Source organism: Micromonospora sp. NPDC000089, from assembly GCF_042899365.1.
In the GTDB taxonomy this organism is placed as follows: Bacteria; Actinomycetota; Actinomycetes; order Mycobacteriales; family Micromonosporaceae; genus Micromonospora.
In genome coordinates this window covers 507903-564063 of record NZ_JBIAZT010000002.1, presented here as the reverse complement: position 1 = coordinate 564063, position 56161 = coordinate 507903, and the positions used below count along the sequence as shown (strand labels likewise).

At 74.1% G+C, this 56161-nt stretch carries 51 protein-coding genes and 2 pseudogenes (2 of these 53 only partly in view); 18 read left to right on the top strand and 35 right to left on the bottom strand.

Annotated features, from left to right (window positions below):
• On the top strand, nucleotides 1-510 hold the 3' portion of the coding sequence (locus ACFY3U_RS06045) for a transcriptional regulator (protein WP_387195606.1). 240 nt of this gene lie to the left of the window's left edge; the window shows 510 of its 750 coding nt (coding positions 241-750); its start codon lies off the left edge, out of view; its stop codon occupies nucleotides 508-510.
• Between the two features lie 45 nt (nucleotides 511-555).
• Here the strand turns inward: ACFY3U_RS06045 and ACFY3U_RS06040 are convergent, their stop codons facing one another.
• Nucleotides 556-1731, bottom strand: coding sequence for a trans-sulfuration enzyme family protein (locus ACFY3U_RS06040; protein ID WP_387195603.1), 1176 nt, complete (start codon nucleotides 1729-1731; stop codon nucleotides 556-558).
• An 83-nt stretch (nucleotides 1732-1814) separates the two neighbouring features.
• On the opposite strand from ACFY3U_RS06040, the gene ACFY3U_RS06035 reads away from it, so the two are divergent.
• The 3 genes from ACFY3U_RS06035 to ACFY3U_RS06025 all read left to right on the top strand — a co-directional run bounded on the left by ACFY3U_RS06035 (nucleotide 1815) and on the right by ACFY3U_RS06025 (nucleotide 5067).
• Nucleotides 1815-2294, top strand: a complete 480-nt coding sequence (locus tag ACFY3U_RS06035; protein WP_387195600.1) for an Lrp/AsnC family transcriptional regulator — start codon at nucleotides 1815-1817, stop codon at nucleotides 2292-2294.
• Between the two features lie 79 nt (nucleotides 2295-2373).
• Nucleotides 2374-3384 (top strand): LLM class flavin-dependent oxidoreductase, encoded by a 1011-nt coding sequence (locus ACFY3U_RS06030; RefSeq protein ID WP_387195597.1) that lies wholly within the window; start codon nucleotides 2374-2376, stop codon nucleotides 3382-3384.
• 249 nt (nucleotides 3385-3633) lie between these two features.
• Nucleotides 3634-5067 carry a pyridoxal-dependent decarboxylase gene (locus tag ACFY3U_RS06025; protein ID WP_387195594.1) on the top strand — a complete coding sequence of 478 codons (1434 nt, stop codon included), beginning with the start codon at nucleotides 3634-3636 and terminating at the stop codon, nucleotides 5065-5067.
• Here the strand turns inward: ACFY3U_RS06025 and ACFY3U_RS06020 are convergent.
• The 5 genes from ACFY3U_RS06020 to ACFY3U_RS06000 all read right to left on the bottom strand — a co-directional run bounded on the left by ACFY3U_RS06020 (nucleotide 4962) and on the right by ACFY3U_RS06000 (nucleotide 9819).
• Nucleotides 4962-5999, bottom strand: coding sequence for a sulfite exporter TauE/SafE family protein (locus ACFY3U_RS06020; RefSeq protein WP_387195591.1), 1038 nt, complete (start codon nucleotides 5997-5999; stop codon nucleotides 4962-4964). The genes ACFY3U_RS06025 and ACFY3U_RS06020 overlap by 106 nt on opposite strands.
• Before the next feature lie 144 nt (nucleotides 6000-6143).
• Nucleotides 6144-6614: an RrF2 family transcriptional regulator gene (locus ACFY3U_RS06015; RefSeq protein ID WP_387195588.1), complete on the bottom strand. Its 471-nt coding sequence runs from the start codon at nucleotides 6612-6614 to the stop codon at nucleotides 6144-6146.
• A 136-nt stretch (nucleotides 6615-6750) separates the two neighbouring features.
• On the bottom strand, nucleotides 6751-7635 hold the full coding sequence (locus ACFY3U_RS06010; protein ID WP_387195585.1) for an acyl-CoA thioesterase: 885 nt from the start codon (nucleotides 7633-7635) through the stop codon (nucleotides 6751-6753).
• 55 nt (nucleotides 7636-7690) lie between these two features.
• Nucleotides 7691-9139 carry a pyruvate kinase gene (gene pyk, locus ACFY3U_RS06005; protein WP_387195582.1) on the bottom strand — a complete coding sequence of 483 codons (1449 nt, stop codon included), beginning with the start codon at nucleotides 9137-9139 and terminating at the stop codon, nucleotides 7691-7693.
• Nucleotides 9140-9453: 314 nt separating this feature from the next.
• A complete protein-coding gene (locus ACFY3U_RS06000) occupies nucleotides 9454-9819 on the bottom strand; it encodes a YciI family protein (RefSeq protein ID WP_387195579.1) in 366 nt (121 codons plus the stop codon).
• A gap of 239 nt (nucleotides 9820-10058) precedes the next feature.
• Between ACFY3U_RS06000 and ACFY3U_RS05995 the strand changes: the two genes are divergently transcribed.
• Entirely contained in the window at nucleotides 10059-11888 is a 1830-nt protein-coding gene (locus ACFY3U_RS05995; protein WP_387195576.1) for a PP2C family protein-serine/threonine phosphatase, read from the top strand.
• Nucleotides 11889-12031: 143 nt separating this feature from the next.
• Nucleotides 12032-12898, top strand: a complete 867-nt coding sequence (locus ACFY3U_RS05990; protein WP_387195572.1) for an aldo/keto reductase — start codon at nucleotides 12032-12034, stop codon at nucleotides 12896-12898.
• Between the two features lie 252 nt (nucleotides 12899-13150).
• Here ACFY3U_RS05990 and ACFY3U_RS05985 read toward each other — a convergent pair whose 3' ends face one another.
• Nucleotides 13151-14095: a lipase family alpha/beta hydrolase gene (locus tag ACFY3U_RS05985; protein WP_387195569.1), complete on the bottom strand. Its 945-nt coding sequence runs from the start codon at nucleotides 14093-14095 to the stop codon at nucleotides 13151-13153.
• Between the two features lie 285 nt (nucleotides 14096-14380).
• On the opposite strand from ACFY3U_RS05985, the gene ACFY3U_RS05980 reads away from it, so the two are divergent.
• Nucleotides 14381-15628: a PQQ-binding-like beta-propeller repeat protein gene (locus ACFY3U_RS05980; RefSeq protein WP_387195566.1), complete on the top strand. Its 1248-nt coding sequence runs from the start codon at nucleotides 14381-14383 to the stop codon at nucleotides 15626-15628.
• Nucleotides 15629-15967: 339 nt separating this feature from the next.
• Entirely contained in the window at nucleotides 15968-16363 is a 396-nt protein-coding gene (locus ACFY3U_RS05975; protein ID WP_387195563.1) for a helix-turn-helix domain-containing protein, read from the top strand.
• 179 nt (nucleotides 16364-16542) lie between these two features.
• Here ACFY3U_RS05975 and ACFY3U_RS05970 read toward each other — a convergent pair whose 3' ends face one another.
• Both ACFY3U_RS05970 and ACFY3U_RS05965 read right to left on the bottom strand, forming a co-directional pair.
• A complete protein-coding gene (locus ACFY3U_RS05970; RefSeq protein WP_387195560.1) occupies nucleotides 16543-16920 on the bottom strand; it encodes a nuclear transport factor 2 family protein in 378 nt (125 codons plus the stop codon).
• A gap of 227 nt (nucleotides 16921-17147) precedes the next feature.
• Nucleotides 17148-17660 (bottom strand): GNAT family N-acetyltransferase, encoded by a 513-nt coding sequence (locus ACFY3U_RS05965; RefSeq protein WP_387195557.1) that lies wholly within the window; start codon nucleotides 17658-17660, stop codon nucleotides 17148-17150.
• Nucleotides 17661-17716: 56 nt separating this feature from the next.
• Between ACFY3U_RS05965 and ACFY3U_RS05960 the strand changes: the two genes are divergently transcribed.
• A complete protein-coding gene (locus tag ACFY3U_RS05960) occupies nucleotides 17717-18436 on the top strand; it encodes an HAD family hydrolase (RefSeq protein WP_387195554.1) in 720 nt (239 codons plus the stop codon).
• Nucleotides 18437-18471: 35 nt separating this feature from the next.
• Here the strand turns inward: ACFY3U_RS05960 and ACFY3U_RS05955 are convergent, their stop codons facing one another.
• The 5 genes from ACFY3U_RS05955 to ACFY3U_RS05935 form a co-directional block, all read right to left on the bottom strand.
• Nucleotides 18472-18816: a hypothetical protein gene (locus tag ACFY3U_RS05955; protein ID WP_387195551.1), complete on the bottom strand. Its 345-nt coding sequence runs from the start codon at nucleotides 18814-18816 to the stop codon at nucleotides 18472-18474.
• A gap of 79 nt (nucleotides 18817-18895) precedes the next feature.
• A complete protein-coding gene (locus ACFY3U_RS05950) occupies nucleotides 18896-19342 on the bottom strand; it encodes a hypothetical protein (protein ID WP_387195548.1) in 447 nt (148 codons plus the stop codon).
• On the bottom strand, nucleotides 19329-19517 hold the full coding sequence (locus ACFY3U_RS05945) for a hypothetical protein (protein ID WP_387195545.1): 189 nt from the start codon (nucleotides 19515-19517) through the stop codon (nucleotides 19329-19331). The genes ACFY3U_RS05950 and ACFY3U_RS05945 overlap by 14 nt, the downstream gene beginning before the upstream one ends.
• Nucleotides 19518-19675: 158 nt before the next feature.
• Nucleotides 19676-19939 carry a DUF6244 family protein gene (locus tag ACFY3U_RS05940; protein WP_387195542.1) on the bottom strand — a complete coding sequence of 88 codons (264 nt, stop codon included), beginning with the start codon at nucleotides 19937-19939 and terminating at the stop codon, nucleotides 19676-19678.
• A gap of 117 nt (nucleotides 19940-20056) precedes the next feature.
• Nucleotides 20057-20275 (bottom strand): winged helix-turn-helix domain-containing protein, encoded by a 219-nt coding sequence (locus ACFY3U_RS05935; protein WP_387195539.1) that lies wholly within the window; start codon nucleotides 20273-20275, stop codon nucleotides 20057-20059.
• Nucleotides 20276-20554: 279 nt separating this feature from the next.
• Between ACFY3U_RS05935 and ACFY3U_RS05930 the strand changes: the two genes are divergently transcribed.
• Entirely contained in the window at nucleotides 20555-20749 is a 195-nt protein-coding gene (locus ACFY3U_RS05930) for a hypothetical protein (RefSeq protein WP_387195536.1), read from the top strand.
• 181 nt (nucleotides 20750-20930) lie between these two features.
• On the opposite strand, the gene ACFY3U_RS05925 is transcribed toward ACFY3U_RS05930, so the two are convergent.
• The 3 genes from ACFY3U_RS05925 to ACFY3U_RS05915 are packed head-to-tail and all read right to left on the bottom strand — an operon-like array spanning nucleotide 20931 to nucleotide 24291.
• Nucleotides 20931-21572, bottom strand: a complete 642-nt coding sequence (locus ACFY3U_RS05925) for a hypothetical protein (RefSeq protein WP_387195533.1) — start codon at nucleotides 21570-21572, stop codon at nucleotides 20931-20933.
• Nucleotides 21573-24173 (bottom strand): FtsK/SpoIIIE domain-containing protein, encoded by a 2601-nt coding sequence (locus tag ACFY3U_RS05920; RefSeq protein ID WP_387195530.1) that lies wholly within the window; start codon nucleotides 24171-24173, stop codon nucleotides 21573-21575.
• Nucleotides 24139-24291, bottom strand: coding sequence for a hypothetical protein (locus tag ACFY3U_RS05915; RefSeq protein ID WP_387195527.1), 153 nt, complete (start codon nucleotides 24289-24291; stop codon nucleotides 24139-24141). The genes ACFY3U_RS05920 and ACFY3U_RS05915 overlap by 35 nt, the downstream gene beginning before the upstream one ends.
• Here ACFY3U_RS05915 and ACFY3U_RS05910 point away from each other — a divergent pair, their 5' ends adjacent.
• Nucleotides 24292-25716, top strand: a complete 1425-nt coding sequence (locus tag ACFY3U_RS05910; RefSeq protein WP_387195524.1) for an alkaline phosphatase PhoX — start codon at nucleotides 24292-24294, stop codon at nucleotides 25714-25716.
• 53 nt (nucleotides 25717-25769) lie between these two features.
• On the opposite strand, the gene ACFY3U_RS05905 is transcribed toward ACFY3U_RS05910, so the two are convergent.
• Together ACFY3U_RS05905 and ACFY3U_RS05900 are read right to left on the bottom strand one after the other, a co-directional pair.
• Entirely contained in the window at nucleotides 25770-28445 is a 2676-nt protein-coding gene (locus tag ACFY3U_RS05905; RefSeq protein ID WP_387195521.1) for a hypothetical protein, read from the bottom strand.
• Between the two features lie 97 nt (nucleotides 28446-28542).
• Nucleotides 28543-29340 (bottom strand): SGNH/GDSL hydrolase family protein, encoded by a 798-nt coding sequence (locus ACFY3U_RS05900; protein ID WP_387195518.1) that lies wholly within the window; start codon nucleotides 29338-29340, stop codon nucleotides 28543-28545.
• Between the two features lie 192 nt (nucleotides 29341-29532).
• Here ACFY3U_RS05900 and ACFY3U_RS05895 point away from each other — a divergent pair, with 192 nt between their 5' ends.
• Nucleotides 29533-31068, top strand: coding sequence for a M1 family metallopeptidase (locus ACFY3U_RS05895; RefSeq protein ID WP_387195515.1), 1536 nt, complete (start codon nucleotides 29533-29535; stop codon nucleotides 31066-31068).
• A gap of 57 nt (nucleotides 31069-31125) precedes the next feature.
• On the opposite strand, the gene ACFY3U_RS05890 is transcribed toward ACFY3U_RS05895, so the two are convergent.
• From ACFY3U_RS05890 to gltB, 3 genes are all read right to left on the bottom strand, one after another.
• Nucleotides 31126-31650, bottom strand: coding sequence for a hypothetical protein (locus ACFY3U_RS05890; protein ID WP_387195512.1), 525 nt, complete (start codon nucleotides 31648-31650; stop codon nucleotides 31126-31128).
• Nucleotides 31651-32136: 486 nt separating this feature from the next.
• Nucleotides 32137-33693 carry a glutamate synthase subunit beta gene (locus tag ACFY3U_RS05885; protein ID WP_387195509.1) on the bottom strand — a complete coding sequence of 519 codons (1557 nt, stop codon included), beginning with the start codon at nucleotides 33691-33693 and terminating at the stop codon, nucleotides 32137-32139.
• Entirely contained in the window at nucleotides 33686-38353 is a 4668-nt protein-coding gene (gene gltB, locus ACFY3U_RS05880) for a glutamate synthase large subunit (protein ID WP_387195506.1), read from the bottom strand. The genes ACFY3U_RS05885 and gltB overlap by 8 nt, the downstream gene beginning before the upstream one ends.
• 146 nt (nucleotides 38354-38499) lie before the next feature.
• Here gltB and ACFY3U_RS05875 point away from each other — a divergent pair, with 146 nt between their 5' ends.
• Nucleotides 38500-39345, top strand: coding sequence for a GNAT family N-acetyltransferase (locus ACFY3U_RS05875; RefSeq protein ID WP_387195504.1), 846 nt, complete (start codon nucleotides 38500-38502; stop codon nucleotides 39343-39345).
• 51 nt (nucleotides 39346-39396) lie between these two features.
• Here ACFY3U_RS05875 and ACFY3U_RS05870 read toward each other — a convergent pair whose 3' ends face one another.
• Nucleotides 39397-40590 (bottom strand): FAD-dependent oxidoreductase, encoded by a 1194-nt coding sequence (locus tag ACFY3U_RS05870; RefSeq protein WP_387195501.1) that lies wholly within the window; start codon nucleotides 40588-40590, stop codon nucleotides 39397-39399.
• Nucleotides 40591-40594: 4 nt separating this feature from the next.
• Complete coding sequence (gene lgt / locus ACFY3U_RS05865) at nucleotides 40595-41971, bottom strand: prolipoprotein diacylglyceryl transferase (RefSeq protein WP_387195498.1); 1377 nt, start codon at nucleotides 41969-41971, stop codon at nucleotides 40595-40597.
• A 102-nt stretch (nucleotides 41972-42073) separates the two neighbouring features.
• Here lgt and ACFY3U_RS05860 point away from each other — a divergent pair, with 102 nt between their 5' ends.
• Nucleotides 42074-42658: an NUDIX hydrolase gene (locus tag ACFY3U_RS05860; protein WP_387195495.1), complete on the top strand. Its 585-nt coding sequence runs from the start codon at nucleotides 42074-42076 to the stop codon at nucleotides 42656-42658.
• Between the two features lie 348 nt (nucleotides 42659-43006).
• Here ACFY3U_RS05860 and trpA read toward each other — a convergent pair whose 3' ends face one another.
• Genes trpA through trpC form a run of 3 tightly spaced genes read right to left on the bottom strand, consistent with a single transcriptional unit; the run spans nucleotide 43007 to nucleotide 45887 of the window.
• Nucleotides 43007-43810 (bottom strand): tryptophan synthase subunit alpha, encoded by an 804-nt coding sequence (gene trpA, locus ACFY3U_RS05855; RefSeq protein ID WP_387195491.1) that lies wholly within the window; start codon nucleotides 43808-43810, stop codon nucleotides 43007-43009.
• On the bottom strand, nucleotides 43810-45045 hold the full coding sequence (gene trpB / locus ACFY3U_RS05850) for a tryptophan synthase subunit beta (RefSeq protein ID WP_387195488.1): 1236 nt from the start codon (nucleotides 45043-45045) through the stop codon (nucleotides 43810-43812). Before trpB ends, trpA begins: the two co-directional genes overlap by 1 nt.
• A gap of 38 nt (nucleotides 45046-45083) precedes the next feature.
• Nucleotides 45084-45887, bottom strand: a complete 804-nt coding sequence (gene trpC / locus ACFY3U_RS05845; RefSeq protein WP_387195985.1) for an indole-3-glycerol phosphate synthase TrpC — start codon at nucleotides 45885-45887, stop codon at nucleotides 45084-45086.
• Between the two features lie 490 nt (nucleotides 45888-46377).
• Between trpC and ACFY3U_RS05840 the strand changes: the two genes are divergently transcribed.
• Nucleotides 46378-46653 carry a hypothetical protein gene (locus ACFY3U_RS05840; protein ID WP_387195485.1) on the top strand — a complete coding sequence of 92 codons (276 nt, stop codon included), beginning with the start codon at nucleotides 46378-46380 and terminating at the stop codon, nucleotides 46651-46653.
• On the opposite strand, the gene ACFY3U_RS05835 is transcribed toward ACFY3U_RS05840, so the two are convergent.
• From ACFY3U_RS05835 to ACFY3U_RS05810, 6 genes and pseudogenes are all read right to left on the bottom strand, one after another.
• Nucleotides 46646-47239: a Trp biosynthesis-associated membrane protein gene (locus tag ACFY3U_RS05835; protein ID WP_387195482.1), complete on the bottom strand. Its 594-nt coding sequence runs from the start codon at nucleotides 47237-47239 to the stop codon at nucleotides 46646-46648. The two genes, ACFY3U_RS05840 and ACFY3U_RS05835, sit on opposite strands and share 8 nt — an antisense overlap.
• A 55-nt stretch (nucleotides 47240-47294) precedes the next feature.
• Nucleotides 47295-48845: an anthranilate synthase component I gene (locus ACFY3U_RS05830; protein ID WP_387195479.1), complete on the bottom strand. Its 1551-nt coding sequence runs from the start codon at nucleotides 48843-48845 to the stop codon at nucleotides 47295-47297.
• Nucleotides 48842-49228: pseudogene (gene hisI, locus ACFY3U_RS05825) on the bottom strand (phosphoribosyl-AMP cyclohydrolase); the annotation flags it as partial. The gene ACFY3U_RS05830 and the pseudogene hisI, both read right to left, overlap by 4 nt.
• A gap of 282 nt (nucleotides 49229-49510) precedes the next feature.
• Nucleotides 49511-49834: pseudogene (locus ACFY3U_RS05820) on the bottom strand (phosphoribosyl-AMP cyclohydrolase); the annotation flags it as partial.
• Nucleotides 49835-50341: 507 nt separating this feature from the next.
• Nucleotides 50342-51346: an aldo/keto reductase gene (locus tag ACFY3U_RS05815; RefSeq protein ID WP_387195476.1), complete on the bottom strand. Its 1005-nt coding sequence runs from the start codon at nucleotides 51344-51346 to the stop codon at nucleotides 50342-50344.
• Nucleotides 51343-51729, bottom strand: coding sequence for a MerR family transcriptional regulator (locus ACFY3U_RS05810; protein ID WP_387195473.1), 387 nt, complete (start codon nucleotides 51727-51729; stop codon nucleotides 51343-51345). Before ACFY3U_RS05810 ends, ACFY3U_RS05815 begins: the two co-directional genes overlap by 4 nt.
• A 112-nt stretch (nucleotides 51730-51841) precedes the next feature.
• Here ACFY3U_RS05810 and ACFY3U_RS05805 point away from each other — a divergent pair, with 112 nt between their 5' ends.
• The 3 genes from ACFY3U_RS05805 to ACFY3U_RS05795 are packed head-to-tail and all read left to right on the top strand — an operon-like array spanning nucleotide 51842 to nucleotide 53939.
• Nucleotides 51842-52588 carry an ABC transporter ATP-binding protein gene (locus ACFY3U_RS05805; RefSeq protein ID WP_387195470.1) on the top strand — a complete coding sequence of 249 codons (747 nt, stop codon included), beginning with the start codon at nucleotides 51842-51844 and terminating at the stop codon, nucleotides 52586-52588.
• A complete protein-coding gene (locus ACFY3U_RS05800; protein ID WP_387195467.1) occupies nucleotides 52585-53340 on the top strand; it encodes an ABC transporter permease in 756 nt (251 codons plus the stop codon). The genes ACFY3U_RS05805 and ACFY3U_RS05800 overlap by 4 nt, the downstream gene beginning before the upstream one ends.
• Nucleotides 53337-53939 carry a TetR family transcriptional regulator gene (locus ACFY3U_RS05795; RefSeq protein WP_387195465.1) on the top strand — a complete coding sequence of 201 codons (603 nt, stop codon included), beginning with the start codon at nucleotides 53337-53339 and terminating at the stop codon, nucleotides 53937-53939. The genes ACFY3U_RS05800 and ACFY3U_RS05795 overlap by 4 nt, the downstream gene beginning before the upstream one ends.
• Before the next feature lie 30 nt (nucleotides 53940-53969).
• On the opposite strand, the gene ACFY3U_RS05790 is transcribed toward ACFY3U_RS05795, so the two are convergent.
• Both ACFY3U_RS05790 and ACFY3U_RS05785 read right to left on the bottom strand, forming a co-directional pair.
• Nucleotides 53970-55754 (bottom strand): ABC transporter ATP-binding protein, encoded by a 1785-nt coding sequence (locus tag ACFY3U_RS05790; RefSeq protein WP_387195462.1) that lies wholly within the window; start codon nucleotides 55752-55754, stop codon nucleotides 53970-53972.
• Nucleotides 55751-56161: the 3' end of an ABC transporter ATP-binding protein gene (locus ACFY3U_RS05785; RefSeq protein ID WP_387195459.1), read on the bottom strand. It continues 1467 nt past the right edge of the window; the window shows 411 of its 1878 coding nt (coding positions 1468-1878); the start codon falls outside the window, past its right edge; the stop codon is at nucleotides 55751-55753. Before ACFY3U_RS05785 ends, ACFY3U_RS05790 begins: the two co-directional genes overlap by 4 nt.

The following is a 56161-nucleotide window of genomic DNA, read 5'->3' as shown; positions in this document are numbered from 1 at the left end:
CACCTGGTCACCTCGGCGCGAGTACCAGTGTTGCGAATCTCGTGCAGCAACGTCTGGCCCGGCCTGATCAGCGCGTGCGACGCCGCCATGCGGTCGGTGCTTGCCACCAAGGTTCAGCACGTACAACAGCAGGGCTGTGTCAGCGTGCAGAGTTACGCCAACCACTGGCCGTGCCTGTTCCCCCAGCACGGACCGGGCAAGAAGCACGAACGTTCCATCGCCCTGGCGGCCTGGCAGCGCGAGATCGTGGAGCGCCACCCCGGAGACTTCCTCCGTGGCCTCTTCCACTCCGACGGCTGCCGGTTCGCCAACCGGGTGAAGGTACGAGGCAAGGGCTACGTCTACCCGCGCTACATGTTCACCAATGAGTCCGCCGACATCATGGGCCTGTGCCAGTGGGCGCTCGACCTGCTCGGCATCGCGTGGCGGATGAATCGACGCAACAGCCTGTCGGTGGCCCGCCGGGAGGCTGTCGCCGCCCTCGACCGCCACGTCGGCCCGAAGTCGTGATCACCGGCCGATCCCGACCGAGCCGGCCGAACGCCGGCCGGCCCGTCAGATCCGCGACAGCGCCCGCTCCAGGTCCGCCCGCAGGTCCTCCGGGTCCTCCAGACCGACCGACACCCGCAGCAGCCCTCCCCCGGGCTTCGCCTCCCCCGCCACCGGCCGGTGGGTGAGCGACGCCGGGTGCTGGATGAGCGTGTCCACCCCGCCGAGCGACACCGCGTGGGTGATCAGCTCACAGCCGCCCGCCACCGCCGAGGCGGCGGGCGCGCCGCCGCGTACCTCGAAGGCGAGCAGGCTGCCGGTGCCGGCCAGTTGCCGGCCGACCAGGCCGGCGGGGTCGTGCAGCGAGGGGTGGTGGACCCGCTCGACGGCCGGGTGGCCGGCGAGCCAGGCGGCGAGTTTCTCCGCGCCGGCCTGCTGGGCGCGGACCCGCAGGGGCAGCGTCTGCAGGCCGCGGTGCAGCAGGTACGCCCCGAGCGGGTGCAGGATCGCCCCGGTGACGGCGCGCACCTGGCGCAGCCGGGCGGCCCAGTCGGTGTCGCAGGCGATCACCCCGGCGAGCACGTCGCCGTGGCCGCCGATGCTCTTGGTGGCGCTGTGCAGCACCAAGGCGGCGCCGTGCCGGGCGGGCTGCTGCAGCACCGGGGTGGCCACGGTGTTGTCGACCAGCAGCGGCACGTCGCCGGCGGCGGTGGCGAGCGCGGCGATGTCGACCAGGTCGAGGGTCGGGTTGGCCGGGGTCTCCACGATCACCAGGGCGGTGTCGGGCCGGACGGCGGCGGCGACCTCGTCGGGGCGGGCCCAGCTGACCTCGGTGCCGAGCAGCCCGGTGGCGAGCACGTGGTCGGTGCCGCCGTAGAGCGGGCGGACGGCGACGACGTGCCGCTTCCCGTCACGGACGGCGGCGAGCAGGGCGGCGGTGAGGGCGGCCATGCCGCTGGCGAAGGCGACCGCCTCGGGGGTCTGTTCCAGGGTGGCGAGGGCGGTCTCGAAGCGGGCCACGGTGGGGTTCCAGAGCCGCTGGTAGACGGCGCTGGCGCCGGCCGGGAGGGTGCCGCCGGTGGCGAGCGTCTCGTACGCGTCGCCGCCGTGCTCGACCGAGGGCAGCGGGTTGGTGGTGGACAGGTCGATCGGCGGCACGTGCACGCCGAGGGCAGTGAGGTCGTCGCGGCCGGCGTGCACGGCCCGGGTGTCCACCGTCATCATGCCGGAAGCGTCGAACATCCAACGGATCGGAAGCAATAGTGCCGAAGAAGATTCTGCTGAGGCCACTTCCACAAACTTAATCTTCGGAGGAGGATGCCGGCATGCCCTCCGCACCGAACGATCTACGGCCCTTCGCGGCGCTGGACGACGTCGATCGCGCGATCCTGCGCGAGCTGGCGGCCGACGGCCGGCTGCCGAACAACGCGCTCGCCGAGCGGGTGGGGGTGGCGCCGTCGACCTGCCTGACCCGGACCCGGGCGCTGCGGGACGGCGGCGCGATCCGCGGCTTCCACGCGGAGGTCGATCCGGCGGCGGTGGGGCTGCCGTTGCAGGCGCTGGTGTCGGTGCGGCTGACCGCGCACGAGCGGGCGGCGGTGGACGCGTTCCGGGCCCGGTCGGTGCGGTTGCCGGGGGTGGTGTCGGTGTTCCACGTGGCGGGCGCGGAGGACTACGTGCTGCACGTGCGGGCGGCGTCGGGTGACGCGCTGCGGGACTTCGTGCTCGACCACCTGGCGGTGGACCCGGCGGTGCGGCACACCCAGACCAGCCTGATCTTCGAGCAGGCCCGGGGCGCGGGCTGAGACGGGCGCCCGGCGTGGGCTGAGGCACGCGTACCCGGCGAGGGGAACAATTCCGGCGCGCGGCCGGTTGCCTCCTGTCGTGATCGACGTACCGATGAGTGTTCTTGATCTTGCCCCGGTCGCCGCCGGTGCCTCCGCGGGCGAGGCCCTGCGGCACACCACCGAGCTGGCCCGCCGCGCCGAGGAGCTGGGCTACCGCCGGTTCTGGGTGGCCGAGCACCACAACATGCCGGCGATCGCCAGTTCGGCGCCCGCCGTGCTGATCGCGCACCTGGCCGCGAACACGAGCACGATCCGGCTGGGCTCGGGCGGGGTGATGCTGCCCAACCACGCGCCGCTGGTGGTCGCCGAGCAGTTCGGCACCCTGGAGGCGCTGCACCCGGGCCGGATCGACCTGGGGATCGGCCGCGCGCCGGGCACCGACCAGATGACCGCGCTGGCGCTGCGCCGGACCATGGAGGGCCTGTCCGCGGAGGGTTTCCCGCGCGAGCTGGCCGATCTGATGAACTACTTCAGCGGTGAGGACCCGGGGCCGATCACCGCCACCCCGGGCCGGGGTCAGTCGCCGGCCGTGTGGTTGCTCGGCTCCAGCGGCTTCAGCGCCCAGCTGGCCGGGCTGCTCGGGTTGCCGTTCTCGTTCGCGCACCACTTCAGCGCGCAGAACACCCTGCCCGCCCTGCAGCTGTACCGGCAGAGCTTCCGGCCGTCGCGGTTCCTCGACAAGCCGTACGCCATGGTGGCGGTCAACGTGGTCTGCGCCGACACCGACGAGCGGGCCGAGTATCTGGCCGGGCCGAGCTCGCTGTCGTTCCTGAAGCTGCGCTCCGGCCGGCCGGAGCCGCTGGCCAGCCCCGAGGACGCGGCCGCGTACCCGTACGACGAGCTGGAGCGGGAGTTCGTCCGGCAGCGCCGGGAGGGCCAGGCGATGGGCTCTCCGGAGACGGTCCGCCGGCAGCTCACCGCGCTGCGGGACCGCACCGGCGCGGACGAGTTGATGGTCACCACGATGGTGTACGACGTGGCGGACCGGATCCGCTCGTTCGAGCTGGTCGCCGAGAAGGTGGCCGGCGGCCTGGCACGGAATGCCTGAAACACGCTCTTCACACCGGCGTCACCCCACCGTCGCGGACACCCTCTAACTTGGTGATCGGTGGTGGTACGGCACTCCCGGTCGGGACGGGTCGGGGGTGCTGCGGTGTGGTGCACCGGGTCGCCGGCTGAGCGGATTCCGCGGCTGGCGACCCGGTGCCTGCTTTACCGGCCCGTCCGGTCAGCCGCCCCGGACGGGACGGACCCTGAGCCCTTGCGTACCGGTCGATCCACCTGATCGACTCGGCGAATGGCTGAGCACATGCACCCGGAGGAGTTCCGCCGCGCCGGGCACGCGGTGGTGGACTGGATCGCCGACTACTGGGCGACGCTAGGGCAGCGACCGGTCAGCTCGTCGGAGCCGCCGGGCGCGCTCGTCGCCGCGCTGCCGACCACCCCGCCCGAGCAGGGCGAGCCGGTGGACGCTGTGCTCGCCGACCTGGACGCGCTGATCGCGCCGCGGCTCACCCACTGGCAGCACCCTGGATTCTTCGGCTACTTCCCGGCCAACACCTCCGGCCCGAGCGTCCTCGGCGACCTGGTCAGCTCCGGCCTCGGCGTGCAGGGCATGCTCTGGGCCACCAGCCCGGCCTGCACCGAGCTGGAGACGGTGATGCTGGACTGGCTGGCCGGCGCGCTCGGCCTACCGGAGCGGTTCCGCTCCACCGGCCCGGGCGGCGGGGTGATCCAGGACTCCGCCTCCTCGGCGACGCTGGTCGCCACCCTGGCCGCGCTGCACCGGGCCGGCGGAGGGCGCTGGCGCGCGGTGGGCGTGGACCGCCGGTACCGGGCGTACACCTCGTCGCAGGGTCACTCGTCGATCGAGAAGGCCGCCCGGATCGCCGGGCTGGGCGAGGACGGCGTGCGCACGGTCGACGTGGACCCGGTGACGTTGGCGATGCGGCCGGCGGCGCTACGCGCGGCGATCGAGGCGGACCTGGCCGCCGGTGACACCCCGGCGATCGTGGTGGCCACGATCGGCACCACCTCCACCACCGCCGTCGACCCGCTGCCGCGGATCGGCGCGATCTGCGCGGAGTACGGCGTCTGGCTGCACGTGGATGCCGCGTACGCGGGCGCGGCAGCGGTCTGCCCCGAGCTGCGCTGGTCGCACGTCGGGCTGGAGCAGGCCGATTCGTACTGCTTCGACCCGCACAAGTGGCTGCTCACCGGCTTCGACTGCGACGCCTTCTGGGTGGCCGACCGGGGTGAGCTGATCGAGGCGTTGACCGTGATGCCGGAGTTCCTGCGCAACGCGGCCTCCGACTCGGGCGCGGTGCTCGACTACCGGGACTGGCAGGTGCCGCTGGGCCGCCGGTTCCGCGCCCTGAAGCTGTGGTTCGTGCTGCGCTGGTACGGCGTCGAGGGGCTGCGGGCGCACGTGCGATCCGGGGTCGCCCTGGCCGACCGGTTCGCCGCGCGGGTGGCGGCCGACGACCGGTTCGCCCTGGCCGCGCCGCACCCGTTCTCGCTGGTCTGCTTCCGGCTGCGGGCCGGGGACGAGGCGAGCGCCGCCCTGCTGGCCCGGGTCAACGGCACCGGGCGGGCGCTGCTGACCCACACCCGGGTCGGCGGCCGCTACACGCTGCGGCTGGCGATCGGCTCCCCGCTGACCGCCGAGGAGCACGTGGACGCGGCGTGGGAGCTGCTCTCCGCCGCTGCCGCCGAGGTGCTGACCAGCTGACCGCCCGGCCCGCCGCGCCCGGCCACCGCGCCGCCGGCCACCGCGGCCAGGGCGGCGTCGACGGTGGCCCGGGCCCGGCGGGTACGCCGCATGGTGCGCACGGCCAGCGCCAGCGCGGCCAGCCAGCCGGCGGCGAGCAGCAGGTAGACCAGCGGGCGGGCGGTCGGGCCGACGGCACCGGCGCGCAGCAGGGTGCGGGCGTTGGTCAGCACGATCACGCCGCCGATGGTGGCGCCGAGCAGCTGCGCGGGCACGATCCGGACCAGCCAGGCGGCCACCGGCGCGGCGATCAGGCCGCCGACCAGCAGCGCGGCCACGGTGGGCAGCAGGAACCCCTGGCTGCCCAGCCCGATCAGGAAGCCCAGGCTGGCGGCCCCGGCGACCACGAACTCGGCGGTGTCCACCGAGCCGATCACCCGGCGCGGTTCGAGCCGGCCGGAGACCAGCAGCGCGGGGGTGGCCACCGGCCCCCATCCGCCGCCGCCGGTGGCGTCCACGAAGCCGGCGACCAGGCCGAGCGGGCCGAGGAACCGGCCCCGCAACCGGCCGGCGCCGGGCCGCGGGCGCAGCGGCCGGGAGAAGCGGACCAGCAGGTACGCGCCGAGCGTGCAGAGAATGCCGGCCATCCAGGGGGCGGCCGACTCGGTGGAGATGGAGCTGAGGAAGGTGGCGCCGGCGAACGCGCCTAGCGCGCCGGGCAGGGCGATCCGGGTGACCACCCGCCAGTCGACGTTGCCGAAGCGCCAGTGCGCGACCCCGGCGGCGAGGGTGGTGCCGATCTCGGCCAGGTGCACCGACGCCGAGGCGGCGGCCGGGGCGACCCCGGCGAGCAGCAGCAGCGTGGACGAGGTCAACCCGTACGCCATGCCGAGGGCGCCGTCGACGAGCTGCGCGGCCAGCCCGACCAGGGCGAGGACCAGAAGCTTACGCACGAGCCCCTCCGAAACTTTTCGGCATCTCCTATCGACTTGGTCGACAATGCGGGACGGGGCTGCGCTCGGTCAAGTGCCGTGCCGCTGGATGGGACGCCGCGAAGGGGGTCGGTCATAGACCCACGGAGCGCCGGTGGGCGCCGGTCAGCTCCAGGCGTTCGGGTCGGCGGCCAGCTCGGTGACCCGGCCCGGGAGCGTGTCCGCGGCCACGTCGGCGATGCTCACCTGCTCCAGGATCTCCCGCTCGCTGGCCCGCAGGGCGATCCAGACCTCCTGCAGGGCCCGGGCCGCGCCGTGGTACCCGAGCGCCTCGGGCCGCTGGCCGCGCACGTTGGCCAGCGGGCCGTCGATCACCCGGATCACCTCGGCCAACGAGATCTCCGCCGCCGGCCGGGCCAGCCAGTAGCCGCCCTCCGGCCCGCGCTGGGCCCGGACGATGCCGCCGCGGCGCAGCTGCAGCAGGATGCTCTCCAGGAACTTCGGCGGGATCTCCTGCGCCCGGGCGATCTGCTCGGCGGTGACCGGTCGGGTCCGCCCGACGTTCGCGCCGTCGGAGACCGAGGCGAGCTCGGCGGCCGCGCGGAGGGCGTAGTCGACCCGGGCGGAGAGGCGCATGACCGCAAGGTTAGACGGCTGGTCACCCGCCCGGCCGCGCGGCCCTGACCGATCGGACCGCCCGCCGGCGCCGCGCGAACCCGGCGCCGAAGGGGCGGCGTATCCGATGGGCCGCCGGCGGTGGCGGCGTACCGCGTCAGGCGCCGACGCGGCGCAGCAGGCCCTCTTGGACGGCGCTGGCGATGTGCCGGCCGTCGGTGGTGAACATCCGGCCGGTGGCCAACCCCCGCGCGCCGGACGCCGACGGGCTCCAGCAGTCGTAGAGGAACCACTCGTCGGCCCGGAACGGCCGGTGGAACCACAGCGCGTGGTCGAGGCTGGCCCCGACCACCCCGCCCGGGCCCCACACCTCGCCGTGCACCGACAGCACCGAGTCGAGCAGGGTCAGGTCGGAGGCGTACGTCAGGGCGCAAGCGTGCAGCAGCGGGTCGTCCGGCAGCTTGCCGTCGATCCGCATCCACACCCGCTGGTACGGGTCGGCGGGCCGGTCCCCCGGCGCCACCCAGCCCGGCTCGCCGACGTACCGCACGTCGATCGGGCGCGGGATCTGCGCCCAGATGCCCAGCCGGTCGGGGTAGCGGGACAGCCGGTCGGTCATCGTGGGCACGTCGTCCGGGCCGGGCACCTCGGGCGGGGTGGGGGCCTGGTGGTCCAGGCCCTCCTCCTGCCGCTGGAACGAGGCCGACATGAAGAAGATCGGCTTGCCGTGCTGGAGGGCGACCGAGCGCCGGACCGAGAAGGACCGGCCGTCACGGACGTTCTCCACCTGGTACTCGATCGGCTCCGCGGGGTCACCCGGACGGACGAAGTAGCCGTGCAGCGAGTGCACGAACCGCTCGGCGTCGACGGTGCGGCCGGCGGCCACCAGCGCCTGACCGGCGACCTGGCCGCCGTACACCCGCTGCGGACCGACCGGGGGGCTCATCCCCCGGAAGGTCATCTCGCCGGTGTGGTCCAGGTCGAGGACCTCGAGCAGCTGGTCGACCGCCGCCTGCCCGACCACCACGGAGCCGTCCGTCACTGTGTCATCCCTGTTCGCGACTGCGGGGCTCGCAAAACCGGCTCACTCCTCGCGCTCACTGGAGAGCCCGGGCGGCGGCCGCGTCCACCAGCGAGCCGAGCTGGTGCACCCGCAGGGTGTTGGTGGAGCCGGGGGTGCCGGGCGGGCTGCCGGCGACGATCACCACGTAGTCGCCGGGGTTGGCCCGGTCCAGGCCGAGCAGGGCCTGGTCGACCTGGCGGAACATGTCGTCGGTGTGCTGGACGAACGGCATCAGGAAGGTCTCCACGCCCCAGCAGAGCGCGAGCTGGTTGCGCACCTCGGGCACCGGGGTGAAGGCCAGCAGCGGCAGGTCGCAGTGCAGCCGGCTGAGCCGCTTGACGGTGTCGCCGGTCTGCGAGAACGCGACCATGGCCTTGGCGCCGATGGCCCGGGCGATCGAGGACGCGGCGACGGTGAGCGCGCCACCGTGGGTACGCGGGTCGTGCTGCAGCCGCGGCACCCCGATCGAGCCGGCCTCGGTGGTCGTGATGATCTTGGCCATGGTGCTGACCGTGAGCACCGGGTACTTGCCGACGCTGGTCTCTCCGGAGAGCATCACCGCGTCCGCGCCGTCGAGCACCGCGTTGGCGACGTCGGAGGCCTCGGCGCGGGTCGGCCGGGAGTTCTCGATCATGGAGTCGAGCATCTGGGTGGCCACGATGACCGGCTTGGCGTTCTCCCGGCACAGCTGCACGGCGCGCTTCTGCACCAGCGGGACCTGGTCCAGCGGCAGCTCGACGCCGAGGTCGCCGCGGGCGACCATCACGCCGTCGAAGGCCAGCACGATCGCCTCGAGGTGGTCCACCGCCTCGGGCTTCTCGACCTTGGCGAGCACCGGGCGGAACACGCCCTCCTCGGCCATGATCCCGTGCACGAGCTTGATATCCTCCGCGGAGCGGACGAAGGACAGCGCGATCAGGTCGACGCCCAGGCCGAGGGCGAAGCGCAGGTCCTCGGCGTCCTTGTCGGACATGGCCGGCACGCTGACCGCCACGTTCGGCAGCGAGACGCCCTTGTTGTTGGAGACCGGGCCACCCTCGGTGACCAGCACCCGGATGTCATTGCCGGTGACGTCGCTGACCTCGACGGCGACCCGGCCGTCGTCGATCAGCAGCCGGTCACCCGGCTTCACCTCCTGCGGCAGCTTGCGGTAGGTGCAGGAGACCCGCTCCTTGGTGCCGACGATGTCGTCACCGGTGATCACCACCGAGTCGCCGGTGCGCCACTCGTGCGGGCCGTCGGCGAACTTGCCGAGCCGGATCTTCGGGCCCTGCAGGTCGGCCAGGATGGCGACCGGGATGCCGGCGGCCTCGGCGGCCTCACGGACCAGGTGGTACACCGCCTCGTGGTCGGCGTGGGCGCCGTGGCTGAAGTTGAGCCTCGCCACGTTCATGCCCGCCTCGACCAGGCCCCGGATCCGTTCCGGGGACGAGGTGGCGGGGCCGAGAGTGCAGACGATCTTCGCGCGGCGGTTCACGCCCATCAGGCTAGTCTCTCCTCCGGGTCGACCTGCGGGCCGACCCCTTGCGGATCGCGGAACACCTGTCCCGCCCCCGCGACGCCGGGCGTGGCGGGGCGGACGGGAACCGCACCGGGGATGTGCTGCGTGGCGGGCATCGGCGACCGCGCGCCGGGAATCGTACCGCTCGTCCGCGCCGGCCGGGGTGGCGCTCCCAGCGTCCGCACCACCCGTTCACCGCGGCGTCGCCCGGCCGCCGCCGGCGGGGTTTCACGGCTCCCGGGTACGACGGCTCGACGGTCCCCCGCCCGCGCGGCGCGGCGCATTCCAGGCCGGTCTCAGCTCTGCGTCTTGACCAGCGGGAAGTCCAGCGAGCCGGCCGGGCAGAGGAAGGTCAGCACGTCCACCTGGTAGAGCCCGGCCTGCACCGCCGGGTCCGCCTCCATCACGCTGCGCACGTCGTCCACCGAGCCGGTGCGGGCCAGGCCGATGCCGATCGGCGGCGCCGGCTCCCGGGCCGGGCCGTCGATCGAGCCGGCGACCAGCACCAGGCCCCGCCGTTGCAGCGCCTGCATGTGCTCGGTGTGCTCGGCCTGCAACCGCTGCACCGTCTCGTTCGGCAGGGCCTGCCCGGCCGGCCCCGGATACAGCACGATGCACTCGTACGTGTCGAGCGCGAAGTCCAACTGCGGCGTACCCGACATGGTGGCCCCTCCCGCGCTCCCGGCGCGGCACCGCGCCGGACGACCCCGACTCGGCACAGCGTCGCACGACCGGGACGGCCGCCACCGGCGCTCCGGACAACTCGCCCGGTTGCCCACCCGGTGCGCCGTTCGTCCGCGCCCCGGCAACCCGCCGTGATCCACAGCCGCCGTCCGGCCGTGGCGCTGGTACGTTCCGACTGGATGCGGACGAGCCCGGGTGACCGAGCGGAGGTGCCGACGTGACTGGCTCCCCGTCCGGCGACACGCCGGTCGACGACACCCGGTGGCGGGAGGCCCTGACCACCGGCGGGCCGGCCGGCGCGTACGACTGGGCCGGCACCCCGCTCGGGCCCACCGCGACCTGGCCACCCGACCTGCGCGCCGCCGTGGCGGCGCACGTCGGGACGGACGGCCCCACCGCCGACGGCCGGCCGCACCCCGAGGACGCGGCGCTGCGCCAGGCCGAGGCGTTGGCCCGGCTCGCCGGCGCGCTCAGCTCCGCCCGGGGGCTGCGCGCGGTGGCCGAGGTGGTCACCGCCGTCGTGCCCGGGGTGGTCGACGCCGCCGCCGTACGGGTGGTCGTGGCCGCGCCCGGCTCGGCGACGCTCGACGTGTACGGCGACGGCGAGCCGGGACGACTGCCGGTGACCGCCGACGATCCGCTGGCCCGGGCGGTGCGCGCGGACCGCACCGTGCCGCTGGCCGACGGGTCGGGGCGCTGCCTGCCGCTGCGTGACGGCGACGGCGGGGTGCTCGGCGCGCTGGAGGTCCGCTGGCCCGGCCCGGCCGCCGACGACCCGGCGCGCCGAACCCTGCTGGACGCCGCGGTCGGGCTCTGCGGCCAGGCGGTACGCCGGGCCGAGCTGACCGCGTCGGCGGTGGCGATGGCCCGGTTCGCCGCCCGGCTGAGCGTCACCCGGTCCACCCGGGAGGTGATCGACGTGATCCTCGACGGGGCGTCGGTGGCGCTCGGCGCGGAGGCGCCGGGGCTGGCGATGCGGGGCGAGGGCCGGCGGGTGCGGATCTGGCACGCTGACGCGCCGGAGAGCCTGGCGGCGAGCTTCGCCGACCTGACCGTGGACGATCCCCGGCCGATCGCCCGGGCGCTGCGTACCGGCGAACGGGTCGTGCTGCGCGACCGGGCCGAGTTCGCCGACCGCTTCCCCGGCCTGCCCGACCCGGTCGGCGCGCACGGCATCGTCACCACGGCGGCGCTGCCGCTGATGGACGCCCAGGGCCGGCCGGTCGCGGCGCTGGCCTTCGGCTGGCGGCGGCAGCACCCGCTGCGCGACGGCGACCTGGCCCAGCTGGACACCATCGCCGACCTGTGCGAGCAGACCCTGGAACGGGTACGCCTGGCCGCCGCCGAGCACGACCTGGTGAGCCGGCTGGCGGGGCGGCTGCGCACCTCCTCGGCGACCGTGCCGGCCGGGCTGGAGATCGCCACCAGGTACCAGCCGGCGATGAGCGGCATGCACCTCGGCGGTGACTGGTACGACCTGATCGACCTGCCCGGCGACCGGCTCGCCGTGGTGGTGGGCGACGTGGTGGGCCACCGGGTGGAGGCGGCGGCCGACATGGCGCAGCTGCGGACGGTGCTGAACACGCTGTTCCGCACCGGCGTGCCGCTGGCCGACGTGTTCCCCCGGCTGACCGGGCTGCTCGGCGTCGGCTTCCTGGGCACCTGCCTGGCGATGGTGCTCGACCCGGCCGCGGGCGAGGTAACGGTCGCCCGGGTCGGGCACCCGCACCCGGTGCTGCTGCGGCCGGGCCGGCCGCCGGAGACCGTGTTCACCGGCAACTCGCTGCCGCTGGGGCTGGTGCAGGAGCCGGTGCCGCTGACCCGGGTGCCGTTCGGCCCGGGTGACCTGCTGGTGGCGTACACCGACGGGCTGGTGGAGCGCCGCGACCAGGCGTACGACGCCGGGGTGACCGCGCTGCACGAGGTGATCGTGCCGGTACGCGACCAGCCGGCGGAGGCGATCGCCGACGCGATCCTGACCAAGCTCTCCGGCTCCGACGACGACCAGGCGCTGGTGGTCATCCGGCACGCCGGCCGGGGCGCCTGACGGCGGCGGACGGCGCGGGGCGTGCCGGGTGTCGGCGGGCACAATCCGCGCCACGGCGTTGCAGTCGACGATCCGCGGGAAAGCTCTCCGTACGGTGGCTAGATTTGCCGCAGACGACGTCGGACAGGAATGAGGATCGGCCCATGGCGACCAGCACGCAGCCCGCGAAGGCCTCGGGCACCTACCGGATCGGCGGCGACCTGCAGGTCGACCGGCTCGGGTACGGGGCCATGCAGCTCACCGGCCCCGGGGTGTGGGGCGACCCGAAGGACCCGGCCGAGGCGGTGCGGGTGCTGCGCCGCGCGTACGAGCTGGGCGTGACGTTCATCGACACCGCCGACTCGTACGGGCCGTTCGTCTCCGAGATGCTGATCAAGGAGGCGCTGCACCCGTACGCCGACGACCTGGTCATCGCGACCAAGGCCGGCCTGACCCGCTCCGGCCCGGGCGACTGGCGCCCGGTGGGTCGCCCGGAGTACCTGCGCCAGCAGTGCGAGCTGAGCCTGCGCCACCTCGGCCTGGAGACGATCGGCCTGTACCAGCTGCACCGGATCGACGAGCAGGTGCCGCTGGCCGACCAGCTCGGCGAGCTGGCGCTGCTCAAGCAGGAGGGCAAGGTCCGGCACATCGGGCTGTCCGAGGTGACCGTGGAGCAGATCGAGGAGGCTCGGAAGATCACTCCGATCGTCTCCGTGCAGAACCTGTACAACCTGGCCGACCGCAGCGCCGAGGACGTCGTGGAGTACTGCGAGCGCAACGATCTGGCGTTCATCCCGTGGTTCCCGATCGCCACCGGCAACCTGGCCAAGCCGGGCGGCCCGCTGGACGCGATCTCCACCGGCCACGACGCGTCGCCCGCGCAGCTCGCGCTCGCCTGGCTGCTGCGCCGGTCGCCGGTCATCCTCCCCATCCCCGGTACGTCCTCCGTGGACCACCTGGAGGAGAACGTCGCCGCCGCCCAGGTCACCCTGACCGACGACGAGTTCGACTCCCTAGCCAAGGCCGCCTGACGACCGACGCCCCGCCCCGCCCCGCCGATCATGGAGTTGTGGTGGTTCACAGAAGGTGTGAACGGCACATCCTGCGCACCACAACTCCATGATCGACGTCTCCTGTCTCGCGGATCGAGCTCGAGGCGATGACCAAGCCGACCGGGCCACCCTTCCTCGACCCCGTTCTCGCCGATCTTGCACTTGTGGCCTGTGTTCTGCGGCTTATGCACCCTTCGTCGGGGCACTAAGTGCAAGATCGGCGGGGCGGGGCTAGAGGGCGAGGCAGTTCGGGCGGATGGCGGTGTTGGTGAGGGCTTGGCGGACGACGGTGTAGGTGGTGCCGTCGAGGACCAGGCCCAAGTGGCCGACCACGCGCAGCGGGCAGTACGCCTGGATCAGCACGTTGGTGGCGCCGTCGGCGAGGGTGGCGTTGCCGGTCGGGCGGACCAGCTCGTCCTGGAGGGTGCGGACGGTGGTCCAGCGCACGGCGCCCGGGGTGTCGTCGCCGGCGTTGAGGTCGGCCAGCAGGCTCGACCCGATGGACATCTGCTGGCAGGCGACGATGCCGGCGCAACTGCCCAGCCCGACGAAGTTGATGATGTTGGCGACGTAGGTGCCCTGCTGGGGGGTGCCGAGGCTGACGTAGTGGTCGACCTTGTCGGCCCCGCCGAGGAGCTTCAGGTAGTAGCGGCTGACCAGACCACCCTCGGAGTGGGTGACCAGGTCGACCTTGGTCGCGCCGGTGGCCGCGCGGACGCCGTCCAGATAGGACGACAGCGCCCGGGCGGATTCGCGGATGTCGCCGAAGCCGAGGTTGGGCAGCTGGTAGATCGAGGTGCGGTAGCCGTCGGCGCGCAGCCGGGCGGCGATCGGCTCGTACGCGATGGAGACGCCGATCAGCCCGCCGACCACGACCACCGGATTACCGGCGGCGTTGGCCGCGCGGGTGGCGGCGTTCACCGGCGCGACCGGTTCGGCGGCGGCGGTCCCTCCGGTGACGCCGGCAGCCGGAACGGCGCCGCCGGCACGGACGGATGTCGCGCCGATGGCAGCAGAGCTGACGGCGGCGGATGTCGCGGTGGTGGCGGCAGAGCTGACGGCGGCGGATGTCGCACCGGTGGCGGCAGAGCTGGTGGGGGCGGCGACGGCGGCGCCGGCTGGGGTGAGTAGGGCGGCCGCGACGGTGGTGGCGGCGAGGATCGTTCGGAGCAGCATGGCTGCACCTCCGAGGGGAGGTACCGGGAGACCCGGGACGGCGGGTGAGGGGTTCCGATCGATCGGTGGAACGATGATGCGTGGTTCATTTCACAGCCGTCAATGAAAAGTTACGCGCGAGTAACGTGATCTCCCGCTGAGCGCACGAACCGGCCTACCGGACCGGTCGCCCCACATCGGTCCACATTGGTCAGATCATCGGTGTGCGAAAGATCAGCGACGGGTACGCGGGGGCGTCGCCACCAGCGGCGACGCACGCCCCACCGCCTACCGAGGGGACCACGCATGCCCAGACCCGGTGCCACCCGTGCCGGCATCGCCACCGCCGTCTCGACGCTGCTGCTCCTGACGGCCACCCCCACCACCGTCTCGGCCGCGCCCCGACCCACCCCGGTCGGCAGCACCTCCCGGGACAACCTCGCCGTGACGTACCAGATCAACGCCCGGCACGACGGCAACGCCGGAAACGTGGTCGGCGCCCCGCCGCTGCGCCGGCAGTGGGCACGAGACCTCGGCGGGGGGATCTCGTACCCGGTCATCGCCGGCGGCAAGGTGTTCGTCACCGCCCGGACCGACGACGAGTACGGCACCACCCTGTTCGCCCTGGACGCCGCCACCGGCCGGAACGCCTGGGCGCCGGTCTTCCTCGGCGGCATCTACTGGAGCTCCAGCCTCGCCTACGGCGACGGCCGGGTGTACGCGGTCAACTTCAACGGCCAGCTCACCGCGTTCGACGCCGCCACCGGCCATCGGGTATGGACGGTTTTCCTGCCGGACCACGACCAGGACCCGGTACACGACCAGTACATCTTCACCTCACCGCCGGTCTTCCAGGACGGCGTGGTCTATCTCAGCGGCGGCGGTTACGGCGGCCGGCTGTTCGCGGTGGATGCGGCGACCGGGGCGGTCCGCTGGCAGCAGCCGGTGGAGAGCGGCACCGACAGCTCGCCCGCGGTGACCCCCACCGGCGTCTACGCGGCGTACGGCTGCCAGCGCGCCTACGGCTTCACCCTCGCCGGCACGAAGCGGTGGGAATACAACACCACCTGCACGGGCGGCGGCGGGATGACCCCGGTCGTCGCCGACGGCGCGCTGTGGCTGCGGGACCTGTTCATCACCAAGCCGGTGGCGCTCGACCTGGCCACCGGCGCCGTCCGGCACACCTTCGGCACCGGGTACGAGCGGCTGGCGCCGCCCGCGTTCCTGGGGCGTACCGGCTTCTTCGTCGACGAGACGGTGTTGCAGGCCCGGTCGGCGGCCGACCCGCGGCAGCCGCTGTGGACGTTCACCGGGGACGGCGAGGAGCTGAACGCCCCGATCGTGGTCAACGGGTACGTCTACGTCGGCTCGTTCTCCGGCACGCTGTGGGCGATCGACCCGACGACCGGTAAGGCGGTCTGGTCCACCAAGGCCGGCGCGGCGATCGTCCCGTCGAACGAGAACAAGGGCGGCATCCCGTTGACCGGCATGGCGGCCGGGCAGGGACGGCTGATCGTCCCGGCGGCCAACGTCCTGGTCAGCTTCGGCAAGTGACGACAGCGGTGGGCGGGGACCGGACGGTCCACGCCAGCCGCCTTATCCGCTTCGCGATCCGCTTCGCGATCCGCTTCGCGATTGCACGGTTATCTAGCGTGCTTTACTTGAATCGTCTACTCGGCTAGAATTGTCGCCGTGAAGCGGGCGGATCTGTTGACCAGAATCAGCAAGGCTGCGGCCGATCAGGGCGTTCCGTTCAACCTCGTCCGCGAGGGAGGCAGCCACTCCGTCTTTCGCTTCGGTAGTCAGAACGTCGTCATTCCACGACACCGAGAGATCAACGAACTGACGGCTCGGGGCATACTTCGATCGCTGGGGCTCAAGTAAGGGGGAGCGATGACGACTTACACCGTGACGTGCACTCGCTCGGGTGACTGGTGGGCAATCAGGGTTGACGAGCTCGCGGGGGTCTTCTCACAGGCCCGGCGACTCGATCAAGTCGAGGCTATGGCGCGTGAGGCCATCGCCCTCATGCTCGACATCGCACCCGACAGCTTCGATGTCGTCGTCCACCCGGAAGTCCCGGGGGAGGTCGCCAGGGCGCGGCAGGCGCGGACCGAACTGCGGCAGGCCGAGCGGTCCGCCGAAGAAGCCACCCGACTGGCGGCCAGAGCCCTGCTGAGTGAGGGATACACCGTGCGTGATGCCGGCGAGCTACTCGGCATCTCGCCCCAACGGGTCTCGCAGATCACCCGCGACGCTCGGGAGGGCCGCCGCCGGCCAGCTGCGTAGGGCTCGTCATCGAACCAGCTTGGGCAGGCATCGGCCGGCCTGCACCAGGCGTTGGCCGGGACCGGCACGCCTGGCGCAGTTCCTGTCGCTGGCCTGGTGCTGGATGAACCCGACGAGGTGCACCCCTGATCCGGGACGGATCGTGCCCTGAGTCAGGGCGTCGTCGGCCACGGCGGCGGTCACATCCGCTGGACGTAGCGGGCTCGCCACTGCGGCGACGGGTCCGCACCCAGGGCCGTCCAGTACTCCCGGCCGTGCCGGACCCTCCCGTCGTGCACCGTCCAGAACGACACGGCCCGATGTATCCCCATGGCGTCGTGCGGAACCTCCACCTCGGACACCACCTGCTCACCGGCCGCCACGACCCGGAGCACGTTGATCGCCCATCCCTGCGAATATTCCGCGTTGACCGCGATGTAGTTCTCCCGGCCCACGATCCGCTCGGCGCTGACCGGCCACTCCACCACCAGGTCCTCGGCGAGCAACTCGCCGAGCCCCGCCCAGTCCCGAGCGTGCATGCGATCCCACAGCTGTTGAACGACCTCCGTCGGCTCCATGGGGGCATCCTGGCAACGACCTCTGACAAGATCCAGGGACCATTACGGTGGGACACCATGTCTGCCCGAGGAACCGCCGGCCCCGTGTCGGCGGCGCCGGCGGTCGAGCGGCTGGAGCTCGGACGGGACGAGCTGTGGCTCACCCAGACAACGGCTCGCACCGAGCACGGCGGCATTCCGGTGGGGGCGCTCCTGCCGGCGGGCTTCGACGCGTACCTACGGCTGTTTCATCCGTTCGAGGACACCGGCGGTGGGTCCGGCCGGACGACCTGGCGTGCGCTGGCCGGCCTGGCCGGGGTCTCCGATGGGGTGGGGTCGAGGTTGAGCAACTCCAGGCCGGTGACGGGCTGGAAGCCGACCTCGGCGTAGAGGCGCAGCGCCGAGTGGTTGTCGCTCTCGGTCTGCAGTGACACCCGAAGCGCGCCGGCGGCCCGGGCGGCCTCGATGGTGTGCCGCAGGAGGGCGTTCGCGACACCGGCACGGCGGTGGCGCGGGGCCACGTAGAGGTCGCGGATGGACCAGGCGGTGCCCAGCATGAGCGACGCCGGCATGACCACGACGGTGACGAAGCCGCACACCTCGTCGGCTCGGACGGCCGCCGCGGCGGTGAGCCGGTGCTGCGCGAGCTGGTCACCGAGCCAGGTTCGGGTACGCGCGGGGGACGTCGGGAGGCCGTAGTGCACCCGATAGTCGTCGAACAGGGCCGCCACCCGATCGAGAAGCGGGTGAGCGGGAGTCATGGGCACGATCGTCGTCACGCCGCAAGTGTGACCGACGGGTCAGGATAGCCTGCGGCATGCGCTTCGACACGGCTCCCGAACCGATCACTGGCGTCATCTTCGACTTTCACGGCACCCTTGTTCACGGTGGCGACGCCGGTCGCTGGATCGACGCGGCCCTTCGGCGGGTGGCCGAGGACGGAGGCACAGAGCCGGACCTGAGCGCAGGCTGGATCGCGGGTCTCCGTGAGCACCTCGACCAGATCTGGCAGCACGCTCACACGATCGATCCCGGCAGCGAGCGCGATCTCAGCCAGGATCGGCATCGGGACGTCTTCAGCAGAACGGTCGCCCGGTATCCCGGCAGCAGAGCCGATCTGATCGCTGCGCTGTACGAGGTGATGCCGGATCAGTGGGCGCCGTTCGCCGACACCGTGCCTGTCCTTCGTGAGTTGAGGTCGCGTGGGGTCAGGATCGTGGTGCTGTCCAACATCGGGCTCGACATCCGTCCCCTGCTGGATCGGATCGGGGTAGGAGCTCTCGTCGACGGTGTCGTGCTGTCCTTCGAGGTGGGCATGGTGAAACCCGACCCGGCGATCTTCACCCACACATTGAAGCTGCTTGACGTACCGGCCAGCAGCGCGTTGATGGTCGGCGACAGCCCCCGGGACGACGTCGGCGGGGCCTCTCTCGGCATTCGAACGTTGATCCTGCCCCGCACGGACGGTCCCGTGCACGGGCTGGGATCGGTTCTGCAGCTGGCCGGGAATGGCAGAGTCCCCGGGCCGCCGCGCTGAGGCCCACGTCATCGAGCCACGGGTAGGTGCAGGGCTCAGATCGGTCGGATCTGGTCCGCCAGAGCGCGCAGCTCCGCCTCCGGGATCGCCCGCGGGTCGGTTACCACGTCGACCGCGACGCCGGATTCGACCAGCCAGAAGGCCTGCCCGTCACCGATCAGGCCGGCGCTTCCGTTGGGCTGGTACTGCTCCAGTGCCCAGCCCCGCGGATCGCGCTCGTGGTACTCGGCGAGGAAGTCGCGCAGCTCATCGAGGTTGGCCAGGCGGTCGCCGCGGAGCACGTGCACCCGTAGGTCGACCCGGTACCCGTCGTCGACCTGGCGCTCCCAGACCCGGCTGGCGAACCGGACGTCCTCCCACTCGGTGGCGAAGTCCGACACCTGCTCCCCGATGCCCGGCGGCAGATACCCGATCCGGAAACCGTCCAGCTCGCCACCGTCGCGCGGCTCGGGCCGCTCGTCATCGCGCGGCCTCGATGGCGGCCTCGACCTTGTCGAGGTAGTTGAACCACCACTCGCCATCGGTCTTTGGCTTGGCCGACAGCAGATGGGCTGTCACCACGAACGCGAGCACCACGACGGACGAGGCGGGAAGCGTGCCGGGAAGCGGCCGACCGGCGACGACCGCGGCCAGGAAGCCAGCCGTCTCCGCACTGGTGACCGTCGCCCAGCTCTCCATCTCGGCGATCTCGGTCGCCAGCGACTGAACCTGGGAGTCCGACGGGCGCCCGTCGAACAGATCGACCAGGGCGAAGCCGCACACGGCGACGAGCAGTTCCACGGCGGCGCGGCGTGCCTGCTCGTCGGGGAACGCGCGCAGGGCGACCTCGAATGCCGCCGGATCGTTCTTCACCGCAGGATGCAGCGCGTCGCGCACCAACTGCTCGACCCGATCATCGATCTTCAACTGAGCCTCCCTTGTGCGTCCGTTCGGCCTTCCACGCCTTGAAGGAACTCCAAGTAGCCACCGCCCCGAGCGCCACTCCCACGATGGCCTTCGGCCAGGCCGGAAGGAACTCGGCCACGCTCGCCCAGGCGGTGGTGGCGGCAGTGCCGCCGAGCGCGATGCCCTCTGCGGTCACCGTCCCACGCTTCGTCGGGGGCGGCGCCTCCGCCGCCTCGCGCCGTCGTGCCGTGCGTCGATCCGTTACTGCCGCCGATTCGTCGCCGGAACGCGGTCCCGGGATGGCGCGCCGCAGGATAACGGGTGGCTGGCGGGTTGCGCTGCCAGCACCCGTGCTCAGTTTCCCAGGGCCTGGACCTTGGCGATCGTCTCCTGGACGTGCTGCTTGGCCGGCTCGCCGCCCTGCACGGCCTGGGTCAGCGCCTGCCGGTAGGCGTCGATCACGCCGATCAGCGGGCCGGCCGCCGCGCCTTCCAGCGCCCCGGCGACCAGCGTCCGGGCCTCGGCCGCGTCCTGCGCCGCCGCCGCCGTCTTGGCCTTCGCCTCGTCGAGCTTCTGTGCCGCTGCCGCCAGCCGCGCGATGATCTGCGCTGCGCTCACGAACCCTCCCCCAGGTCGCCCGCGTCGGTCGGCCACGCCGCCGCACCGGCGTCAACCACAAGGGAGCGTACGAGATCCGCGCACCCATGGCGACCGTCCGACAACCGACGGAGCCGGCTACCGCTCGGCGACGAACACGCCGAGACCGTGGACGCCCTGGACCCACCCTTGCGTCTGCAGCACGAGGATCGCCTGCCGGACCACAGTGGCGGACACGCCGTGCTGGTCCTTGAGCTGTGCTGTCGACGGCAACTGGTCGCCCGGCGCCAGTTCGCCGGACTCGATCTGACTCCGGATCTGGTCCGCGAGCTGTTCCCACTTCGGTTTGACGGGCATGTGTACTCCCAGGTCTGCCCCATCATTCGATCACGAGTGACTAGTAGTGACAAGTAACGTGATGCCGCCCTTGCTTTCCGTGACTAGTCGTGTAAAGCTCAAATCGGCCGGCTCCCCCAGGTCTGCAAACCACGGAGCTGGTCGTTCCCACCGCACAGAGCGCCCGGCTGGCCGACTCCCCCTCGGCCCGCCGGGCGTGCCCGGGGCCCGCCCGCACGCGGCTCCCGCACGCACAACCACACACGGCAGCCAGGAGACCCGACCGACGGGAGACCGCCCGTGCACCACGACCACCCGATCGCCTCCGCACAGGACATCGAGGACGCCGACGACGTGCTCTTCGCCCATCCCGCCCGCCGGGTCACCCGGTGGCGGTGCGACTGCGGCGATGACTACCCCTGCCCCGAGGTCCGCTTCGCGCTGCTGGTCAAGCACGCCCGGGTCGGCGTCCGCGACGACGGGCCGGCCGGGTGAACGGCGACGAGCTGCGGGCGTACGCGGCGCGTTGGGTCGCCGACGCGCGGCGGACGATCGCGGCGCACGCCACCGAGGCGTACACCGGGGTGTGTCGGGGGTGCGGGCGGGTCGGGCCGTGCGACGAGCAGCGCGCGGCGCGGGCCCGGTTGGCGCACTGGGTCCGGCGGGCGGCGGCCGTTCAGCGCAGGAAGCGGACCAACAGCAGGCTGGCGCAGTACGCGGTGGGCACCAGCGCGACGCAGACGACGAAGCCCAGCGGCACGAACCGGGGCGGGTCCGCCGTCGCCAACGCGGGCCGGCCCCAGCGGCCGAGGATGACCCAGCCGGCGCCGAACGACAGCACCGGCAGCCCGGCGCAGATCCAGGCGCCCAGGGTGAAGCCGCTGACCAGCCCCACCCCGGAGGCGACCACCAGCACCAGCATGAACAGCACACCCACCGCCGCGCAGGCCACGTAGACGGCGACCGCCCGGGCGGCCGGCGACCAGGTGGGCAGCAGCTCCGGCGCGCGGCCGAGCGCCTCGGCCGCCTCGGTGTGCCGGTCCACCTCGTCGGCGAGCCGGTGCGCCTGCGCCAGCACGGCGTCCGGGTCGTCGTCGTTCCCGCCGACCGGCGGCGGGTCGGGCACGGCGGGCGCCGCGATGGCCTGGCCGAGCCGGTCGAGGCGCTGCCCCTGGGCAGCGAGCCGGTGACCCAGCTGGTCGGCGGCGGTGTGCAGGCGTCGCCGCCGGTCCGCCTCGGCGGCGGCGCCCCGCTCGCCCTCGCGCACCTGGACGGAGAGCTGGCGCACCGCGGCCGCGTACTCGTCGAAGCTGGGCACTCAGCGGTCCTCCTGGTCGGGCCGGAAGCCGGGCCGGGTGTACGGGACGATCAGCGCGGTGCGCTGCGCGTGCCGGTCCACCAGCAGCGCCCGGTCGGCGCGCGGGGTGTGGGCGAGGTCGTGCACCCCGAGGTACAGGCCCAGGTCGGCGGCCGGCACGTTCAGCGCGACCAGGCAGCCGACGTCGTCCCGGTTCTGCGAGCCGCCCAGGTCGTCGGCGAGCCGGCGCAGCCCGCGCCACCAGCCGAGCAGGTGCACCCCCCGGCCGGGGCCGTCGCGCAGCAGCGCGCGCAGGTCGTCGTGGCCGGATCGGTACGTCTGCGGGTCGGTGCCGGCGAGGGCCGGCGCGGCGGCGTCCATCCCGAACACCACCAGGTACGTCCGGCCGGCGGGGGCGTCGGCGGTCGCGGCCGACGCGAGCCGGTCGCGCAGCCCCGCCGCGTCGACCAGCTCGACCGGGTGGCCGGCCGCCTTGATCCCGGCGGCGGTGTCGTCGGCCAGCTCGGTGGCGGCCTCCACCAGCGGCGCCAGCACGAACTGCGCCTCGCCCGGGCCGTGCTGGCGGGCCAGGCTCAACGCGGCGGCGCGCAGCACGTGCGCCGCGGCCACCGAGGTGCCGACCACGCCCAGGTGCCGGCCGGGGGTGGCGTCCAGGGTGAACCGGGCCGGGCTGCCGGCCACGTCGACCGTCCGGCCGACGAGCGCCGTCGGGCGCCCGCCGGAGGGCAGCTCGGGCAGGTCCTCCAGGTGCGCGGTGGCGTACCCGCGGAAGACCGCCGGTGGCGGCCAGTCGTCGGGGGCGGCGTCCCACAGCTCGTAGCGCAGCCGGGCGATCTGCCGGGCGTCGGCGTGCGCGTCGGGGAACCGGACCAGGGTGTCCGCCCCGGCCGCGCCGGCGGCGGTGTTCAGCACGGCGGTGCCGGGCGCGGTGGCCTCGGCGCCGGGCACCCGGGGGCCCAGCACGGCCGTCCCGCCGGGCAGCGCCACCCGCAGCGCGAACTGCCCGAACAGCGACTCGGCCCGGCCGTAGAGCGCCTCCACCCCGTGCGTGCTCTGGCTGGCCAGCACCAGGTGCAGGCCGTACGAGCGACCCTTGCGGGCCAGGTCCTCCAGCAGGTCGACGGCGTCGCGGGCCAGCCGGTCGTTGCCGGCCAGCAGCACCTGGAACTCGTCGATCACCGCGACGATCCGGGGCACCCCCGCCGACGCGGGCAGGTCGGCGAGCTTGCTGACCCCGTGCCGCTTCAGCTCCTCGGCCCGGGCGCCCAGCTCCCGCCGCAGGTCGCGCAGCACGGCCAAGCCGTACTCGCGGTCGGACTCCACGCCGACCACCCGGGCGTGCGGCAGGAACGACGGGTCCCGCTCGGTGGGGGTGAACTCGGTGAAGCTGACGCCCTCCTTGAAGTCGAGCAGGTACAGCCGCAGCTCGGCGGGCGCGTACCGGGCGGCCAGCCCGTAGAGCACGTCCACCAGGAAGACCGTCTTGCCGGCGCCGGTGCGCCCGCCGACCAGCCAGTGCGGGGTGGCGTCGTCGAAGGCGAGGGTCACCGGGGCCCGGCCGGCGCGGCCGACCACCGTGCGCAGCCCGGGCCGCGCGGACTCCGTCCACCGCCGCGGCGGCAGCAGGTCCGCGACGTGCAGCGCCTCTTCGCGCCGCACGGCCGCGCCCAGTCGCTCGGCGAGCGCGCGTACGGCCGACGCGGGCGGGTCGCCGTCGAGCAGCACCGGTACGGCCAGCCCGGCGCCGTCCGGGCCGTACGTCCGGCCGGGCGGGTCGCCGACCCAGGCGTACCGCTCGTCGAGCCGCAGCGTGGTGGTGGCGCCCAGCGGTGGCGGTGTCAGGCCGGGCTGGGCGGTGAGGTCGCCGGCGAGCAGCACGCAGACCGCGGCGGTCGGCCCGGCGTGGGTGAGCGCGGCGAGCCGGGCGAGCTGCCGGGAGCCGGGCAGCGAGGCGACCACCACCACCAGCAGCTCGGTGTCGTCCCGGTCGCCGTGCTGGGCGGCGCGGGCGTGCGCCTCGGCCGCGTCGAGCAGCGCGTCGGTCTCGGCCTCGGTGACCGCGGCGGGGCCGAGCACGCCGGCCTCGCGCAGCGGTCGCAGCGGCAGGAAGGTGGCGCCCAGCGCCGCCGGGTCCACCCCGACCACCCGGATCGCGCCCGGCGCGGCGGTGGCCAGCAGCCGCAGCACCAGCAGCCGCAGCAGCACGGCGACCCGGGGGTCGCGGGCGTCCGCACCGATCGCCAGGTGGCCGCCGGCGCCCAGCGGCAGCAGCAGCGGAAACCGCCCGTCGGCGGTGGTGGCCTCGCCGATCCGGACCGCCGCCGGCCCGACACCCGGGCCGGGCGCACGGGTGGGGGCGGCCAGCCCGTCGGCCAGCCGGTTCAGCCGAGCGATCAGGTCGACAGTGCGTTCCGGGACAGGTTCGCCGGCCAGCCGGTCGAGCAGGACGCGGGCCCGCTCCCACCGCTCCCGGGCCTGCCGGTGCAGCCCGACCGCCTGCTGGTACGCCGACGCGAGCCTGCCCACCTTGTGCTCCCCATCGCCGTCCGATCGATCGGAGGGAACCCTAACCGTTACGGCGGCCGGCGCGCACCCGGCCATCGGCGGTCACCGTTGGCCGGATGTTCACCCGCCGGTCGCGGGCCCGGCCGGACGGCGTTCCCCCGGCCCGGCTTGCCTGACGGCGTACGACAACGATGACCATCAGGAAGGTGCCCACGTGACCTCCTCCCCCACGTCCCGCCGTAACGTGCTGCGCGGTGGCGCGGCCGCCGGCCTCGGCATCGTCGTCGCCGGCAACCTCGAGGCGATCGCCGGTCCGGCCGCGGCGCGGGCCGCCGTGCGCCCGGCCGTCGGCTACGGCGAGCTGGTGCCGGACCCGGCCGGCCTGCTCGCCCTGCCGCCCGGCTTCTCCTACACGATCGTGGCCCAGGCCGGCGTGACGAAGCTGGAGACCGGTCAGCCCACCCCCAGCGACGCCGACGGCACCGGCTGCTTCCGGTCCCGCACCGGCTCGGTACTGGTCAACAACCACGAGATCGGCGGCGGCGAGCCGCACGGCGTGCCCGCGATGGCCGGCCTCACCTACGACCCGGGCGCCCGCGGCGGCACCACCACCATCGAGGTGGACGGCGCGGGCCGGCGGCTGCGCGAGTACGTGAGCGTGGCCGGCACGCACAACAACTGCGCGGGTGGCATCACCCCGTGGGGCACCTGGCTGACCTGCGAGGAGACCGAGCAGCGGGCCGGCGGGGTGTTCCTCAAGGACCACGGGTACGTGTTCGAGGTCGACCCGCACGACCAGGAGCAGAACCTCGACCCGGTGCCGCTGAAGTTCCTCGGCCGGTACGCCCACGAGGCGGTGGCGGTCAACCCGTACACCCACTCGATCCTCCTCACCGAGGACGCCGGCGGCCCGAACGGCCTGTACTACCGGTGGACCCCGCCGCGCGGCTTCCGGGGCGGCAAGGGCGCGCTGCGCGCGCTGGCCACCCGCCCGGACGGCGACACCGCCGGTGAGCTGCAGGCGATGAGCTGCTTCCACGGCAGCACGCACATCACCGACCTGTCCGAGGCCACCCGGCCGGGCACCCGCTACAAGGTGGAGTGGGTGGACGTGCCGGATCGGGACGCGAAGACGGTCTCGGTGCGCAAGCAGTTCACCGATGAGCAGGTCACCCGCAGCCGCAAGCTGGAGGGCGCCTGGTGGGCCGACGGCGGCGCGTACTTCGTCGCCAGCTTCGCGCGGCACGCCGACGGCAGCGTCAACGAGCACGACGGTCAGGTCTGGTTCTACGACCCGCGCTCGGAGTCGGTCACGCTGAAGACCATCTTCGGGGTGAACCCGGACCCGGCGGTGGAGGGCAACTACGACGGCCCGGACAACATCACCGTCTCGCCGTACGGCGGGGTGATCCTGGCCGAGGACGGCGAGGGCCTGTCCCACCTGGTCGGCGTGACCGAGCAGGGCAAGGCGTACCCGTTGGCCCGCAACGAGCTCAACGACAGCGAGTTCACCGGCCCGACGTTCAGCGCGGACGGGCGGATCCTGTTCGCCAACATCCAGACCCCGGGCTACGTGTTCGCGATCACCGGCCCGTGGGGTCGCGCGAGCAACGCCCACCCCTCGTCCCACCGGTCCTGATCCACACCGACGGCCGGTGACCCCTCCCCGGGTCGCCGGCCGTCGGCGTCGACTCAGCGGGGCCGGCAGGACGGGTCGGCCGGGCCGTCGGCGGCGCCGCAGTGGAACACCTCGACCGGCTCCGCGGCGACGTCGGGCACCTGCGCCACCCGCAGCAGCGAGATCCGCTTCGCCACCGGTTCGCCGGAGTCCGGGGCGTACCGGACCAGACCGGCGACGCCCGGGTAGCCGCCGGCGGCGTTCTGCCGCAGCACCTCGGCGTGCACCCCGACCGGGTTGACCGAGCGGGGCTCCCACTGCCGGCCGGTGTCGGCGTGCCGCAGTCGTGCCGCCAGGCTCTCCAGGGCCCGCACCATCATCATCGCGGCGTCGTAGGCGAGGCTGACCCGCTCCCCCACCGGTGGGCCGGAGCCGTCGCGGCAGCGCGGCGGGTCCAGCAGGTCGTCGGCGCCGACCCAGGTGAGGAAGGTGCCGCGGGCGTCGTCCCGGCGGGCCTGGGCGGCGCGCAGCGCGCCGCAGGTGCCCAGGGCGGCCTTCGACACGTACGTCACCGGCAGGTTGCCCGGCGCGCTGGCCCGCAGTCCCGGATTGGCCATGTACCGGTTCACCGAGTCGTCGGCCACCAGGTGCCGGGGCGGGTCGGCGCCGCACTCCTTGAGCGCCCGCAGGAAGCCGTCGAACTCCGACCAGCGGCCGGCGAACAGCAGCATCCCGCGGTAGCCGCACTCCTGGGTGAGCCGTCGCCCGGTACGCCACTCGTCCACCCGGGTCAGCCGGGACCCGAACCGCTGCCGCAGGTCGTCGACCAGGGTCGCCACGTAGAGGTCGTCGGCGAGCGAGCTGTCCTCGCCAGTGGTCCAGTAGACGTGCGTCTCGGTCACCCTGAGCACCCGCGCGTACTCGTCGAACATCCGCGCCTGGTCCCGGTTGGGGGCGGAGATCTGCAGGTAGAGGCTGGAGTTCTCGTCCATCCGGTCGGCCGACAGGGTGGGCGCGAGCACCGGCAGGCCGACCCGGTTCAGCTCGCGCAGCGCGGCGGCGGTGGTGGAGCGGCTCTCCACCAGCCCCACCACCCCGAGCACGGTCGGGTCGTCCCGGGCCAGCTCCTCCAGCAGGTCCACCGCCGGCCCGGCGTGGCGCATCTGCCGGCCGCCGTTGGCGACCACGATGCGCAGCAGCGCCGCGCCGTCGGCTGCCGCGGACTCCTTGAGCAGGGCGTACTGGGCGGTTGCCATGCCCTCCAGCTCCTCCCGCTCGGAGACGTACGACTCCTCGTCCGCGCGGGTCCGGTTGCCGGTCAGGGTGCCCAGGTAGACCAGGGTGAGGTAGGGCCGGCGGTGCTGGCTGCGGCGCCAGACCTCCTCGGCGGCCCGGTTCTGCGCGAAGATCCGTCGTTGCACCGCGCGCAACCGGTCCTGCCCGGGGTCGTCGTTGAAGACCTGCCCCGCGCTGTCGCTGTAGCCGACGCACTCGCCGGCCACCAGGCGCACCGCCACCCGCCCGGTCGGGACGGGATGGCAGGACAGCGTCCACCGGTCGTCGGCCCACGCGCCGAGCGCCACCAGCAGCGCCAGCGCCACCGCCGCCGGCAGGAAACGCCGTGACCACCATGGCGGGTCGGGGGCCACCAGCGCCCTGGGGGCCACCCCCGTCGGGGGTACGGCGCCCGCGCCGTCCAGCCCGAGCACGAGCAGCCAGGCCGCCGGGCGGCGCAGCCGCCGGGTCTCCGGCAACGCCTCGGCCCACTCCTGGTACGCCTCGTCGGCCTCGCGCAGCGGCCGGGGCGCGGGCAGCTCCGGCGGCGGTTCGGTGGCGACCGCCACGACCAGCAGCGGGTCGTTGCGGCCGGTCTCGTTGCGCACGTCGGTGAGCAGCCGGACCAGGGTGTGCCCGACCCCGCCGACGGTCACCCCGTCGAGCAGCAGCACCGGGTAGGCGGTGCGCCGCCAGTCGCCCGGCCGCCAGAACCGCCTGCGGTACGCCTGCCGCAGGTCCTCCAGGAAGGCGTGCAGCAGCAGCTTGTCCACCTGGGCCGGTTGCTCGCCGTCGCGCCAGCCGGCGGTGAGCCGCTCGGCGAAGCCGAGGAAGGTCACCGACTGCCGGGGCGCCAGGTACTGCTGCCGCATGAACCAGCGGTACTGCCGGCCGACGAGCGGGACCCGGCCGGAGACGGCGATCCGGAACACCACGCTGGGCACGGCGCGGCGCAGCAGCCAGAGCAGCACCTGCAGGGCGGTGCCGAGCCCCGACTCCCCGCTGACCTGGGGTTCCTCGGTGGAGCGACGGCCGCGCCAGTCGCGCAGCCGGCGGAGCAGGGCGCCCCGGCCGCTGTCCGCGGCGTCGACGCCGACGGTGAGGGTCTGGTGCATCAGCCAGTCGGCCAGCGGGTAGTGCCGGAACCGCAGCCGGGCGGTGCCGAACGCCTCCAGGGAGAGCTGCCGGTGCAGTTCGCGCACGGCGGCCGGGATGTCGGCCACCGCGTCCGGGGCGGCCAGGTCAAGCACCGCGTGCGGCACCCGACGGCCGCTGCCCTGGCCGACGAAGCGGCGCAGCAGCGTGCCCACGCCGTCCGCCCCGGGCGGGCGCACCAGCCACAGCAGCGGCAGTCGCCGGTCGCCGCGACGGGGTCGGGACAGCAGCCGGGCCAGCAGGGTGAGCTTCTCCAGGATGCCGGCGGGAAGCCGATCGGGGGTGGGACGGGGTCGCTGCCGGGTCGCCGGTTCTCTCATCGCCGCCTCCGTCGGATCCGGTGGGGCAATTGTCATCCATGGATGCAAGGCGGCCGGCGGTCCACGGGGGACCGCCGGCCGCCGGGAGGGGCGAGGATCAGCCGATCGCCGCGGTCAGCGCCGGCAGGTAGCCGTACCGGTAGCCGTCCGCGTCCGGGTGGTACGCCTCGATGACGCCCGTGACGTCGCGGATCCACGGGTCGGCGGCGCAGACGCCGTGCCCGGTGAACGGCGGCCGGACATCGACGAAGGTGGCGCCGGCGGCGCCGGCCCGACCGGCGGTGACCGAGGCGAGCAGGTCGGCCGCCTGGTTGAGGATGGTGCGCTTGTAGCTGCTCATCGCGAGCAGCCCGCAGTAGTTCGTCTCGAACAGCCGCGGGTAGCCGAGCACTACCAGCCGGGCGTTGGGCGCCCGGCCACGGATCGCCGCGTAGGTGGCGTCGAGCCGGCCCGGCAGGGTCGACGTGGCGAAGCTCTTCGCCCCGGCGACCGCGTTCTCACAGCTGCTGGTGCTGCCGAACCGGCAGCTGGTGATCACGTCGACGAAGCCCGCGTCGTTCCCGCCGATGGTGATCGTGACCAGCGTGGTGCTGGCGCTGAGCGAGTTCACCTGGCTGTTGATCACGTCGGAGGTGACCGCGCCGCCGCAGGCGGGGAACTTGAAGCTGGTCACCGCGTGGGCGGCGGCCCAGAGCGGGGCGTACGACTTCTGGCTGCGGAAGCAGGTGGACAGGTCGTACGGCCCGGCGCCGACGCCGGAGGAGTACGAGTCGCCGAGGGCGACATAGTTGACGGTGGCGGCCTGGGCGACGCCGGGGACGAGCACGGCGCCGGTGAGGGCGGTGAGCAGGGCGACCAGCGCGGTGACGGCGCGGGTCAGGGCGCGACGAGGCATGCGGGACCTCCACGGTGCAGGGGTGGTGGGATCCTCGTGACCGCGCGCGTGGCCAGGGGTTGTTACTAGTCGGTAATGCTATCGAAACATCTGGATAAAGTGAACAGCCCGCGGCCGGGCAACGGGGCAACCACGTTCACAACCGTCGATTAGGTTGGTGGGGCGAATATCCCGACGAAGGGAGTCCACCTCGTGCGACGCGTGCTCACGGCGGCCATCGCCGCCCTGACCGTCACCACCGCCGGCACCCTGATGACCGGCGCCCCCGGCCAGGCCGCCCCACCGGGCGCGCGGCGGCCGGTCCCGGTCGCGGCCACCCCCACCTGGGGCAGCCCCGGCCTGGGCGACCCCTACTTCCCCGACTACGGCAACGGCGGGTACGACGTCGACCACTACGACGTCCGGCTGCGCTACGAGCCCGCCACCGACCGGCTCACCGGCACCACCACCATCCTGGCCCGGGCCACTCAGGACCTGAGCCGGTTCAACCTGGACTTCCTGCTCGGCGTCGAGTCGGTGCGGGTCAACGGCTGGTCGGCGAGCTTCACCCGGCAGGGCGCGCACGAGCTGGTGATCAACGCGCCGCGGGCCATCACCAAGGGCCAGCAGCTCACCGTCGTGGTGACGTACGCGGGCGTGCCCTCGGAGACGCTGGTCGATGGCTACACCGGCTGGACCCGCACCGCGGACGGCGCGCTCGCCGTGAACGAGCCCGAGTCGGCCTGGTGGTGGTTCCCGTCCAACGACCACCCGCTGGACAAGGCCACCTTCGACGTCTCGGTCTCGGTGCCCACCGGCGTCGAGGTGATCAGCAACGGCGTCCAGCCGCGCCCCCAGGTGGCCGAGCCGGGCAACCGGACCAGATGGAGCTGGCGCAGCACCAAGCCGGGCGCCACCTACCAGGCGTTCATGGCCATCGGGCAGTACGACATCGTCACCGACACCGCCCCGAACGGGCAGCCGGTGATCAACGCGTACAGCACCACGCTCGGCGACCGGGAAGGTGCCGCGCGGGCCAGCATCGAGCGCACCGCCGAGGTGGTCGACTGGGAGAGCGGCGTCTTCGGGCCGTACCCGTTCGAGGCACAGGGCGGCGTGGCCGGGCCGATCGACGGCGTCGGCTTCGCGCTGGAGACCCAGACCCGACCGGTGTACGGCCCGGGCTTCTGGCGGCGCGGCTCGAACCCGTACGTGATCGTGCACGAGAACGCCCACCAGTGGTTCGGCGACTCGGTCTCGGTCGCCGACTGGAGCAACATCTGGCTCAACGAGGGCTTCGCCTCGTACGCCGAGTGGCTCTGGTCGGAGCAGCAGGGCGAGGGCACCGCACAGGAGTGGTTCGACTTCACCTACGCCGGCTACCCGAAGGACGACCCGTTCTGGCAGGTGAAGCCGGGTGACCCGGGCGCCGCGCGGGTCTTCGACGACGCGGTCTACGACCGGGGCGCGATGGCCCTGCACCAGTTGCGGCTCGCCGTCGGTGACGACGCGTTCTTCCGAATCCTGCCGGCCTGGACCGCCGCGCACCGCTACGGCAACGGCACCATCGCCCAGCTCCAGGCGCTCGCCGAGCAGATCTCCGGGCTGGACCTGGACGGCCTCTTCACCACCTGGCTGTTCACCCCGGGCCGGCCCGAGCTCGCCACGGCGAACCGCGCCGCGTCCGCTCCGCGGCAGCCGAAGTCGTGGGCGAAGGTCCACGAGGCACACCAGCTGATGCACCGCTGACGCTGGCGCCGGTCGGGCGCCCCGGATCCCGGGGCATCCGACCGGCGCGCCAGCGCGTCAGGTCGCCGGCGTGGTCACCGTGTGCACGGCCGCCCGTTCGGTGGCCGACTCGATCACCCTGATGTGCCGGTACGCGAACCACAGCGGCGGGAACGCCCCGACGGCGAACGACAGGTCCACCAGCGTCCAGAACCACGGGATGTCCCGGATCGGTCCGCAGATCAGTGCGAGCGGAATGATCCCGGCACAGGCGATCATGCCGAGTTGGACGACCCAGACGTTGCGCACCGGGTCCCGCAACGGCCCGTAGAACGCCACCGCGAGCACCAGATGGGCGAAGGCCAGCCAGTCGGTGCCGTAGATCATGAACGGGTACCGCTCCCCCGTCTCGACCAGACCGGTGTGGACGTGCTCGATCCAGCCGGCCAGTGCGGGCAGCTGCCCGGCCAGCGGGTCGAGCACCCGCAGCAGCCAGCGGACCTCGACCTCCAGCGGGAAGGCGGTGACCCCGCTGAGGAAGAGCCCCACCACGACCACCCAGAGCCACCGACGAATCCACCGCAGGCGTTGCTCGATCTCCATCGCCCGAGCGTAACGATGGTCTTCGAGATGTCGGGGCCCCGGAAGCGCCCGGGACGGTCCCGGGATGTGTGTCCTCGCGCACCGGCGGGTCCGGGTCGCGCCCGCCGACGGCCGCCGCCGGGGTCGACCCGCTGCGGGTGGTCGCCCCCGGTCTGCTCGGGCATGGCGGTCGGCTGGCCCCGGGGAGGCGCTCGGCCGGCTCGGGAGGCGCTCGGCCGGGTAGCCCAACACCGCCTACGAACTTGATGTCGTTGACGAATCATTCGGTCACAGCTGGGCTGCGGGCGTAACCGCGCCCTCGCGATTCGTTCGCGACATCAAGTTCGTAGCGTCTCGACGCAGTCCGCTGCGCCACACCGGGGGAATCGCCTGTCCGGAGGCGGGTCGCCTCCGCCACGCCACCCGGAGGCGCCGCTCCGCCGCCCTTCCGCTGCCGCTCCGCGCAGCGACACCCGGCGGCGGGCGGCTCAGCTGGCGGAGGGCGGCTCAGCGGGCGGCGAGCGGCTGGCGGGCCGGGTCCACCGGTGCCGGCAGGGTGCCGACCCCGCCGAGGTACGAGTGGATCGCGGCGGCGGCGGCCCGGCCCTCGGCGATCGCCCAGACGATCAGCGACGCGCCTCGGTGCATGTCGCCGGCCACGAACACCCCGTCGGCGTCGGTCTGCCAGTCCGGCCGGGCGTCCACCGCGCCGCGCCCGTTGCGGACCACCCCGAACTGGGTCAGCAGCGGCTGCTCCTCGGTGCCCTCGAAGCCGATCGCCAGCAGCACCAGGTCGGCCGGCAGCTCCCGCTCGGAGCCGGGCAGCGCGGTCACGATCCGCCGGCCGTCCCGCTTCTCCACCGTCACCTCGGCGATCCGCACGCCCTTGACCTGACCGGTGCCGTCGTCGACGAACTCCTGCACGGCGACGGCGAAGACCCGGTCGCCGCCCTCCTCGTGCGCCGGGTAGTTGCGCAGCACCCAGGGCCAGGTGGGCCACGGGTCCCGCTCGGCGTCCCGACTGCTCGGCGGCTCCGGGTAGAGGTCCAGCTGGTGCACCCCGGCCGCGCCCTGCCGGTGGGCCACTCCGAGGCAGTCCGCGGCGGTGTCGCCACCGCCGATGATCACCACGTGCTTTCCGGCGGCGTCGATCGGGGTGCCGTCCGGCAGCACCGCGAGCGCCGGCCGCGCGGCGTCGGCGCCGGCCGCCGCCCCGGCGCCCGAACCGCCCGGCTGGGCGGCCGCCGCGGCGGCGACCACCCGGTTGGCGGCGACCAGGTGGTTCATCGCCTGGTGCACGCCACGCAGCGCCCGGCCCGGCGTCTCCGGGGTGTCCCGGCCCTGCAGCGCGCCGCAGGCGAGCAGCACCGCGTCGTGCTCGGCGCGCAGCTGCTCGGCGGTGACGTCCACGCCGACGTTCACCCCGGTGCGGAACCGCACCCCCTCGGCGGTGAGCTGGGCCAGCCGCAGGTCGATGTGCCGCTTCTCCAGTTTGAAGTCGGGGATGCCGTACCGGAGCAGGCCGCCGATCGCGTCGTCCCGCTCGTACACGGTGACAGCGTGACCGGCGCGGGCCAGTTGCTGGGCGGCGGCGAGCCCGGCGGGCCCGGAGCCGACCACGGCCACGGACCGGCCGGTCGGCGCGGGCGCCGGCCGGGGGCGCAGCCCGCCGCGGGTCACGGCCGCGTCGGCGATCTCCACCTCGACCTGCTTGATGGTGACCGGGTCACCGCCGGCGATGCCCAGCACGCAGGCCGCCTCGCAGGGCGCCGGGCAGAGCCGGCCGGTGAACTCCGGAAAGTTGTTGGTGGCGTGCAGCGACTCGACCGCGGCGTCCCACTCACCGGTACGGACCAGGTCGTTCCAGTCCGGGATGCGGTTGCCCAGCGGGCAGCCGTCGTGGCAGAACGGGATGCCGCAGTCCATGCAGCGGGTCGCCTGCTCGCGGACGAGCTGCTCGCCGGCGGGCGGATAGACCTCCCGCCAGTCGGTGATCCGCACCGGCACCGGACGGCGGGCGGGCAGCCGCCGGTTGTAGCGCAGGAATCCGTTCGGGTCAGGCACGAGCCACCTCCTGGACCGCGGCCCGCGGGGCGGGCAGCACCGGCATGGACGACGGCGCGCTGAGCGCGCTCATCACCGCGTCGTCGACGTCGCGGCCGGCGGCTTCGGCGGCCCGCATGATCTCCATCACCCGGCGGTAGTCCCGGGGCACCACCGCGGTGAACTCCTCCACCGCCTCCGGCCAGCGCTTGAGCAGCTCCGCGCCGACCGCCGACTCGGTCTCCGCGACGTGCCGCTGGACCAGGTCGTGCAGCAGGTCCCGCTCCTCGTCGCGCAGCGGCGCGAGGTCGACCAGCTCGGCGTTGACCCGGTCGGTGTCCAGCCGGTGCACGAACGCGGTGCCGCCGGACATGCCGGCGGCGAAGTTGCGCCCGGTCTCGCCGAGCACCACCACCGTGCCGCCGGTCATGTACTCGCAGCCGTGGTCGCCGACGCCCTCGACGACGGCCACCGCACCGGAGTTGCGCACCGCGAACCGCTCCCCCACCCGGCCACGCAGGAACAGCTCACCGCCGGTCGCCCCGTACAGGATGGTGTTGCCGGCGATGATCTGGTCCTCGGCCCGCTGCCCGACGGCGGCCTCGGTGGCGACGAACGGCGCGGCGGCGTCCGGGCGGACGACGAGCCGGCCGCCGGACAGTCCCTTGCCGACGTAGTCGTTCGCGTCGCCGTGCAGCCGCAGGGTGACCCCGCGCGGCAGGAACGCGCCGAACGACTGGCCGGCGGTGCCGCGCAGCAGGAACTCGATGGTGTCGTCGGGCAGCCCGGCCCCGCCGAACCGGCGGGTCACCTCGCCGCCGAGCATCGCGCCGACGCTGCGGTGCTCGTTGCGCACCGCCACCTCGACCCGGACCGGGCGGCCGTCGCGCAGCGCCGGCTCGGCGAGCGCGATCAGCTCGTTGTCCAGGGCGTGCTCCAGGCCGTGGTCCTGGGCGCGGACCCCGCGCCGGGCGGCGCCCGCCGGCAGCTCCGGCAGCTGCAGTACGCGCCGCAGGTCCAGCCCGTACGCCTTCCAGTGGTCGATCGCCGGGACGACGTCGAGCAGCTCGGTCTGCCCGATCGCCTCCTCGATGCTGCGGAAGCCCAGCTCGGCGAGGTAGCCGCGGACCTCCTCGGCGAGGAAGAGGAAGAAGTTCTCCACGAACTCCGGCCGGCCGGTGAACCGCTCGCGCAGCACCGGGTTCTGGGTGGCGATGCCGACCGGGCAGGTGTCCAGGTGGCAGACCCGCATCATCACGCAGCCGGAGACGATCAGCGGCGCGGTGGCGAAGCCGAACTCCTCGGCGCCGAGCAGCGCCGCGATCAGCACGTCCCGGCCGGTCTTGAGCTGGCCGTCGACCTGCACGGTGACCCGGTCGCGCAGCTTGTTGAGCAGCAGCGTCTGCTGCGCCTCGGCCAGCCCCAGCTCCCACGGGGTGCCGGCGTGCTTGAGCGAGTTGAGCGGGGACGCCCCGGTGCCGCCGTCGTGGCCGGAGATCAGGATGACGTCCGCCTTGAGCTTGGCGACGCCGGCCGCGACGGTGCCCACCCCGACCTCGCTGACCAGCTTGACGTGCACCCGGGCCGCCGGGTTGACGCACTTCAGGTCGTGCACCAGCTGGGCGAGGTCCTCGATGGAGTAGATGTCGTGGTGCGGCGGCGGGGAGATCAGGCCGACGCCCGGGGTGGCGTGCCGGGTCCGGGCGATCCACGGCCAGACCTTGTTGCCGGGCAGCTGGCCGCCCTCGCCGGGCTTCGCGCCCTGGGCCATCTTGATCTGCAGGTCGTCCGCGTTGACCAGGTATTCGCTGGTCACGCCGAACCGGCCGCTGGCGATCTGCTTGACCGCCGACCGGCGGGCCGGGTCGTGCAGCCGGTCGACGTCCTCGCCGCCCTCGCCGGTGTTGGACTTGCCGCCGAGGCGGTTCATCGCGATAGCCAGGGTCTCGTGCGCCTCCGCCGAGATCGACCCGTACGACATGGCGCCGGTGGCGAACCGTTTGACGATCTCGGTGGCCGGCTCGACCTCGTCCAACGGGACGGGCGGGCGTACCCCGGTGCGCAGGGTGAACAGCCCGCGCAGCGAGCCGGCCTGCGCGGCCAGCTCGTCGACCTTGGCGGTGTACTGCCGGAACACGTCGTACTGGCGACTGCGGGTGGCGTGCTGGAGCAGGAAGACCGTCTCCGGGTTGAACAGGTGCAGCTCGCCCTCGCGGCGCCACTGGTACTCGCCGCCGACCTCCAGCCGGGTGGACCCGGTGGCGCCGGCGGGCGGCCAGGCCAGCGCGTGCCGGGCGGCCACCTCGGCGTGGATGCCGGCCAGGCCGACCCCGCCGATGGTGCTCGGGGTGCCGCGGAAGTAGCGCTCGACCAGTCGGGTGTCCAGCCCGACCGCCTCGAAGACCTGCGCCCCGCAGTACGACGACACCGTCGAGATGCCCATCTTGGACATGATCTTCAGGACGCCCTTGCCGAGCGCCTTGACGTAGTTGCGCACCGCCTTCTCCCGATCCACCCCGACGAGCGAGCCCGTGGAGATCATGTCCTCCACCGACTCGAAGGCCAGGTACGGGTTGACCGCCGCCGCGCCGTACCCGATCAGCACCGCGGCGTGGTGCACCTCCCGGCAGTCGCCGGACTCGACGATCAGCGCCACCTGGGTGCGGGTCTGCTCGCGCACCAGGTGCTGGTGCACCGCGGCGGTGAGCAGCAGCGACGGGATGGGCGCCAGGTCGGCGTTGGAGTCCCGGTCGGACAGCACCAGGATCCGGACGCCGTCCTCGATCGCCTCGGAGACGTGCCGGCAGATCTCGGTCAGCCGGGCCTTGATCCCGGGCCCGCCGTCGCGGATGCGGTAGAGGCCGGAGACCCGGACGGCCTTGAAGCCGGGCAGGTCGCCGTCCTCGTCGATGGAGAGGATCTTGGCCAGCTCGTCGTTGTCGATCACCGGGTACGGCAGCACGATCTGTCGACAGCTCGCCGGCCCCGGGTCGAGCAGGTTGCCCTCCGGCCCGATGGTGGACGACAGGCTGGTCACCAGCTCCTCCCGGATGGCGTCCAGCGGCGGGTTGGTGACCTGGGCGAAGAGCTGGTGGAAGTAGTCGTAGAGCAGCCGCGGCCGGGTGGACAGCGGCGAGATCGGGGTGTCCGTGCCCATCGAGCCGAGCGGTTCGGCGCCCGTCCGGGCCATCGGCCCGAGCAGGATCTTCAGCTCCTCCTCGGTGTAGCCGAAGGTCTGCTGCCGGCGGCGGACCGAGTCGTGGGTGTAGACGGTGTGCTCGCGCGGCGGCAGGTCACCCAGCTCGATCAGGCCGGCGTGCAGCCAGTCGCCGTACGGCAGCTCGGCGGCCAGCTCGGTCTTGATCTCGTCGTCCGAGACGATCCGGTGGTTGACCGTGTCGACCAGGAACATCTTGCCCGGTTGGAGCCGGCCCTTGGCCACCACGGTGGCCGGGTCGAGGTCGAGCACGCCCGCCTCGCTGCCCAGCACCACCAGCCCGTCCGCGGTACGCCACCAGCGGCCCGGGCGCAGGCCGTTGCGGTCCAGCACCGCGCCGACGATCTCGCCGTCGGTGAACGCCACCGAGGCCGGGCCGTCCCACGGCTCCATCAGGCTGGCGTGGAAGCGGTAGAAGTCGCGCTTGTCCGCCCGCATCCCCGGGTCGTTCTCCCACGCCTCGGGGATCATCATCAGCACCGCGTGCGGCAGGCTCCGCCCGGCCAGGTGCAGCAGCTCGAGGACCTCGTCGAAGTTCGCCGAGTCCGAGGCGGCCGGGGTGCAGACCGGGAAGACCCGCCGGATGTTGCCGGAGATGTCGGGGCTGCGCAGCAGCGCCTCGCGGGCCTGCATCCAGTTCCGGTTGCCCCGGATCGTGTTGATCTCGCCGTTGTGCGCGATGAACCGGTACGGGTGGGCCAGCGGCCAGGACGGGAAGGTGTTGGTGGAGAACCGGGAGTGCACCAGCGCGATCGCGCTGTCCACCCGCTCGTCGGTCAGCTCGGGGAAGTACGCCGGCAGCTGGTCCGGGGTGAGCATGCCCTTCCAGACCATGGTCCGGGCGGACAGCGAGGGGAAGTACGCCGGCACGCCCCGCTCGGCGGTCTCCCGCTCGGCCTGCTTGCGGACGCAGAACGCCACCCGGTCCAGCTCCAGGCCGGCCAGCGGGGAACCGGCCGGGCCGGCGGCGGTGCCGGTCAGCCGGTGCGCGGCGAGGAAGACCTGCCGGATCCGGGGCATCGCGGCGAGCGCGGTCTCGCCCAGCCCGCTCGGGTCGGTCGGCACGTCCCGCCAGCCGAGCAGGTCGGCGCCCTCGACCAGGGCGTACTTCTCGACCACCCGGCGGGCCCGGGCCTCGGCCGCGTCGTCGTCGGGCAGGAAGACCAGGCCGGTGGCGTACTGGCCGGCCGGCGGGAGCGGGAAGTCGACCACGGCGCGCAGGAACGCGTCCGGCACCTGCATCATGATGCCCGCGCCGTCGCCGGTGTTGTGCTCCGCGCCCCGGGCGCCGCGGTGGTCGAGCCGGCAGAGCGCGCCCAGACCGCGGGCGACGACCTGGTGGGAGCGCCGGCCGTGCAGATCCGCCACAAAGGCGACACCGCACGCGTCGTGCTCGTTCGCGGGGTCGTAGAGACCGGTCGCGGGCGGGGCCGACTGGGGGCTCAGAGGGTACGGAAGGGCCACCGGGTCTCCTGTCGTCACTCAGGTTGGATCATGCTCGGGACGACGTCGGCCCTTGGCGGTCTGTTGAGTCTACGTTAGGGCGGGTGGCGCGGGGCCAGTGCGGATTGATCACACCTTCCAGAGTCTGGGACGTGTAGTCTCGCGCGGTGGATCCCTCGCACCAGGATTTGTTCGTCCGGTTGGAACGCTTCTACGACGCGGTGCCCCGCGACGGCGCCCGGGCCGAGGAACACGGCGGCCTCGTGCTGTTCGTCCGGGAGGGCGCCGGCTGGCCGTACTACGCCCGCCCCCGGATCGGCGTCGCGGACGCCCCGTCGCTGGCCGAGGTCGGCGCGGTCCGGGAGCGGCAGCGCCAGCTGGGCCTGCCGGAGGCCTTCGAGTGGGTGCACGAGACCACCCCCGGGCTGCTCGCCACCGCCCGCGCGGCCGGGCTGAGCGTGCTCGAGGCGCCGCTGATGGTGCTCGACCCGGCCGCGCTGCCCGACCCGGCCACCCTCACCGACGTACCGGTGCGGGTGCTGGACCCGGCGGCGGAGGGCTTCGCCGCCGGCGTCGCCGCGCGCCGCGCGGTGGCCGCGGTCGGCTTCTCCGCCGCCGGCACCGCCCGCGGCGAGGCCGGGGCCGCCGAGCGGGACGCCGCGGCCACCGAGCTGGACGTGGCGGCGCTGGACGAGGAGCGGGCCCGGATCGCCGACGGCCGGCGGGTGTCCGCACTGGCCGGCACCGCCGAGGACGGCGCGCTGGCCAGCGGCATGGCGATGCGGGTGGACGACGTGGCCGAGATCGCCGGGGTGGCTACCCTGCCGGTCGCCCGGCGTCGCGGCCTGGGCGCGGCGGTCACCGCCACGCTCGCCCGCACCCTGCTGGACGCCGGCACCGACCTGGTCTTCCTGTCGGCCGGCAGCGAGGAGATCGCCCGGGTCTACCTGAAGGTCGGCTTCCGGCGGATCGGCACCGCCTGCATCGCCGAGCCCGCGCCGGCCATCATCTGACCGGTGGGCGGGCCCGGCCCGCGGTGGCGTGGCCGAGGGTGGGTGCGGCGGTCAGGACACCGGTGGGCGCCACTGCGCGGCAGAGGCGGCCGCGCTGGACAGCAGCCGGGGGCTGATCGTGCCCAGCGCGGCGTCCCGGGCCCGCAGGGCCAGCCGGCCCCGGGCCTGCAACACCGCCGACATCCGCCGGGTCTGCCGGACCACCGTGGCCGCCCGGGGCCGGCGCAGCCGGTCGTACGCCTGCAGCGCCTCCGGCAGCCCGGACTCGCGCAGCAGCGAGGCGAGGGTGGCGGCGTCCTCGAAGGCGAGGCAGGCGCCCTGCCCGAGGTGCGGCGGCATGGCGTGCGCGGCGTCGCCGAGCAGCACCACGCCGCCCGGGCCGGCCGGGAAGGCGTACGCCCGGGGCAGCGGTCGCAGCTCCCGCACCTCCTGCTGCACCAGGTCGGCCGTGTGGGTGGCGTCCAGCAGCTCGCCGATCGGGGCGGGCCAGCCGGCGTACCACCGCTTGAGCAGGGCGAGCTGGGTCTCCGGCGGCTCCGGCCGGGCGGCGCCGGCGGCGGTGGCCACCCAGTAGACGCCGCCGCGACGGGACGCGCCGGAGGAGCCGCGCTCGCCCAGCGAGGCGGCGACGAAGCGGTAACCGGCGCCGAGCGTCTCCCCGCCGAGGGGCTGGTCGGCCGGCAGCTCGGCGGCCCGGTACCAGGGAATCACCGCCCGGTACGCCGCGCACCCGGAGCTGACCACGGCCGCCTCGGGGGCGAGCTGCCGGCGCACCGCGCTGTCGGTGCCGTCGGCGGCGACCACCAGGTCGGCCTCGACCAGCTGCCGGGCCATCCCGACCGCGGGCCGGTCGGCGCCGCCGGCCCGGACGGTGTCCACCGACACCCCGGTGCGCAGCTCGACCCGGTCGCCCAGCCCGGCGATCAGCGCGTCATGCAGGTCCTCCCGGTGCACCACCACCGGCATCCGGTCGGCCGGGGTGGGTCGGGGCTGCACCAGCCACTGGCCGTCCGGGCGGCGGACCCCGCCGTCGGGCAGCGGGGTGGCGATGGCCTCCAGCCCGGAGCCCAGCCCCAGGGCGTGCAGCGCGCGCACGCCGTTGGGCCAGAGCACCACCGCGGTCGGCTCGGGGCGGACCCGGTCGGCCCGCTCCAGCACGGTGACCTGCCAGCCCGAGCGGGCCAACGCGCCGGCCACCGCCAGGCCGCCGAGCCCGGCGCCGACCACCACCGCGGTGCGTCTCACCCGCTCAGCCGTCCCGGTCGGCGGGGCGCCCACCGGCGGCGCCGGCCCGGTCGTCCCGCTCCACCTCGGCCGGATCGGGGCCGTCCGTCGCCGGGTGGTCGGCCGCCCCGTTGCGGGCCGCGGATTCCGGCTCGGCTTGGGCAACCGGCCCGGGCTCGGCGGTGTCGGCGGTGGGCCGGTCCGCGTCGACCGTGGGTCGGTCGGTGCCGGCCGTGGGTCGGTCCGCCTCAGCGGTGGGCCGGTCGGCGTCGACCGTGGGTCGGTCCGCCTTAGCGGTGGGTCGGTCCGCGTCGACCGGCTCGGCGTCGGGCCCCGGGGTCGGTTCGTCGGCGGCGCCGGCCGTCGGGGCGGTCTCCGGTTCGTCCGGGACCTCGCCGGTCTCCTGGTACGCCCGGAACCGCGCCTCGTCCACCACCCGGTAGCCGGTCGGGGCGGCCGCCCGCGCGCCGTCCCCGGCGCGGGACAGGTCGACCTGCGAGACGTCGCCACCGCCGGGCGGCACCGGCGCGGCCGGCTGACCGATCGGGACGAGGTACTCGCGCGGGCCGCGCACCAGCACGAAGTAGGCCAGCGCGCCGAGGAAGACCAGGCCCGCGGTCCACACGTTGAGCCGGACGCCGAGGATGGTGTTCGCCTCGTCGGTGCGCATCAGCTCGATCCAGAACCGGCCCACGGTGTAGCCCATGACGTACAGCGCGAACGCCCGCCCCCGGCCCAGCCGCAGCCGGCGGTCCAGCGCGAACACCAGGGCGGCGACGCCCAGGTTCCACAGCGCCTCGTAGAGGAACGTCGGGTGGTAGAGCCCGGGCTCCTGGATCGGCGCGCCGGCGTCGTCGCGCAACGCGTGGCCGGGATTGTCCGGGTCCATCCGGTGGATCTCCAGGCCCCAGGGCAGCGTCGTCCGGCCGCCGTACAGCTCGTTGTTGAACCAGTTGCCGAACCGGCCGATCGCCTGGGCGATGGGCAGCCCGGGGGCGAGCGCGTCGGCGACCACGGTCAGCGGGATGCCGAGCTGCCGGGCGGCGATCCAGGCGCCGACCGCCCCACCGGCGACCGCGCCCCAGATGCCCAGGCCGCCCTCCCAGATGGCGAACGCCTTCCAGGGGTCGCCGCCGGTGCCGAAGTACTTCTCCGGCGAGGTGATCACGTGGTAGATCCGGGCGCCGATGATGCCGGTCGGCACGGCCCAGACCGCGATGTCGAGCACCGCGCCGGGGGCCACCCCGCGCTGGCGCAGCCGGCGCTCGGTGACCCAGCAGGCCACCACGATCCCGACGATGATGCAGAGCGCGTACGCCCGGATCGGCAGCGGCCCGAGTTGCCACACGGCGGTGGTCGGGCTCGGCAGGGCCGCCAGGGGCGTCGTCGAGGCGAGGGTCACGGGTGCACAGGCTACCGTCGCGGACCGCATCCGCGGCACCCCGGTCCGGCCCGGCTCGCGCGCCGCATGACTTCCGGTGCCCGTCTCCGTACGCTCGATGTCATGAGTTCGCCGCGCTGGGCGGTCGCCGCGGTCGTCACCGACGACGCGGGCCGGGTGCTGCTCTGCCGCCATGAACGCGGTGGCCGGTGGGCACTTCCCGGCGGCCGGCTACGCCACCCGGAGTGCCCGGTCGGCGCGGTCGCCGGCGAGATCCACGCCGAGACCGGGTGCCCGGTCGAGGTGACCGATCTGGTGGGGATCTACCACCTCACCGGGTCGGGCTGCGTACCCGCCGGTGACCCGGCGGTGCCGCCCGACGTGCTGGTGCACGTCTTCCGGGCCCGCCCCGGCGCGACGCCGGCCGGTGAGCCGCCGCAGCGCTGCCGACTCGACTGGCACGACCCGGAGCGACTACCCGGCGCCGTCACGCCGGTGACCCGGGCGGCGGTCGCCGACGCGGCGGCCGGACGCGCCGGCGTGCTTCGCGAGATCCACCCGGACGACCTCGGGAGGGTGGATCCGACCGCTCCCGAGCCCAGGTCGAGCACCGGCTCGGCGGAGACCGGTTTCGGCGAGCCGGGCGCGCGAACCGACGGCGGCGCACCCGTCGCACCCACCGCGCGTGGCGCCGGGCAGGGCTCCTGACCCGGTACAGCCGCTGGTCAGCGCGGCTCCCGGACCGGAGCGGCGTGGTTCACCCAGTGTGAGGCGTACCCCCCACTTGTCGTCATGAGCGATATGACTCAGCGGCATATTTATGCCGCTGAGTCATATCGCTCAGGGAAAGAAGTGGTGGCTGACGGAGACACTCCGGGAGGCGGGCGAGCGGGCAGGCCGGTACTGCGCCAGGCGGGCAGAGGGATGCGGCAGGCGGGCAGAGGGACAGGGGCACGCCAGCACCCGGCCCGGCCGGCACATGGGCAGGCGGGTGTCACCGGCCTGGTTGCCGGGGGCGGGTCGACCCCGGCGGGTGCGACCGCGGGGGTGGGTGGGTCAGCGGGCGGGGTGGCGGACGCCTTCGGCGAGGTCGGCGCTCAGCGCCCGCAGGGCGGTCAGGCCGGCCGCCTGGTCGGGGGCGTCCAGCAGGCAGCGGATCAGGGCGCTGCCCACGATCACGCCGTCCGCGTAGCCGGCGACGGTGGCCGCCTGGGCGCCGGTGCCCACCCCAAGGCCGACGCCCACCGGCAGGTCGGTGGCCTCGCGTACCCGGGAGACCAGGACCGGCGCGGCGTCGGAGGTCTGCGACCGGGCGCCGGTCACCCCCATGATCGCGGTGGCGTAGACGAAGCCCCGGCAGTGCTCGACGGTCATCCGCAGCCGCGCGTCGGTCGACGACGGCGAGACCAGGAACGTCCGGTCCAGCCCGTACGCGTCGGAGGCGGCCAGCCACTCGTCGGCCTCGTCCGGTATCAGGTCCGGGGTGATCAGGCCGGTGCCCCCGGCGGCGGCCAGGTCGCGGGCGAACGCGTCCACGCCGTACTGCTCGATCGGGTTCCAGTAGGTCATGGTGACCACCGGCGCGCCGGTGGCCGCGACGGCCTCGATGATCCGCAGCGCGTCCCTGGTGCGGACGCCGCCGGCCAGCGCGATGTCGCTGGCCTTCTGGATCACCGGGCCGTCCATCACCGGGTCGGAGTACGGGATCTCCACCTCGATGACGTCCACGCCCGCCTCGACCATGGCGGTCATCGCGGCGATGCTGCCCTCGACGGTGGGGAAGCCGGCCGGCATGCAGCCCACCAGCACGGCCCGCCCGTCGGCCCGGGCCTTGTCGAAGGCCACCCCGATCCGGCTCATCACTGCTCCCTGTCGAGGATGCCGAAGTACTCGCCGGCGGTGTGCACGTCCTTGTCGCCCCGGCCGGAGAGGTTGACCACCAGGACCGGCTCCCGGCCCAGCTCGGCGGCGAGCGTCGGGGCCACCTTGAGCACGCCGGCCAGCGCGTGCGCGCTCTCGATCGCCGGGATGATCCCCTCGGTGCGGCAGAGCAGCTCGAACGCGGCCATCGCCTCGGCGTCGGTCACCGGCAGGTAGCTGGCCCGGCCGGTGTCGTGCAGCCAGGCGTGCTCCGGGCCGATGCCCGGGTAGTCCAGGCCGGCGGAGATCGAGTGCGACTCGATGGTCTGCCCGTCGGCGTTCTGCAGCACGTACGTTCGGGTGCCGTGCAGCACCCCGGAGGTGCCGCCGGTGATGCTGGCGGCGTGCCGGTCGGTCTCCACGCCCTCGCCGCCGGCCTCGAAGCCGTACAGCCGGACGTCGGTGTCGGGCACGAACGCGTGGAAGATGCCCAGCGCGTTGGAGCCGCCGCCGACGCAGGCGAGCACCGCGTCGGGCAGCGCGCCGGTGCGGTCCAGGCACTGCTGCCGGGCCTCCTCGCCGATGCCCCGGACGAAGTCGCGGACCATCTCCGGGAACGGGTGCGGGCCGGCGACCGTGCCGATCAGGTAGTGCGTGTCGTCGACGTTGGCGACCCAGTCGCGCATCGCCTCGTTCATCGCGTCCTTGAGGGTGCGCGAGCCGGTGGTGACCGGGACCACGGTGGCGCCGAGCATCCGCATCCGGGCCACGTTGAGCGCCTGCCGCTCGATGTCGACCTCGCCCATGTAGACCACGCAGTCGAGGTCCAACAGGGCGGCCAGGGTGGCGGTGGCCACCCCGTGCTGGCCGGCGCCGGTCTCGGCGATCACCCGCTTCTTGCCCATCCGCTTGGTGATCAGCGCCTGGCCGAGCACGTTGCGCACCTTGTGCGCCCCGGTGTGGTTGAGGTCCTCGCGCTTGAGCAGCACCCGGGCGCCGACCTTCGCGGAGAACCGCTCGGCGGTGTAGAGCAACGACGGGCCGCCGACGTAGTCGCGCAGCAGGGCGTCGAACTCGGCCTGGAACTCCGGGTCGGTCTTCGCCTTGCGGTACGCGGCGTCCAGCTCGTCCAGCGCCGCCACCAGGGCCTCAGGGACGAACCGGCCACCGAACCGGCCGAAGTGACCGGCGGCGTCAGGGACCTGACCGGCCTCGGCCGGTGCGTTGGCGCTCATCGGATTGTCCTCTCGCTGCGCACGACTGCCGGCGCGGGTCAGCGCACCGGGCGGGGCGTGGCCGGGTGATTCCCGGCGTTGACCAGCTCGGCGACCGCCTCACGCGGGCTCTTCTGGGTGACCAGCCCCTCGCCCACCAGCACGGCGTCGGCGCCGGCGGAGGCGTACCGGATCAGGTCGTGCGGGCCGCGCACGCCGGACTCGGCGATCTTGACGACGCTGCTGGGCAGGCCGGGCGCGATCCGCTCGAACACCGACCGGTCGACCTCCAGGGTACGCAGGTCGCGGGCGTTGACCCCGATCACCTGCGCCCCGGCCGCCAGGGCCCGGTCGGCCTCCTCCTCGTCGTGCACCTCGACCAGCGCGGTCATGCCCAGCGACTCGATCCGCTCCAGCAGGCCGACCAGCGCGTTCTGCTCCAGCGCCGCGACGATCAGCAGGACCAGGTCGGCGCCGTGCGCGCGGGCCTCGTGCACCTGATAGCTGGACACCACGAAGTCCTTGCGCAGGACGGGCACCTTGACGGCGGCGCGGACCGCGGCGAGGTCGTCCAGCGACCCGCCGAACCAGCGGCCCTCGGTCAGCACGCTGATCGCCCGCGCCCCGCCGGAGGCGTACTGCCCCGCCAGGTCCGCCGGGTCGGCGATCTCGGCCAGCCGGCCGCGCGACGGCGAGGAACGCTTGACCTCGGCGATCACCGCCACGCCGGGCCGGCGCAGGGCCGCGTACGCGTCCATGGGCGGCGGCGCGGCGGCGGCCAGCTCGCGGATGCGCTCCAGCGGAACCTGCTCCTGTCGCCGCGCCACGTCCTCGCGGACGCCGGCCAGGATCTCGTCGAGCACGCTGCCGGACGCTGCCCGACCGGCCTCGTCCCCCTCCGTGCGCTCATGATCAGCAGTCACCAACGGACTCCCCTCTCCGGGTGTCATGGGCCGATGCTAGGTCCCGCCACCAGGCCACAGGTGCCGGGGGTATGGCGCTCCTCACGGAATGGGCTGTGGCATGATGCCCGACTTCCGGTGAACGGGAAGTCACGCACCGCCACCAGACCGATCGATCGGCGTCACCACCCCTCCCGGGCCCGGCCGGCGCCCTACGCATCGATCGCCGGCCATGCCCAATGAGATCACGACGGGCCGCCGCGCGCAGCGCGACGACCTCGCCGCGGTGGCTGTGACGAAGCTCAAGGACCAACGGCCCGGCGCAGGTCGTTCCCCCGCGAGGGATCGTTGACCGGCCGGTCACCGCGCCGAAACGTGCGCCCGGCAGCATCGGGGCGGGCAGACTCGACGACGCGACCGCCCAACCGTCGAACTCTCGTGCGGGGTGACCATGAGCACTGCGGAGCAGACCCAGACCGTCCGACTCACCACGCTGTCGCGCGGCGTCGCGTCGCTCGCCGTCGGCATCGTGCACACCCTGGAACGCGCGGTGGCCGGGGAGGGCCGGGTCCGCACGGCCCGCGGCAACGCCTGGGAGGCCGTCTGCGCCGACCGGGCCCGCGCCGAGCGGCGCGCCGAGCTGGACCGCCTGGTCGCCGAGCTGGCGGCGGCCCGGGCCGCCGCGCGGGACCGCCGCGAGCAGCGGGACCGTCAGCCGGTCAGCTGACCGTCGGGTCCTCGCCGCGGTCCAGGGCGTCCCACGCCTCTCGGGTGCCCCGCCCGCCGGCCGCGCCGACCGGCCCGCCGGTGGCCGGCCCCGGGCTCGCCGGGGCCGGTCGGTCGTACCGGGCGCCCATCGCCGGCCAGCGGCCGCCCCGGGCCGCGGTGAGCAGCCCGCCGCAGCCGACCAGCACGCCGCCGAGCAGGCACAACGCCGGCCACTGTCGGCTCACCGCGCCGCCGAACGCGGCCACCAGCCCGTACCCGCCGCCGGCGGCGACCGCCGCGCCGAGCAGCGCGAGCAGGGCGCCCAGCAGTCGGCGTACCCGACCCCGGGTGGCCAGCACCGCGCCGCCGCCGGCCAGCCCGACCAGCGCCAGCGCGGAGAGCCAGGGCAGCAGGTCGGCGCCGGTGCGGGCCTGCCGCGCGGTCGGCAACGAGCCGCGGGCGGTCAGCTCGACCGACCAGGTCCGGGTGGACGCCCACCAGGCCAGGCCCGCCCCGGCCAGGCAGAGCAGGACCGCGTACGTCAGCTCGCGCCGACCCCGGGCCGGCGGCGCGGGCCGGTCGGGGGCGGCCGAGGGCTGACTCACCGGGGCCGCCTTTCGTTCGCGACTGCGGGGCTCCGCTGCGCTGCGCTCCTCGCGCTCACCGGGCCGGCCGGAGGGTTTCGGCGGCGGCGATCGCGGCTAGCACCGCGGCCGCCTTGTTCCGGGTCTCCTGGTCCTCGGCGGCAGGATCGGAATCGGCCACCACGCCGGCGCCGGCCTGGACGTAGGCCCGGCCGTCGCGGATCAGCGCGGTCCGGATGGCGATCGCCATGTCCAGGTCGCCGCCGAAGCCGAAGTAGCCGACGGTGCCGCCGTAGACGCCGCGGCGGACCGGCTCCAGCTCCTCGATGATCTCCATGGCGCGCACCTTCGGGGCGCCGGAGAGGGTGCCGGCCGGGAAGGTCGCGGCGAGCGCGTCGAAGGCCGTCCGGTCGGACCGCAGCGTGCCGACCACGGTCGAGACGATGTGCATGACGTGGCTGTACCGCTCGATGGTGGCGAACTCGGGCACCTCCACCGTGCCCGGCCGGCAGACCCGGCCCAGGTCGTTGCGGCCCAGGTCGACCAGCATCACGTGCTCGGCGCGCTCCTTGGGGTCGGTCAGCAGCTCGGCCGCCAGCCGGGCGTCCGCCGCGGGGGTGGCGCCGCGCGGCCGGGTGCCGGCGATCGGGTGCAGCAGGGCCCGCCGGCCGTCCGCCCCCGCGGTGACCTTCAGGTGCGCCTCCGGGGAGGAGCCGACGATGTCGAAGCCGTCGAAGCGCAGCAGGTACATGTACGGGCTGGGGTTGGTGGTGCGCAGCACCCGGTAGACGTCCAGCGGGTCGGCGTGGGTGTCCCGCCGGAAGCGCTGGGACAGCACGATCTGGAAGCACTCGCCGGCCCGGATCGCCTCCTTGGCCGCCTCGACGGCCTTCGGATAGCCGCCGTCCGGGGTGCGACTGACCACCTCGCCGGCCGGCGGTCGGGCGACCGTGGAGATCATGGGCGGAATCGGTCGGGACAGCGCCGTGGTCATCGCGTCCAGCCGGCCCACCGCGTGGTGGTAGGCGGCCTCGACCAGCGCGGCCCGGCCCGGCGCGTCGGGTGGAGGCAGCACCGCGTTGGCGACCAGAATCGCCGACCCGTCGTAGTGGTCGAGCACCACCAGGTCGGTGGCGAGCATCATGCCCAGCTCGGGCACCCCGAGGTCGTCCTCGGTCAGCTCGGGCAGCCGCTCGAAGCGCCGGATCAGGTCGTACCCCAGGTAGCCGACCATGCCGCCGGTCAGCGGCGGCAGCCCGTCGGCCGGGTGCGGCACCGGGCCGGCGAGCGCCTCGACGGTCTCCCGCAGCACCCGCACCGGGTCGCCGGAGGCCGGCACGCCGTCCGGCGGGGTGCCGGTCCACACCGCGACGCCGTCCCGCTCGACCAGCGTCGCGGCGCTGCGGACCCCGATGAACGAGTACCGCGACCAGGACATCCCGGCCGAGCCGACGCCCTGCTCGGCGGACTCCAGCAGGAAGGTGCCCGGCCCGCCGGCGAGCTTGCGGTAGACGCCGACCGGGGTCTCCGCGTCGGCCAGCAGCCGCCGGGTCACCGGCACCACCCGCCAGCGCCCGGCCAGCTCGGCGAAGGCGCCCAGCTCGGGGCTGAGCGTGCCGTCGGTCATGATGCCGTCCCCTCGCCGGTCACCGGCAGCTCGGTAAAGAAGCAGGTGCGGTGCCCGGTGTGGCAGGCGGCGCCGACCTGGTCGACGCCGACCAGCAGCGCGTCGCCGTCGCAGTCGAGGGCGACCGAGCGGACGTACTGGTGGTGGCCGGAGGTGGCACCCTTGACCCAGTACTCCTGCCGGCTGCGCGACCAGTAGGTGGCGCGGCCGGTGGTCAGCGTGCGGTGCAGGGCCTCGTCGTCCATCCAGGCGACCATCAGCACCTCGCCGGTGTCGTGCTGGCGCACCACGGCGGCGACCAGGCCGTCCGGGTCGCGGCGTAGTCGGGCGGCGATCGCCGGGTCGAGCCGGGACGGCCGGACGGCGCCGTCGGCGGGCTCGGCCGGGCCGGCGGGGCGGGTCGCGCCGGCGGGGCGGGTCGCGCCGGCGTCGCTCTGGGCGGGGTCGCTGAGGGCGGCGTCGCTCGGGGCGCCGCCGCTCGGGGCGGGGTCAGCTTCGGGCACGCCCCATTGTCCCGCACGCGGCGCGGGGACCGTCGGCCCGTCCCGGCCCCGGGCCGCCCGGGCGAGCTGGGCGACGTACCGGTCCAGCCGGCCGTCGACCAGGGCGGCGGCCAGGTCCGCGCCGCCCGCCTCCGCGACGACCGCCGCGTACGGGCGGATCAGCGGCGGTACGCCGGTCACCAGCCGGGCGGCGGCGGCGCCGACCTCGTCGGCGGAGCCGGGGCGCAGCCCGAGGCAGCGCAGCATGTCGTCGCGGTAACCGGGCGGGGCGACCGGCAGCTGCAGGGCCGCGGCGAAGGCGGCGCGGCGGGAGTTGACCCGCACCCCCGGGTTGGCCAGCCGGAGCACCGACGGGCAGAGCCGGGCCAGGTCGGCGGCGGCCAGCCGGACGCCGAGCGGGTCGCCGACCACCCGCGCGCCGGCCACCTTGCCGAGCGCGGCGACCAGCTCCTCCAGCCGGGGCTGGTCGGCCGGTTGGCAGAGCACCGGCAGGTCGATCCGGGGACGCCAGTGGGGATCCGCCCAGAGCAGCCGGGCCGGCGCGGTGACCGGCAGGCCGAACGCCCAGTCGGCCGGTTCACCGAGCCGGTCGACCCACGAGCGGACGTCCCGGGCGGCCACCGACACGTGCACGATCCGGCCGTCCACCTCGGCCAGGTAGGCCCGGCGGGTGGCGTACCGGGGGCAGCCGGCCGCCCCGCCCTGCTCGGGTGGGGCGGCCGGCCCGTCCTGCTCGGGTGGGGCGGCCGGCCCGTCCTCGCCGACGACCAGCACGTCCAGGTCGACGTCGCTGTGTGCGGTGGCGCCGCGGCGGGCATGGCTGCCGCGCAGCAGGATGCCCACGACCGGGCGTTCGGCGGTCGCCCGCAGCCGGGCGGTCCAGTCGTCCAGGAAGCCGCCCTCCGGCAACGGAGCGTGATTCACCGCGCCATCGTGCCGTACGTCCCATCGGGGCGCAATGCCCGAAGGCAGACCTCGTGTCCGGTACGAAGACTAGTGTCCGACGGTTCGCATTCCTGCCTCGGTATACCGCTCGCCAGCCACCGCCCCGGCCGGCACCGCCTCCCGCAGCCGCGCCTGCTGCTGCGGGCTGAGCCGGATGTCCGCCGCTGCGGCGTTCTCCTCCAGGTAGCGGACCCGCTTGGTGCCTGGGATCGGCAGGATGTCCTCGCCCTGCGCGAGCAGCCAGGCCAGCGCGGCCTGCGCCGGCGTGCAGCCGATCTCACCGGCCACCGCGCGGACCTCCTCGACCAGCCGGAGGTTGGCGTCCAGGTTGTCCTCGGCGAACCGCGGCACGGTCCGCCGCCAGTCGTCGTCGGCCAGCTGGTCGCGCCCGCTGATCGCCCCGGTGAGCAACCCCCGACCCACCGGCGAGTACGCCACCAGCGCCACCCCGAGCTCCCGGCAGGTCGCCAGCATCTCCGCCTCGACGTCCCGGGTGAACAGCGAGTACTCCATCTGGACCGCGGCGATCGGGTGGACGGCGTGCGCCGCGCGCAGCGTTGCCGGGCTGACCTCGGACAGCCCGATCAGCCGCACCTTGCCGGCCTGGACCAGCTCGGCCAGCGCGCCGACGGTCTCCTCGATCGGCGTGGCCGGGTCGCGCCGGTGCAGGTAGTACAGGTCGATGGTGTCCACCCCGAGCCGGCCCAGCGACGCGTCGCAGGCCTCCTTCGCCCAGGCGGCGCTGCTGTCCACGTACGCGCCGGGGCTGCCCGTGCCGCCGAAGCCCTCCCCGCGCGCGCGGTTACCGAACTTGGTGGCCAGGAAGACCTCGTCCCGCCGGGCGCCCACCACCGGGGCGAGCAGCCGCTCGTTCGCCCCGAAGCCGTACATGTCGGCGGTGTCCAGGTGGTTGACCCCCAGGTCGAGGGCGCGGTGCAGGGTACGCGTCGACTCGGCGTCGTCACCCGTGCCGTACGCGAAGCTCATCCCCATGCAGCCCAGCCCGATGGCGGACACCTCGGGCCCCGCGGCCCCCAGCCGTCGACGGATCATCGTTCCTCTTCCCTCTCGCGGTAGATTTCGATCTTGTGGTCCAGCACCTTGAGGTCCTCCTCGAGCTGGGCCATCCGGGCCAGCACCCGGGCCCGGTGCGCCTCGAACAGCGCCCGGCGGGCGCCCAGCGTGCGGTCGCCCTGCCGGGCCAGCTCGGCGTACCGGCGCATGTCGCGGACCGGCATCCCGGTCCGGCGCAGGCGGGTCAGCAGCCGTAGCCAGTCGACGTCACCCTCGGTGTAGCGGCGCCGGCCGGCCGAGTCCCGCCCGACCGGCGCCACCAGCCCCTCCTGCTCGTACCAGCGCAGCGTGTAGGTGGTCAGACCGACCCTCTCCGCCGCCTCGCCGACGGAGAAGCTCGTCTCCCGCGTGCCGATGTCCACGGCGTCCAGACTTCCAGTTCGAGGGCGCTCGAAGTCAACCGTTGCGCGCCGACCGGTATCTCATCTACCGTTGAGTTCAACAGGTGATGAGTTTTGCTGAGGGAGGTGGACCGTGGCGGACGCGATCGACATCCGCGATCTGGTCGTCGACCGGGGACGACGCCGGGTGCTGCGCGGCGTCAGCTGCGCGATCCCGGGCGGCGTGGTGACCGGGCTGCTCGGCCCGAGCGGCAGTGGCAAGTCCACGCTGATGCGGGCGGTGGTCGGCGTCCAGGTGGTCACCTCGGGCACGGTCACCGTGCTCGGCCGGCCCGCCGGGGCGGCGGCGCTGCGCCACCGGGTCGGCTACCTCACCCAGGCGCCCAGCGTCTACGCCGACCTGACCGTGCGGGAGAACGCCCGCTACTTCGCCGCCCTCCAGGGGCGGGGCGCGGCCGACGCCGAACGGGCGATCTCCGACGTCGGGCTGGCGAAGGCCGCCACCCAGCTGGTCGGCACGCTCTCCGGCGGCCAGCGCAGCCGGGCCTCGCTGGCCTGCGCGCTGGTCGGCGAGCCGGAGCTGGTCATCCTGGACGAGCCGACCGTCGGGCAGGACCCGGTGCTGCGGGCCGACCTGTGGGCCCGGTTCCACGAGATGGCCGCGGCCGGCACCGCCCTGCTGGTGTCCAGCCACGTGATGGACGAGGCGGCCCGCTGCGACCGGCTGCTGCTGATCCGCGACGGCCGGCTGATCGCCGACGACACCCCCGACGCGGTACGCGCCACCGCCGGGGTGGACGACCTGGACGAGGCGTTCCTGCGACTGATCCGGGCGAGCGAGGCGGGCCGGGACGGCGCCGCCGGAGAGGCGACCTCATGAACCCGCGCATCCTGGCCGCCACCACCGGGCGCATCCTGCGCCAGCTGCGGCACGACAAGCGGACGGTGGCCCTGCTGGTGGTGGTGCCGACGGTGCTGCTGACCCTGGTCTACTACATGTACGCCGACCAGCCCACCCCGCCCGGCCAGCCGTCCACCTTCGACCGGGTGGCCCTGATCATGCTGGGCTTCTTCCCGTTCATCATCATGTTCCTGGTGACCAGCATCGCCATGCTGCGCGAGCGCACCACCGGGACGCTGGAGCGGCTGCTCACCACCCCGCTGGGCAAGCTCGACCTGCTCTTCGGGTACGGCATCGCGTTCGGCCTGGCCGGGGTGGTGCAGGCGACCGTGGCCGCCGCCGTGGCGTACTGGCTGTTCGGGCTCTCCACGGCGGGCAGCAGCGCGCTGGTCATCCTGATCGCCGCGGTCAACGCGGTGCTGGCGGTGGCGCTCGGGCTGTTCTGCAGCGCCTTCGCCCGCACCGAGTTCCAGGCGGTGCAGTTCATGCCGGTGGTGGTCGCCCCGCAGCTGCTGCTGTGCGGGCTGTTCGTACCGCGCGGGCAGATGGCCGGCTGGTTGCAGGCGATCAGCGACGTGCTGCCCCTGTCGTACGCGGTCGAGGCGCTGCAGGAGGTCGGCGCGCACGCCGACCCGACCGGCACCATGTGGCGGGACGTGGCGATCGTGGCGGGCGCGGCGGTGGCGGCGCTGGTGCTGGCGGCGGCCACCCTGCGGCGGCGCAGCGGATGACCGCACCGCGACGCACCGGCCGGCGGGCCGGCAAGCCGGACACCCGGGAGGCCATCCTCGCGGCCGCCCGGGCGGCGTTCGCCGAGCGGGGGTACGACGCCGCATCGATCCGGCTGATCGCCGGTGCGGCCGGGGTCGACCCGGCCCTGGTCCACCACTACTTCGGCACCAAGGAGGAGCTCTTCCGGGCCAGCATGGATGTGCCGTTCAACCCGGCGGAGCTGCTGCCGGCGGTGCTCGCCGGCGGCCCGGACGAGGTCGGCGCGCGACTGGTGCGGACCTTCCTCGGCATCTGGGACTCGCCGGCCGGCAGCCCCGCGGTGGCCCTGCTGCGCTCCGCGGTGAGCAACGAGTGGACCGCCCGGATGCTGCGGGAGTTCCTGGTCAGCCAGGTGCTGCGCCGGGTGCTCGACCGGCTCGACGTGCCCGCCGCCGAGCGTCCGATGCGCGGCTCGCTGGTGGCCAGCCAGATGGTCGGGCTGGCCCTGGCGCGGTACGTCATCCGGCTGGAACCGGTCGCCTCCGCGGCCCCGGAGACGCTGGTCGGCATGGTCGGCCCCACCGCGCAGCGCTACCTCACCGGCGACCTGACCGGCTGACCCCGGCGCACCGCGGTGGCGCGCCCAGCGTCAGCGGGTCTGCTCCAGCCAGGAGGCGTAGAGCAGGCCGTACACCGACTCCGGGTCGCGGACCAGCTCGTCGTGCGGGCCGCGCTGCACCACCCGGCCCCGGTCCACCACGATCACCTCGTCGGCGGCCTGCGCGGTGGAGAGCCGGTGCGCGATGGCCAGCGTGGTCCGGCCGCGGGTGACCGCGTCCAGGGTGCGCTGCAGGCGCACCTCGGTGGCCGGGTCGACCGCGCTGGTCGCCTCGTCCAGCACCAGCAGGTCCGGGTCCGCGACGTACGCCCGGGCCAGCGCGACCAGCTGCCGCTCCCCCACGCTCAGCGCCTCCCCCCGCTCGCCGACCGGGGTGTCCAGCCCGGACGGCAACCCGTCCAGCCAGTCGGCCAGCCCCAGCTCACCGACGGCGGCGGTCAACTCGGCGTCGGTCAGGTCCGGGCGGGCGAAGCGGATGTTCTCCCCCACTGTGGCGTCGAAGAGGAAGCCGTCCTGCGGCACCATCACCACCCGGGACCGCAGCGAGGCGAACCGCACCTGCTCCAGCGGCACGCCGGAGAGCAGCACGGTGCCCTCGGTCGGGTCCATCAGCCGGGTGAGCAGCTTGGCGAAGGTGGTCTTGCCGCTGCCGGTCTCGCCGACCACCGCCACCCGGCTCTTCGCCGGGATGTCCAGGGTCACCCCGTGCAGCACCGGCGGCCCGCCCGGGTACGCGAAGGTCACCTGCGCGAACCGGATGTCCAGCGGGCCGGGCGGCAGGTCCCGGCCCTGCTCCCCCGGGTCGGCCACGTCCGGCTCGACGTCCAGCACGTCGAGCACCCGACGCCAGCCGGCGATCGCGTTCTGCGCCTCGTTGAGCACCTCGGTGGCGATCTGCACCGGCTGAATGAAGAGCGTGACCAGGAACAGGAACGCGGTTAGCTGGCCGATCGACAGGGTGCGGTCCACCCCGAGGGTCACCCCGACGACCACCACCCCGGCCAGCGCGACGCCGGCCGCCAGCTCGCCGACCGAGCTGCCCAGGATGCTGATCCGGATGGCCCGCTGCTGGGCGTCCCGCTGCCGCTCGATCGCCTCGTCGAGCCGGCGGGCGGTCCGCCCGGCCACCCCGTACGCCCGGATCACCGGCGCGCCCACGACGCTCTCCCCGATGGTGCCGAGCAGGGTGCCCATCCGCTGCCGGACCACCCCGTACGCGCCGGCCAGCCGGCGCTGCAGCAACCGGATCACCAGCAGCGCCGGGGCGAAGGCGGCGAGCACCACCAGGGTCAACTGCCAGGAGTACGCCAGCATCACCGCGGTGGTCACCACCAGCTGGCCCAGGTTGACCAGCAGGATCACCCCGCCCCACTGGAGGAACTGGGTGATCTGGTCGACGTCGCTGGTCACCCGGGACACCAGGGAGCCGCGCCGCTCCGACTGCTGGTGCAGCATCGACAGGTCGTGCACGTGCCGGAACGCCCGGGTGCGCACCCCGGCCAGCGCGGTCTCGCTGACCGTGAACAGCCGGCGCATCATCAGGTAGCCGCAGGCGGTGGTCACCACCAGCACGGCGGCGGTGATGGTGACCACGGTCCAGACCACGCCGAGGTTCAGCCCGCCGATGATGCCGTGGTCGATGCCGCGCTGCACGGCGACCGGCACCGCCACCCGGCCGACCATGTAGACCAGCGCCAGGGCGAGGGTGGCGGCCAGCCCGACCCGCAGCTCCGGGGAGAGCGCCAGCCCCCGCCGCAGCGTCCGCCAGGTCGACTCGGCCGCCTCCGGCCGCTCCGCCTCGACCGCGCTACTCAATGGTCCACCTCGATCTCAAGACCCGAGGGCAGCGGGCTGACCTCGTCGTACGTCTGCTGCTGCTCGCGGTCCTGCTCGGCCTGCTCGTACGCGGTGACCAGGTCGGCGTAGCCGGGCACGGTGGCCAGCAGCTCGGGGTGCGTGCCGCGGGCGACCACCCGACCCTGCTCCAGGTAGATCACCTCGTCGGCGAGCGCGATGGTGGCCCGCCGGTACGCGACCACCAGGATCGACGCGGCCGCGCCCTGCCCGGACGCCGGGGCGCGCAGCCCGGCCAGGATGGCCGCCTCGACCCGGGGGTCGACCGCGCTGGTGGCGTCGTCCAGCACCAGCAGCCGGGGTCGGCCGGCGAGCGCCCGGGCCAGCGTGAGCCGCTGCCGCTGGCCGCCGGAGAGCGAGGTGCCCCG

What these genes read in the sequence shown, in the direction of transcription:
- ACFY3U_RS06040 (WP_387195603.1), bottom strand. Translation starts at nt 1,731, where the DNA reads ATGTTCGACGCTTCCGGCATGATGACGGTGGACACCCGGGCCGTGCAC.
- ACFY3U_RS06035 (WP_387195600.1), top strand. Translation starts at nt 1,815, where the DNA reads ATGCCCTCCGCACCGAACGATCTACGGCCCTTCGCGGCGCTGGACGAC.
- ACFY3U_RS06025 (WP_387195594.1), top strand. Translation starts at nt 3,634, where the DNA reads ATGGCTGAGCACATGCACCCGGAGGAGTTCCGCCGCGCCGGGCACGCG.
- ACFY3U_RS06015 (WP_387195588.1), bottom strand. Translation starts at nt 6,614, where the DNA reads ATGCGCCTCTCCGCCCGGGTCGACTACGCCCTCCGCGCGGCCGCCGAG.
- pyk (WP_387195582.1), bottom strand. Translation starts at nt 9,139, where the DNA reads ATGGGCGTGAACCGCCGCGCGAAGATCGTCTGCACTCTCGGCCCCGCC.
- ACFY3U_RS06000 (WP_387195579.1), bottom strand. Translation starts at nt 9,819, where the DNA reads ATGTCGGGTACGCCGCAGTTGGACTTCGCGCTCGACACGTACGAGTGC.
- ACFY3U_RS05990 (WP_387195572.1), top strand. Translation starts at nt 12,032, where the DNA reads ATGGCGACCAGCACGCAGCCCGCGAAGGCCTCGGGCACCTACCGGATC.
- ACFY3U_RS05985 (WP_387195569.1), bottom strand. Translation starts at nt 14,095, where the DNA reads ATGCTGCTCCGAACGATCCTCGCCGCCACCACCGTCGCGGCCGCCCTA.
- ACFY3U_RS05980 (WP_387195566.1), top strand. Translation starts at nt 14,381, where the DNA reads ATGCCCAGACCCGGTGCCACCCGTGCCGGCATCGCCACCGCCGTCTCG.
- ACFY3U_RS05975 (WP_387195563.1), top strand. Translation starts at nt 15,968, where the DNA reads ATGACGACTTACACCGTGACGTGCACTCGCTCGGGTGACTGGTGGGCA.
- ACFY3U_RS05970 (WP_387195560.1), bottom strand. Translation starts at nt 16,920, where the DNA reads ATGGAGCCGACGGAGGTCGTTCAACAGCTGTGGGATCGCATGCACGCT.
- ACFY3U_RS05965 (WP_387195557.1), bottom strand. Translation starts at nt 17,660, where the DNA reads ATGACTCCCGCTCACCCGCTTCTCGATCGGGTGGCGGCCCTGTTCGAC.
- ACFY3U_RS05960 (WP_387195554.1), top strand. Translation starts at nt 17,717, where the DNA reads ATGCGCTTCGACACGGCTCCCGAACCGATCACTGGCGTCATCTTCGAC.
- ACFY3U_RS05935 (WP_387195539.1), bottom strand. Translation starts at nt 20,275, where the DNA reads ATGCCCGTCAAACCGAAGTGGGAACAGCTCGCGGACCAGATCCGGAGT.
- ACFY3U_RS05920 (WP_387195530.1), bottom strand. Translation starts at nt 24,173, where the DNA reads ATGGCCGGGTGCGCGCCGGCCGCCGTAACGGTTAGGGTTCCCTCCGAT.
- ACFY3U_RS05905 (WP_387195521.1), bottom strand. Translation starts at nt 28,445, where the DNA reads ATGAGAGAACCGGCGACCCGGCAGCGACCCCGTCCCACCCCCGATCGG.
- ACFY3U_RS05900 (WP_387195518.1), bottom strand. Translation starts at nt 29,340, where the DNA reads ATGCCTCGTCGCGCCCTGACCCGCGCCGTCACCGCGCTGGTCGCCCTG.
- ACFY3U_RS05890 (WP_387195512.1), bottom strand. Translation starts at nt 31,650, where the DNA reads ATGGAGATCGAGCAACGCCTGCGGTGGATTCGTCGGTGGCTCTGGGTG.
- ACFY3U_RS05860 (WP_387195495.1), top strand. Translation starts at nt 42,074, where the DNA reads ATGAGTTCGCCGCGCTGGGCGGTCGCCGCGGTCGTCACCGACGACGCG.
- trpA (WP_387195491.1), bottom strand. Translation starts at nt 43,810, where the DNA reads ATGAGCCGGATCGGGGTGGCCTTCGACAAGGCCCGGGCCGACGGGCGG.
- trpB (WP_387195488.1), bottom strand. Translation starts at nt 45,045, where the DNA reads ATGAGCGCCAACGCACCGGCCGAGGCCGGTCAGGTCCCTGACGCCGCC.
- ACFY3U_RS05840 (WP_387195485.1), top strand. Translation starts at nt 46,378, where the DNA reads ATGAGCACTGCGGAGCAGACCCAGACCGTCCGACTCACCACGCTGTCG.
- ACFY3U_RS05830 (WP_387195479.1), bottom strand. Translation starts at nt 48,845, where the DNA reads ATGACCGACGGCACGCTCAGCCCCGAGCTGGGCGCCTTCGCCGAGCTG.
- ACFY3U_RS05815 (WP_387195476.1), bottom strand. Translation starts at nt 51,346, where the DNA reads ATGATCCGTCGACGGCTGGGGGCCGCGGGGCCCGAGGTGTCCGCCATC.
- ACFY3U_RS05800 (WP_387195467.1), top strand. Translation starts at nt 52,585, where the DNA reads ATGAACCCGCGCATCCTGGCCGCCACCACCGGGCGCATCCTGCGCCAG.
- ACFY3U_RS05795 (WP_387195465.1), top strand. Translation starts at nt 53,337, where the DNA reads ATGACCGCACCGCGACGCACCGGCCGGCGGGCCGGCAAGCCGGACACC.